Below are 49965 nucleotides of genomic sequence, written 5' to 3' on the forward strand. Positions count from 1 at the left end.
GCATTCCGCAACGCATCCTCGAAGACCGACGACGGCTGTGCGGACCAGACGGCGAGCACCCCGCCCGGTTTCAACACCCGCTGACAGGCGGCGAGTCCGGCGGGGGAGTAGAGGTCGCCGTTGTCCTCGGTGACGGTCCAGTCCGGCCCGTTGTCGATGTCCAGACACAGGGCGTCGAAGTGGTCGTCGGCGCTGCTCAGATACGCCACGAGGTCCGTGTGCAGGATCACGCAGCGCGGGTCGGCGAGCGCCTCGCCGGAGATCGCCGCCAGCGGCCCCGACCTGTGCCAGTCGATGATCGCCTGCTCGCGTTCGACGACGACGATGTGACGCCAGCCGGGACGGGCCGCGGCCCGGGCGAGGGAGAAACCGACACCGAGACCGCCGATGAGGATGCTCGGCGCGGCGTTGCCCGTCGCTATCGCGTCGTACGCGGCGTCGATCAGCAGCCGCTCCGAGCGGCCGTCCGAGGTGTCCATCAGGAAGCACCCGTTGACGATGATCTCGTGCACCGCCGCGTCGCCCTCGCCGCGCCGCCGCAGGACGACCTCCCCGTGAGAACCCTCACGCCGGTCGAGGGTGACGGGGGCATCGCTGTCGGGGAACGGCATGGGAGGTGACCTCCGGGCGGCGCGCGGGTGAGGCGGACGTGCCCATCTTGTCCGGGCGGCCCCGTACGGGACAAACCGATATGCAGGCGGGAGCCGGTGGCCCGCACCGGCTCCCGGTGCCTGCCGGCCTGTCCGCCCGCCCTGCCCGCCTGTCCGGCCCGTCCGGCCGATCAAGCCTGATCGGCCGGACAGGCCCCGGGCACGGCCGCTCCCCTCGTGGCGGCCGTGCCTCCGGTCGCGGTCACCCCTCGCGGCGTGGACCGCGCCAGGCGTACAGACCGGTGCCCCCGAGGAACAGGGCGGCGGCACTCACCCACGCCCCGGGCTGCGGGCCCGGCTGCATCGGCCAGGCCCAGATCTGCGCCGTGCCCCCGTACGCGCGCGGTGCGCCCAGATACACGGTGCTGAGATACGCGAATGCCGGCAGCCAGCTCAGGCGCGCGCCGATCAGCACGGCCGCGGCCGCCGTGATGCCCACCGTGCCGAGGGTGTTGCGCACCATGGCGGGGGCACCGAACGTGTCGGCATGGCCGAGCACCGCCGGCGCCAGCAGCGCCGCTGCTGTCGCGGTGAGTCCCAGGGCCTGCGCCAGCCGCCGCGGCCACCAGGGACGCACGGCCGTGCGTTCCAGCTCGTCCATGGACGTGTGGAACCCGGTACCGATCACGGCCGCGGCGAGCAGCGGAGCGAGGGCGACCACCGGGACGCGGCGCTGGGGGTCGAGATACGCGGTCAGACCGTGCGCCGACCAGACCGCCAGCAGCGCGACGGCGGTCAGTGACAACACGACGGGTGGGACGGCTCGCGCACGGGCGAGCAGCAGGGGACCGCTGAGCGGGTTCACCGGTGGGTTCACAGGACGGGCACGTCCTTCGGATCGCAGCTGCGTGCGGTCGCGAACCAGCGCGTCAGCCAGGCGCGGCGCACGTCGTCGGGCATGCCGCCCAGGCGGGTACGGGCGGCCAGATCCGCCTCGATCGAGGCGATCTGCCTCTCGTCACCGCGCTCGCGGGCCCACCGGAGACTGTCGCGGTCCATCCGCTCCCGGAGGCGGTTCGGCGCGAGCCATTCGATCACCGCCGTGTCCGCACGGATCACGCGCTCGTCCGTGAGAGGGACGTCGCAGGCCCCGCGTCCGACGAGTGCCGCCGCGGCCTCCCACGCGTACTGCTCCTGATCGGTCAGTTCACCGCGGACCACCGTCCAGCCCAACGGGGTCAGCACGGGCAGCTGTGCCTCGTCCGGCTTCGGCTCCCGGAGCAGGTCCTCGTACCGGACCGGCAGATTCCCGACCCCTTCGAGCCGGCCGGTGACGCCGGACAGGGCGACCTTGACCTCGGGGAGCAGCCCGGGGTGGAGGGCGTTCACGCAGATCGCGGGACGTACCGAGGTGTCGCACACCTGACGCCGCGACAAGGGGTGGTCGCGCCACATGCCGTCACCGGTCTGGACGATGAGAACGGCGGAGGCAGCCGCGGCCGCAAGGGGCAGCAGTGCCGTGTACCGGCGCCGCGCGGCGTAGACGAGGACCGCGGCAGCCGCGAGACCGCCCGTCCAGACGATCGCGGCGACGGGTTGCCACCACACAGGGAGCATGTCGGCCGTCATATCGGCGGCCGCCGGGCTGAGATGACGGGCCGGGCCCTGCGCGTAGGCCGGGACGGCCAGGGCCAGATATCCACAGACGGCGAGCGCCGGAGCCGCCACCCGCCAGGCGACCAGCCGCCCGACGACGTGGCCCAGCAGCGACATGGCCATCAGGAACGCGGCGTCGGCCACGACCGGGGCGATCAGCGGGCGAGCGGCCGAGGTGTACGGCCAGGTGGCGGCCAGTGCCCCCGCCGCGACGACCGAGTAACCGGCAGCCACCCATGCGGCCAGCGGCAGCGACGCCGTGAGGAGCTGCGCCAGTGGGCCCCGCGCGGCGGTCGCGCGCAGCTCGTCCGTACGCCGCCTTCGCTCCCTGCCGCCGTGCCAACAGCCCGCGGCGCCCGCGAGCGGCCCGCCCAGCAAGGCGCCCGCGGTGTGCAGCTGGGTCTGCGTCTCCCCCCAACTTCCCTGCCACTGAGCAGACTTGGTGCCGACAGCGATCGCCAGCGTCGCGGCGACGGCAAGACCGGCCCAGGGGGCGAAGCCGCGCAGCAGTTCACTGCGCAGCGGATGCGGGGCGGGGCGGTCGGCGGGGACCGCGGGCGCGGGCGCGGCGGTCGTGGTCATCGTGCCGCCTTCGCGACCGCTCGCCCGGCCCGATGGGTGCGGAGCGCCGCCGTGTAACCGCGTTCGATGAGCGTGACCGCACCGCCCTCGTCGTGTGCGGAGTCCTTGCCGAGCGCGGTCAGTTCCCCGGTGGAGCCGCGGAATGCGAGCGTGCCCGATTCGATCAGGGTCACCGCCGAGCAGGCCGCCGCCACGTCCTCCACCAGATGCGTGGAGACGATCACGGTGGAAGCGGCACCCAACTCCCGCAGCAGTGCTCTGAACTCGACACGCTGCTCCGGATCGAGACCGGCCGTCGGCTCGTCGAGGAGCAGCAGCCGCGGCTCGTTCACGATCGCCTGCGCGATGCCGACGCGGCGCACCATGCCGCCCGACAGCGTCCTGATCTTCGCGTCGATCCGGTCACCCAGCCCGACGCGCTCGACCGCGGCCTCCACCGCGGCCGGGACGGCGCCGCCCGGCATCTCCTTCAGCCACGCGACGTACGCCACGAACTCGCGCACCGTGAATCCGGGGTAGTAGCCGAATTCCTGCGGCAGGTAGCCCAGTTTGCGCCGGGCCTCCGCCCGCTCGCGGTGGCCGGACACGTCGTGGCCGAGCAGTTCCACCCGGCCGCCGCTCGGTTCGGCGACCGTCGCCAGGACCCTGATCAGGGACGTCTTCCCTGCGCCGTTCGGGCCGAGAAGGCCGTGCACCCCGACGTCGAACGACAGGTCGACGGAGTCGAGCGCGATCGTTCTGCGGTGCCGGACCGTCAGACCGGTGACCCGCGCCGTACCGGTGCTCACATCTTCTCCAAGTGGTCGTACGAGGAACGGCGAACGGCGAGCAGCCCCGCGCACAGCACGGCCGCGGCGCCCCAGGCGCCCTGGGTGGCCGGCCCGCCGACGTACCGGGCGAGTTGGCCGGCCACCTCCGCGGGCATCGCCGCCACCACGGGCCCGACGACCACGGCCAGCCAGCCGAGCGCCAGCGCACCCGAAGCCGTCCGGCAGCCGATGTACGAACCGAGGGCCAGCGCCGCGAGGGTGAGGGCGAGACCCGGCAGCAGCCAGGCCGCGGCCCCCGGCCCACCTGTGCCCGCCGGCAGCAGCGCACCGACCGCCGTGAGCAGCGGGACGCACACCGCGAGCACGGCGGCCGTGCGCGTCAGCAGCAGCCGCAGCCCGCCGGACGGGGTGGAAGCGGCGATCTCGTGGACCGGGTCGCAATGCCGTCCGTACGACAGCCCGACGCCCGCGAGGGGAAGCAGGGGCGCGACGAGCAGCAGCAGGGGCCGGGTCCCGTCGAACCCGGCGCCGTGTCCGAGGCCCAGCGCCCCCGCCCCGACGAGCAGCAGCGCCAGGACCCAGGCCCGGTGCAGCCCCGGGCCGACCGCCCAGGCGAACCGGGCGGCCGTTGCGGCACGCCTGATCCGGCCGGGTCCGGCCGCGGTGCGGCGTGCCCGCAGGCGCGAGAGCACCGGTCCGCGGGCCGGTGCGGCCGCGGCGGTCACCAGGGCGTCCGCCCGCAGCTCGGCGAGCAGCGGGCCCGCCGCACCGGCGCGGACGGCTGCCGAGACTCTCGACGCACAGGGTGTGCACGACTCGACGTGCTTCTCCAGCGACCAGGCGTCCGGTTCGGGGACGGCGCCCGAGGCGTACCCGGCCGCGAGTTCATCCGTGACGTGCCACGTGTTCACGCCGTGCCTCCCCACGCAGGCCCTCGCCCCACGCCCTGCGGGCGTGAGGGGACTTCCAGTGCCGCCCGCAGTTCGCGACGGGCCCGCAGCGCGCGGGTCTTGACCGTTCCCTCGGGTATGCCGAGCAGCCGCGACGCCTCCCGCGTGGTCAGCCCGTCGACGACCGTCGCCCGCAGCACCTCGCGCAGTTCGGGCGAGATCCGCTCCAGGGCAGTGCCGACGTCCCCGTACTCCAGCCCGGCGAGCACGCGCTCCTCGGCGGACGGCACGGGCTCGGCCGGTGCGTGGACCAGGCGCTCCTGCCGGGCCCTGACCCGCTGGGCATCGACCAGGCGCCGCGCGGCGATCACCCACAGCCAGCCGCCGGCGTCGCCGCCACCGCGGTGCGAGCCCGCGGAGCGCCAGACCGTCACGAAGGTGTCCTGCAGTACTTCCCGTACGGTCTCCGGATCGGCGCAGCGCCGCGAAAGACGGGTGTGCAGCCAGCCTGCGTGCCGGTCGTGGAACACCCCGAGCGCTTCCGTGTCGCCGCGGGCGACCGCGCGCAGCAACGCCGCGTCGTCGTCCCGGTCTCCCCCCGAGGGGCGCATCAGTCTCACGTTCTCTCTATCGCCCGGGGGCGGGCGTCCGGTTCACCTCACGGCTGGGGCTACGGACCGGCGCCGTGGACGGGTCCGGTCTGCGGCGGTTTCGTACGCTCGGAACCCGTCAGCGGGCGGGCATGGCGGCGATGACGTCCTTGAGCGCCTCCGCGCCGTCGTCGGTGGTGACGGTGTGGCCATTGTGGGTGATCCGGTACTGGAAGCCGTCGGCGACGGGCGCGCCGACCACGATGCTCGGCAGCTGCGCGAACCGCGCGTCGTCGAGCGCCCTCGTCAGCGTGGAGAGTTCGCCGGGGGTCATCCGCCCGGACTGCTGCTTCCCGGTGCGCCGCGTCATGGTGTACGTGCCGTCCGCGCGTACGACGAGCCGGTCGTGCACGCCGGCGAATCCGCCGGTGACGGTCATCCCGACGAGCACGTGTCCCGGGGACGGCAGAGGCGGTTCCGGCTGCGTCGAGGACGGCGGAGCCGACGGCTCCGGCGACTGCTGCGGTGGCTGCTCCGGTGCCGAGGTGGCCGGTTCGGCCGTCCCCGGCGACGGCCGAGCCCCGGCGTCGCTCACCGATTCGCCCGCTGTGCTGCAGCCGCCCGCCGCCAGTACACAGGCGAGCATCAGTGCCGCCGACCGCATCCGTCCGTTCATGCGTCCCCCGTTGTCCCCTCGGCCCCTCCGGCCCGACCGCTTCCGCGTCGAGCATGCCCGTCCGTCCGGGGGAACGGCAGACCCGTGCAGCAAGCGACACGTCCTTCCAGGTCACACGGTCCGTCGCCGACCGGATCTCGATGATCGCTGACAGCGAACACCTTCAGGGGAACATCCAGGGGCTCATGTGCATTGAGTCCGTACAGCTCAACTTGACTGCCTAAGGGGAGATCATGGCTGCCGATTCCACGGCGTACTCACCGCTCACTCTGCCCGTCCTGCCGCTCGACGACGAGGTCGTGCTGCCCGGCATGGTCGTGCCGCTCGACCTGTCCGACACCGAGGTGCGGGCCGCGGTCGAGGCCGCCCAGGCTGCCGCCCGTCCCTCCGGCAACAAGCCGAAGGTGCTCTTCGTTCCCCGCGTCGACGGCACCTACGCCGCGACCGGTGTGCTGGGCACCGTCGAGCAGGTCGGCCGGCTCTCGGACGGTGACCCCGGTGCGCTGATCCGCGGTGTGGGGCGCGTCCGTATCGGTGCCGGGACCACCGGGCCCGGCGCGGCCCTGTGGGTCGAGGGCACCGTTGTCGAGGAGACCGTTCCCGATCCCCTGCCCGGCTCGGTGACCGAACTGGCCAAGGAGTACAAGGCCCTTGCCACCGACTGGCTGAAGAAGCGCGGCGCCTGGCAGGTCGTCGACCGCGTGCAGCAGATCGACGGCATCTCGCAGCTCGCCGACAATTCCGGGTACTCGCCGTTCCTCACCACCGCCCAGAAGATCGCACTGCTGGAGACCACCGACCCGGTGGCCCGTCTCAAGCTCGCCACCGAGCAGCTGCGCGAGCACCTGGCGGAGCAGGACGTCGCCGAGTCCATCGCGAAGGACGTCCAGGAGGGCGTCGACAAGCAGCAGCGCGAGTTCCTGCTGCGCCGTCAGCTCGACGCCGTGCGCAAGGAGCTGCGCGAACTGAACGGGGAGTCCGAGGGCGACGAGTCCGACGACTACCGCACCCGCGTCGAGGCCGCCGACCTGCCCGAGAAGGTGCGCGATGCCGCGCTCAAGGAGGTCGAGAAGCTCGAGCGCTCGAGCGACCAGAGCCCCGAAGGCTCCTGGATCCGCACCTGGCTCGACACCGTCCTCGAACTGCCGTGGAACGAGCGCACCGAGGACGCGTACGACATCCAGGGCGCCAAGGCGACCCTGGACGCCGAGCACTCGGGCCTGCAGGACGTGAAGGAGCGCATCACCGAATACCTCGCGGTGCGCAAGCGCCGCGCCGACCGGGGCCTCGGCGTCGTCGGCGGCCGGCGCGGCGGCGCCGTCCTGGCGCTCGTCGGCCCGCCCGGTGTCGGCAAGACCTCGCTCGGTGAGTCCGTGGCGCACGCAATGGGGCGGAAGTTCGTCCGCGTGGCACTCGGCGGCGTACGCGACGAGGCCGAGATCCGCGGCCACCGGCGCACCTACGTCGGCGCGCTGCCCGGCCGGATCGTCCGTGCCATCAAGGAGGCCGGTTCGATGAACCCGGTCGTCCTGCTCGACGAGATCGACAAGGTCGGCTCCGACTTCCGCGGCGACCCGGCCGCGGCGCTGCTCGAAGTCCTCGACCCGGCGCAGAACCACACCTTCCGCGACCACTACCTGGAGGTCGAGCTCGACCTCAGCGATGTCGTCTTCCTCGCCACGGCCAACGTGCTCGAGGCCATCCCGGAAGCCCTGCTCGACCGTATGGAGCTGGTCCGTCTCGACGGCTACACCGAGGACGAGAAGGTCGTCATCGCCCGGGACCACCTGGTGCCGCGCCAGCTGGAGCGGACGGGGCTGGATGTCGGCGAGGTGACCCTGGACGATTCGGCGCTGCGCAAGCTGGCGGGCGAGTACACCCGTGAGGCGGGCGTACGCAACCTGGAGCGGTCCGTCGCACGTCTGCTGCGCAAGGTCGCGGCCCAGCACGAACTGGGCGACCGGGAGCTGCCGTTCACCGTCACCGACGCCGAGCTGCGCGACCTGATCGGACGACCGCACCACGTGCCCGAGTCCGCCCAGGACCCTGCCGAGCGCCGTACCGCGGTGCCCGGTGTGGCCACCGGTCTCGCGGTCACCGGCGCGGGCGGCGACGTCCTGTTCGTCGAGGCGTCGCTCGCCGACCCGGAGACCGGCGCGGCGGGCCTCACACTGACCGGCCAGCTCGGCGACGTGATGAAGGAGTCCGCGCAGATCGCGCTGAGCTTCCTGCGCTCGCACGGCGCCGAACTGGAGCTGCCGGTCGCCGACCTCAAGGACCGGGGTGTGCACATCCACTTCCCGGCCGGCGCGGTGCCCAAGGACGGCCCGAGCGCGGGCGTCACGATGACGACGGCACTCGCCTCGCTGCTCTCGGGGCGGCTGGTGCGCACGGACGTGGCGATGACCGGTGAGGTGTCCCTGACCGGCCGGGTGCTGCCGATCGGCGGTGTGAAGCAGAAGCTGCTCGCCGCACACCGGGCGGGCATCACGACCGTCGTGATCCCCAAGCGGAACGAGGCGGACCTGGACGACGTCCCGGCCGAGATCCTCGACAAGCTGGAGGTCCACCCGGTGACGGACGTCCGGCAGGTGCTGGAGATCGCGCTGTCCGCCGCGGAGGTGCCGGTGGCGGCCGCGGCCTGACCGTGCAGCGAAGGGGCCCGGTGGCGATCACCGTGCCCCTTCGGCGTCCCCCGAGGGCCACACTTCGGGCGTCCGCCGTTGCCGCACAATGGACGGATGACCACCCTGCAGGCCGACTGCTCGAACTGCTTCGGGCTGTGCTGCGTCGCACTGCCCTTCGCCGCCTCCGCCGACTTCGCCGTGAACAAGGACGCCGGCACGCCCTGTGCCAATCTGCGGACCGACTTCGGCTGCGGCATCCACGACCGGCTGCGCACCAGCGGCTTCCAGGGCTGCACCGTCTACGACTGCTTCGGCGCGGGTCAGCAGGTCTCGCAGGTCACCTACGGCGGCACCAGCTGGCGGCAGGCCCCCGGCACCGCATCCGAGATGTTCGCCGTCTTCCCCGTCGTGCGGCAGCTGCACGAACTGCTCTGGTATCTGGACGAGGCGCTGGCGCTGCCCCCGGCCCGCGAGATCCACCCCGCTCTGCGCCGGCAGCGGGAGACCGTCGAGGAGCTCACCCGGCTCGCCCCCGACGCCCTGCTGAAGCTCGACGTTGCCGCGCGGCGCCAGGAGGTCAACGTCCTGCTGCTGCGCACCAGCGAATTCGTACGCGGGGAGGCCGGACGCGGCCGGCGGAAGGACCGCAGGGGAGCGGACCTCATGGGCGCGCGGCTGCGGGGCGCGGATCTGCGCGGGGCGAACCTGCGCGGCACGTATCTCATCGCCGCCGACCTCTTGGGCGCCGATCTGCGGCTTGCCGACCTCATCGGGGCCGATCTCAGGGACGCCGATCTGTCCGGCGCGGACCTGACCGGCTGCATCTTCCTCACCCAGCCGCAGGTGAACGCGGCACGCGGCGATGCCGCCACCCGCCTCCCGGACGGGCTGACCCGCCCCGCGCACTGGTCGTGACGACGGGCGGCGACGGGACGGGTCGTGGGTGCGTGCGCGCAGGGCGCGGAGGGGCTCAGCCGTTGGCGAGCGCCACGACGCGGTCGTACGCGCCGTTGAACTTGTCGTGGTCGCCGACGATCGGCCCGGACGAGGTGTACTGCCACATCGTGTGGTAGGCCCAGCCGCCCGGCAGTGTGCCGGGCGTGGTGTTGTACCGGGCGATCCACAGGGGGTTGGCGGCACCGAAGCCGCTGTAGTTGCCGGTGCACTGCGTCCACCAGCTGGTCGCGGTGTAGATGACGGCGTTGCGTCCGGTGCGCGCCTTGTAGCGGTTGAGGAAGTCGCGGATCCAGGTCACCATCGCGGACTGCGACTTGCCGTAGCAGGCGTCGCCGTACGGGTTCCACTCGATGTCCAGGGCGCCGGGCAGGGTCCTCCCGTCGCGGGACCAGCCGCCGCCGTTGTCGACGAAGTAGTCGGCCTGGGCCGTGCCCGTCGCGGTGTCCGGGGTCGCGAAGTGGTACGACCCGCGGATCATGCCGATGTCGTACGAGCCGTTGTACTGCTGTGAGAAGTAGGTGTTCTTGTAGTACGTGCCCTCGGTGGCCTTCACATAGGCCCATGAGACGCCGCTGGCCCACAGAGCGGACCAGTTGACGTTCCCCTGATGGCTGGAGACGTCGACGCCTTCCGTCTGGACCGCGCGGGAGTCGCGTGGGGTGCCGCCCTGGCCGTCATGGGCGATGACGCCCATGCCCATGTGGGCCAGACCGCGGGCCGGTTTGCCGGCCGTATCCGCGGACGCGGGGAGCGTGAGGAGGAGGGAGAGGACTGCGAGGAGAGTGCCGGCTGCCGCGAGGCGCGTACGGCCGGTCGTCGTTCCGGATCTGTGCACGGGCATAGCGTGCCTCCGAAGACCTCGGTGGGGGGGATCTGACGACGTGTCGACATGTCGTGGCGGACCGTATGGTGTGGACATGCCATGAGTGACGCTACGCACGTAGACCGCGGCGGGGAAAGGGGCACGGGGTGCTGCCGTTGGTCTACGCCTGCGAAATACTTGTGGAGCTGCGGCGACGCCGGCCGCCGGAAGAAACTTTCACGACCAGGAAAGCGTGCGAGGGGTGCTGACGTGCACGAAAGCGGTACGGCAAATGAAGCCGACTCCCGGGAGGGGAATGGTGTGGACCACGAATTCCTCGCCTTGGAACGGGAATTGGCGGTCTTTCTGCGCCGCGCGAGGGCCTCGTCCGGAGAGATGGCCCGCGAGGTCCACCCCGATCTGGAACCCGCCGCCTACGGCCTTCTCGTACGCCTGGAGGAAGCCGGCCGGCAGCGCGCCACCGAGCTCGCCGGGTACTTCGGGGTCGGCAAGGCGACCATGAGCAGACAACTGCGCGCGCTCGAGGAACTCGGACTGGTGAGCCGCGAACCCGACCCCGCCGACGGTCGCGCTTCCCTCGTACGGCTCACGGACGAAGGGGTGGCCCGGTTCCGCCATGTGCGCGACGCCCGCCGCGGCCGCTACCGGAACAAGCTCGCCGGCTGGGACCGCGGCGAGGTCGCCGAACTGGCCCGGCTGCTGCATCAGCTGAACACACGCGCGGAGAGCTGAGGGGCCGCGGGCCGCGGAGAGCCCCGGCGGCAGGCCCGTCCTGCCTCACAGCTCGGCGAACACCGCCGACGCGTCGTCGTGCAGCTTCCAGCGGATCACCTGCGTGCGCTGCTCCGCCACCGTCTCCAGCGCCCGCACCCGGTCGATCAGCGCCTGCGCACCCTCCTTGCGCAGCACCTCGACGCACGCCACCCAGTCGCCCTCCGCGAACATGTCCACCCAGCGCGACGCCCCGTCGCTCAGTGCGGCCACCGCACGCACCCCGGCACGCGGAACGCTTCCCGCCACCGCACGGGCGGCCACCGCCGGATCGGCAGCCGCCGTGAAGAACCCGCCCTCCGCGTTGCGCAGCGCGTCCGCGGAGGCGTGCGTGCGCAAAGCCTCGCGGGGCAGCCGGTCGAGCCGGTCGTCCAGCACCGCGCGCACCGACCCGTCGGCCGACTCCAGCAGCAGCGTCGAATCGGAGAGGACCAGATACTCCACCTCCTCCGCGGGGCCGCCCCAGCGCGCGAGGACCACGGTTGCCTGAGGAGTGCGCACGTGAGAAAGGTCACACGTGTCGCGGTGTGCGTCCGCGGTGCGCCGGATCGCCTCGGAGAGGACGGCCCGGAGTGTCAGATCACGCCGCGAACCGGACAGTTCGACCAGGGCTCCGCCGAGCCGCGCCGTGAACCAGGGCACGCCGTGCGCACATCCCGTGTCACCGAGGGGCGGTGTCACTCCGTCCAGCACGACGAGCGTTCCGCCCTGGCCGGACGCGGGCAGCGCGACGGACGCCCAGTCCTCGTTGGGGCGTTCGGGGGAGCCGGATGCAGTGGCCAGTTCGATGCGCATGAAACTCAGTCTGCATCACACCTCCACCAAGCCTGCACGAAGCGCCGATTGGCTCGTACCGGCAGGTCAGCGGGCTGCTTCGACCCATATGGGCTGCTGTGCGAAGCTGCGGGCGCGCATCCTGCCAAAGGGTGGGCGCGAGGTCCAACCCGCGCGCCGAGGACAGGCCGTCGGGCCGTTCGGGAAAGTTGTTCGCCAACTCAGGAGTGTTGTTCACTCGTTCGGGTGGCGGAGCGGCCGATGCGCGCCTCCCTCCCAAAGGCACTGGAATGGTCGGAAGCCGTACCAGGGGTGGGGCTCTCGCGTGTGACCGGTCGTCATCTCTGCTTCATGGGTGGACGAGTCAAGCAAGATTGCGAGCACCGGTGCAGAAGAAGCGGCCTCGGGGCAAAGGCGGCAGGACCACGGGAACCGCGGGCGAGGCCGAGGCCCCGGCCACTGCGGCCCCCCGGTCCCAGCAGGAGCCCGGCCGGCCCCTCCCCGTCCCCGGTGACCCCTCCGCAACTCCTCTGCCGGATCCGGTGACTCCGTCGGGCCGACCCGTGCGCGTACGCCGACGGCTCGTCGCGGGCGTCGCCGTCGTGTCCCTCGTCGTCATCGGCGCGGGGGCGCCCGGCATCCTCGCCACCTCCTCGGAACTGAACGGGTCCCAGCAGTTGGTGACCCTCGCCGAGCTCGACCGCCAAGCCGTCACCCTGGCCCACTCGCTCTCCGATGAACGCGACGCCGTGACCACGTACGTCGCCGCCGGCCGCGACGCCGGCAACGGCGAAGCGGGCGGCGACGACAAGAGCGGACCCGACCGCCGGAAGGCCGCGGCGGCCCTCAGCGCCCGCGTCGACCGGCAGATCGACGAGATCCGCGCCGCCGTCCCCGACGACCACGCCGAACTGCGCCGCGAGCTCGCCTCCGTACCCTCCGTGCGCCGCACCGCGCTGAGCGGCAAGGGCACGCCGATGGAGGCACACCGCGCATACACCGCTGTCGTCGCCCGGCTCCAGGCACTCGCCGACGAGCTCGCCGAGAAGACCCCGCCGCGCGCCGCGGCAGCGGGCAGGGCGCCCGCCGCGCTCGGGTTCGCCGTCGAGCAGGCCTCCGCCTCGCGGGGACTGCTCCTCGCCGCGCTCGCCGTGCCCCGCCCCGCCACCAAACTGACGTACGACCCGGTCACCGGCCTGCCCGTGGAGACCGAGGGTGTGGACTCCGGCACCGACGCCCGCACCCGCAACGCGCTCAGCGCCGCGGCCCAGCAGGCCCGCGTTCGTGAACTCGCCGCGCTCGCCGACTTCGACCAGGCCGCCGACAACGACGCCCGCGACAAGCTCGCCGCGACCGTCACCGGCCCCGAGGTCGCGACCGCCGAGACGCAGCTCGCCCGCCTCACCGACCAGCCGCAGCTCTCCACCGCCGAACGCAAGACCGACCCCGGCAAACTGGAGTCCGCGCTCACCGCCCGCATCGAGCAGATGCGCGGTGCCGAGACCGCGCTCGCCACCGACCGGCTCGAGCGCTTCGAACAGCTTCGGGACGACGACGTCACCGCCCTCGAACTGCGCATCGCCCTGCTCGGCGGACTGCTCGTCGTCACCATCGGCGTGCTCGCCGCCGTCTCCCGTACGCTCACCCGCCCGCTCGCCGTCCTGCGCATCGGCGCCGCCCGGCTCGCGGAGGCGCCCGAGACCGAGGAGCCGGTCCGCTTCACCGGCCGCAACGACGAGTTCGCCCAGGTCGTACGTTCCCTCAACACCCTGCACGGCAAGCTGCGTGATCTCGGCGTACGCGTCGAGAGCCTCGACAGCGACCGCGGAGACCTCATCGGCTCCCGCGAGGCTCTCGGCGCGGAGCTGGCCGAGGCGCGCACCGAACTGCGCGAGCACACCGCCTCGCTCACCACCGAGCTCGACCGCCTGCGTCACACCGTGCACCACACCTTCGTCAACCTCTCGCTGCGCACCCTCGGTCTCGTCGAGCGCCAGCTCGGCGTCATCGAGAAGCTGGAGGAACGCGAGCAGGACCCGGAACGGCTCGCCACCCTCTTCAAGCTCGACCACATGGCCACGGTCATGCGCCGCCACAGCGAGAACCTCCTGGTCCTCGCGGGCGCCGAACACGGGCAGGGCCACGTCGGCCCGGTCCCGCTCGTCGACGTCCTGCGCGCCGCGGTCAGCGAGATCGAGCGCTATGACCGCGTCGTCATCCAGTCCCTGCCGCCGCATGCCCAGGTCGCCGGCTTCGCCGCGGACGACCTCAGCCACCTGGTCGCCGAACTGCTGGAGAACGCCACCTCGTTCTCCCCGCCGGACGCCCAGGTCGAGATGTCCGGCTGGCTGCTGGAGAGCGGTGAGGTGATGCTCTCCGTCCAGGACGCGGGCATCGGCATGACCGAAGCGCGCATGACCGAGGTGAACGAGCAGCTGGAACACCCCCAGACCTACGAGACCCGGGCCGGCCGCGAGGCCGAGGGCCTGGGCCTGCGGGTGGCCGCGCTGCTGGCGGCGCGCCACGGCGTACGGATCCAGCTGCGCGAACACAAGCAGGGTGGCATCACCGCGGTCGTCGTCGTCCCGGCGGCGCTGCTCCCGGCCGGCCCGCCGGCGACGGCGGCCCAGCAGGTCACGGTGGCCGGCGCGGCCCCGACACTGCGCCTCCCGGGCTCGGCGGCCGAGGCGAACTCCAACGCCCTTCCCCCGAGCCCGAGGCGCACGCCGCCGCGCGCGAAGACGGAGTCGGCGGCAGCGGGCGCGGTGGGCGAGCCCGCGGTCCCGGACGGAGCGGAGCCCGTGCATCCCGTGGACCGGACGTCCCCGGTGCTGCCCGCGGACGTGCCCGCTGACGCGCGGGCGACCACCCCCGCGTCGCAGGCCGACCCGGCCGATGTCCGTGACGGGGCGGAGCCCGTGGACTCGGTGGCCGCGTCCGACCGGGCTGCCCCGGTGCCGCCCGCGGAGCCGGCTGCGGGCGCGGTCGAGCCTTCGGCCGACGTGGACGAGATGCAGCCCGCGGCCCCGGCCGCCGAACCGGCGTCTCCTGCGGGTGCCGTGGTCCGGTCGGCGCTTGCGGACCTGGCCGAGGCGGACAGCCTGCCGGCCGCGGATCGGGCCGAGCCCGGCGCGCCGCCGAACGACGACGTTCCGCCCGCGGACGTGGACGTGGCCGTGGCCGTGCCCGTCGAGCCCGCCCCGGCGGACCCGGTGAGCGCCCCTGGGTTTGCGGACACGGCGCGCACGGAGCCGCCGGCCGCCGGCTTGCTGCCCGACCCGGCTCCGGTCCACGACTCCGTCGCCGGTACGGCCCGTCCGGACACCGCCGCCGCCACCCCCGGCCTCGAAGCCACCCCCGAGACCGACCCGTTCGTGGCCGCCGCCGAGCGGGCGATCCGCGCCGCCGCGGCGGAGCCGGACACCCATGAGCGGACCGTCGACGGCGAGCCCGGCTCGGACGGCATCGACCAGGCGACGTTCGCGATGCGGCTGCCCGAGCAGCCCGCGGCCCCGGACGCCACCGCCCTGGAGGTCACAGCCCCGGACGCCACCGCCCCGGAGGCCATGGCGCCGGAGGCCCCCGCACCGGCGGCCGGTGACGTCCCGTGGGACCGGGTCACCGACAAGGGCCTGCCCAAGCGGACCCCCAAGTCCGTCGCACCCCCTGCCGCGCCCGACGGGCGCACCGGGAGCATCGACCCCGACGTCCTGCGCCGCAGGCTCGGCGGCTTCCAGCAGGGCGCGAAGGACGGACGACGCGACGCCGAGGCCGAGATCGCCGAGCTCGCCGAGACTCCGGAGGCCGCCGAGGCCGCCGACACCGTGCAGCAGAACGGATTCACCGTACGCACGGAGACAGAGACGGGGGACACAGTCGAGGAGGCACGCAGTTGACTGCGACCGGCACATTCGGGCTGAGCAGCGAGGCCCGTAATCTGCAGTGGTTGTTGGGCAATCTCGTGGAGGAGGTGCCAGGGGTCCGCTCGGTCGCCGTCGTCTCGTCCGACGGGCTGCTGCTGCTCTCCTCCGACCCCGCACAGAACACGGCCCCGGCAGCACCCCGGCACCCCCAGGGCCCCCGTGGCTCCAGTGCCGACCTCGCCACCATCGTCTCCGGCATCGGCAGCCTCACGATCGGGGCGGCCGGGCTCATGAACGGCGGCGGAGTGAAGCAGACGATGGTCGCGATGGACGAAGGCAGCGTCTTCGTGATGTCGATCAGCGACGGCTCCCTCCTGGGTGTGCACGCCACTCCGGACTGCGACATGAGCGTCGTCGCCTACCACATGGCCCTGTTCGTCGGCCGTGCCGGACATGTACTCACTCCCGAAGTCCGCAGCGAGCTGCGCAAATCGATGGAGAGCACCCGATGACAGCCGCCGCTTCGTTCCCCCGACTTCCGGTGCGCGGCGAGGGGCGGCGACCCGCCCGCGTCCGCCCGTACTCCCTCACCGGCGGCCGCACCCGCTTCGGTCACGTCCTGCTCGTCGAGACGTTCGTCGCCGCGCTCGAAGCACCTGCGGAGCGCCGCGAACTGCCCGGCGGCACCCTCGCCTCGCGTGTCATGCCCGAGCTGCGGGCGATTGTCGAACTGTGCCGCAGGATGCGTACCGTCGCCGAGATCTCGGCGCTGCTCAAGATGCCGCTGGGCGTCGTCCGGGTCCTCCTCAGCGACCTCGCGGACCAGGGAAAGATCCGCGTGTACGGGACCGGTCACGGCACCGGCCAGCCCGACCGCGCACTGCTCGAAAGGGTGCTGAGTGGACTCCGCCGCCTCTGACACGCTCGTTGCCCGACAGCACCCCCCGCAGGACACGGCCACGTCAGCCATGGACGGCACCTCCCCGTCACCCGCCTCGGGCACCGGCCCGGGTACGGAAGAGGAGGCGCAGGCCTGGCAGCTGGACACCACCCGGGCCCCCACCGCGACCAAGATCGTGGTCGCGGGCGGCTTCGGCGTCGGCAAGACGACCTTCGTCGGTTCGGTCTCGGAGATCACTCCGCTCCGGACCGAGGCGCTGATGACCCGGGCCAGTGAGGACACGGACGACCTCGGCGCCACGCCCGACAAGGTCACCACCACCGTGGCGATGGACTTCGGCCGGCTCACGCTCGACGACGACCTGGTGCTCTACGTCTTCGGCACGCCCGGCCAGAAGCGCTACTGGTTCATGTGGGACGACCTGGTGCGCGGGGCCATCGGGGCCGTCGTGATGGCCGACACGAGGCGGCTGCCGGACTGCTTCCCGGCACTCGACTACTTCGAGAGCTGCGGGCTGCCGTACATCGTCGCCGTCAACCACTTCGAGGGAACGACCGGTTACGAGGCCGAGGACGTGCGGGAGGCCCTGACGGTCCCGCCGCACGTGCCCGTGGTGATCATGGATGCCCGCAACCGGGTCACGGTCATCGAGTCGCTGCTCGCGCTCGTCGCCCACGCCCTCGAAGCCACCCCCGAATAGCAGATCTACGGAGCACCCCAGTCATGCGGAAGATACTCATAGTCGGAGCCGGCCAGTCCGGACTCCAGCTCGCGCTCGGCCTCCAGTCGCAGGGCTACGAGGTCACCTTGATGTCCAACCGCACGGCGGACGAGATCCGGACCGGCCGGGTCATGTCCACGCAGTGCATGTTCCACACCGCCCTCCAGCACGAGCGGGACCTCGGCATCAACTTCTGGGAGACACAGGCCCCGAGGATCGAGGGCCTCGGCGTCTCCGTCGCCGCGCCGGACGGTTCCCGCGCCATCGACTGGGTGGGCAAGCTGGACGGCTACGCCCAGTCCGTCGACCAGCGCGTGAAGATGGCCGGCTGGATGGAGACGTTCGCCCAGCGCGGCGGACAGCTCGTCATCCACGGCGCGGCCGTCTCCGACCTGGACTACTTCTCCCGCACCTACGACCTGGTTCTCGTCTCGGCCGGCAAGGGCGAGCTGGTCTCCATGTTCGGGCGGGACGCCTCCCGTTCCCCGTACGCCGAACCGCAGCGCGCACTGGCCGTCTCCTACGTCCACGGCCTCGGCCCGCGCCCCGAGCACCCCGACTACGACGCGGTGCGCTGCAACCTGGTGCCGGGCGTCGGCGAGCTGTTCGTGATGCCGACGCTCACCACGTCGGGCCGTGCGGACATCCTCTTCTGGGAGGGCATCCCCGGCGGCCCGCTCGACGTCTTCCAGGGCGTCAAGGACCCGGCCGAGCACCTCGCCCTGACGCTTGAGCTGATGGAGCGGTTCACGCCGTGGGAGTACGCGCGAGCCACCAAGGTGGAGCTGACGGACGCGGGCGGCACCCTGGCCGGCCGCTACGCGCCCACTGTGCGCAATCCCATCGGCCGGCTCCCCGGCGGCGGTCTCGTCCTCGGCGTCGCGGACGTCGTCGTGGCCAACGACCCGATCACCGGACAGGGCTCCAACTCGGCGGCCAAGTGCGCGGCCTCCTACCTCGCCTCGATCACCGAGCACGGCGACAAGCCGTTCGACGAGGAGTGGATGCAGGCGGCGTTCGACCGCTACTGGGACACGGCTCAGCACGTCACGAAGTGGACCAACGCGATGCTCGGCGTCCCGCCGGAGCACGTACTGAACCTGATCGGCGCGGCCGGCCAGCTCCAGCCGGCAGCGGACCGGTTCGCCAACGGATTCAACGACCCCGCGGACTTCGAGAACTTCTTCTACGACCCGGAGAGGACCGCGGCGTACCTCGCGGAGATCTCGGGCGCCTGACAGCGCCGGGTGAGGAGTCCCGGCGCTCACCCCGGTGGGAGCGCCGGCTCCGACTCGGGCGCGGGGGTGTCCCCGGCCGTTCCTGCCGCAGCACCGTCCGGCAGGCGCGGCGGGGCCTGCTCCGCGGCTCCGATGGCTGCCACCTCCTCGGGGGACAGCGTGGCCAGCAGCGCCTCGGCGGATCTGAGGCGGGCCGTGGCCGTCGCCCGTGCCTTCTGCTGCCGGGCGACCAGGACGAGTTCGGCGTCGAGGGCCGCGCGCGAGTCGGCCGCCAGCTCGCGGGCCCGCCGCTCGGTCGCCGCCAGCCGGGACATGGCCGCCAGCCGTCCCGTTGCCGCGCGTTCGATCAAATGGCCCTGGTCCAGGGCCTGTTCCGGAGTGCGGGAGAGCAGCAGCTGCAGATAGGCGGACAGATCGGAACTGCCCTGGTACTGCTCCCGCGCGATCCTCCCGGCGGCCGCCCGATGGGTGACGAGCGCCCCGCGGGCCTCGGCCAGTTCCCGCGCGAGCCGGGCCGTCTCCGTCCGCTGCCGCTTCAGCTCCTTCACGGCCGTGCCTTCGCTCGTCTCGGCGTTCTCGGCCTGCCGGTAGAGCTCCTGAAGCCGCGTCAGCACGCCGGTCGTGCCGACCGGGGTGCCGGCCTCGCCGCCGAGTGCCGCCCCGCCCTGACCGTTCCCACCGACGAGCGCCTCGACGACGCCGTCCCCGAGATCGCCGAGCACCTTGTCGGCGACAGTGCCGGTGGGTCCGGCGTCGTGGGGGTCGGCGGCCGCCGGTGCCGCAATCGTCGTGAGGGCCGTGACCGCGACCAGCGCGGTCGTGCAGACCGTACGGAGTGCCCTGCCTGACACGTCATCACCTCCGGCTGCGGGACGGCCGGTCCGTCCCACGCGCCCGAGCATGAGGACGTGCCGGCGCACCCGCCCGGCGGGTGGTCGGGTCGGCGCAACGGCGTCACCCGTCGAGGCGGAGTGCCGCATCTCCTCGGCGTGGCTCCTGGCCAGGACGCGCGGGCCGGGGACCGGTGCCCGCGGGGCTATGTGCGGATCCCCGCCCGGACAGGGCCTAGCGCGAGCCGCTCGGCTTCGACCACGGCCACCTGATCTCCCGCCGCTCGACGCCCTCCGGCGCGTACTCGTACTTCCAGCCCCGCTGCAGCCCCAGTCGCTTCGTATGGCCGGCCGGCACGCGGCGGTAGACGTGGACGGTGGGCGGGGTGGTGCCGTCGTCGTGCGGGACGGGGATCTTGTACCACTTCGGGGGGTGGCCGGTCGGGCCCACCAGCACCGGCAGCACGCGTCCGTCCAGCGGGCCGCCGACGAAGGGGGTGTTCTCGCTCTTCACGGCACCAGTGTCACAGCAGATGCGCCGCGTCGCCCACGACGGGTACCAGACGCCGGGCCAGCGTGCCGACCGCACCGTCCAAGGTCTCCTGGGCCACCAGGTCCCTGACCGCCGCCGCCGTCTCCCCGTCGGTCGCCGCGGTGGCCGCGAGCAGGCCGATGAGATGGTCCACGAGCCAGTCGCGCAGTTCGCCGGCCGACGGCTGTTTGCCCTCGTCGACCCAGATCAGGGAAGCCGCCTCGACGGCCGCGATCCAGGTGCGCACCATCATCCGCAGCCTCGGTCCCGGCCGGCCGGCGCCGAGATGGACCAGGATCTGCTCGGCCGCGGCCCGTCGCACCTCGTCGACGATCGCGGTCGTACGGGAGGTCTCGGCGACGCTGCCGCCCCGCAGCAGGGCGCTGAACCCCGTGTCGTGCTCGTCGACGAACCGGAGATAGCGGTCCAGCACGCGCGCCACGCGCTCGGTCGGCGGTCCCACGGCGGGCTCGGCGAAGCAGTTCTCCAGCTGGTCGGCCGCCGAACGCAGTGCCGCCTCGTACAGCTGCTGCTTGCCGCCGGGGAAGTACCGGTAGACGAGCGGCCGGGACACCCCCGCCGCCTCCGCGACGTCGTCGAGCGAGACCTCCTCCGGCGGCCGGTGCGCGAAGAGCGCGAGCGCCGCCGCGAGCAGCTGGCTGCGGCGCTCCTCGACGCTGAGCCGTCGGTACGCGCGGGACGCCGGAGCGGGACTGGTCATGCTCCGCAGCGTAATCGCACGGTCCAGGGCGCCAGGGCCCGACTTTCGGCCCTTGCGGGGCACGAACGACCCGGGTTGCACGAGAGGCTCTAGGGGAGCAGCCCGGAGCTCTTCCACAGCCTGCGTCCCGGTCCGCGGAGCACACCGATGTCGTCAAGGAAGTCGGTGAGCCGCCGTGCGCCGGTCTGCATGACCTCGCGCCGGTGGCCGCTCGCCTTCACCTGGGCGACGGCCTCGCGCCGGTCCAGGCCCACGTTCTCGTACACCTTCGGGTTGACGAAGCAGACGCTGAACACGCGTGCCGCCTCGCCGCAGCTGATCCGGGTGAACTCCTGCTCCCAGCGCGGCGCGGTCACCATCTGGCGGCGCAACTCCTCCCGCGCGTACCGCACATGGCGGGCCTCCTCCACCACATGGATGCGGGTGACCCCGCGCACCAGGGTCTGCACCCGCTCGTCGGGGAAGGTGAGGCGCTGCATCCAGTCGAGGATCTCCTCGCCGAGCAGGGTCGCCGCGAACGAACCCGGCGTCGTCGACACGGTCTTCAGCACGCGCGCCAGGTTGTGGTAGACCCGCGGCACCGGGTACGCCGGGGCGCCGCCCTTCTGGATCATCCTGGCGAACATCATGGAATGGCGGCACTCGTCCGCGATCTCGGTGAGCGCGTACCGGACGTGGTTGCTGGTGACCGACTTGTCGTAGATGTGGCGCACCAGCAGCTGCATCAGGATGATCTCGAACCAGATGCCGAGCGAGGCCAGCGACGCGGCCTCGTGCCGGGCCAGGTCCATCCGCTGTTCCTCGGACATCCTGTGCCACAGCGGGGTGTCGTAGAGGGAGAGCAGCTCCGGCGGCCAGAACCACTTGCCGTCCTCGATCGGGGCCTCCCAGTCGAGCTCCTTGTCGGGGTCGAAGGAGTGCTTCGCGGAGGACTCGAGGAGGCGTGCGGCGACCTGCTCCCGGTCCCGGAGGGGGCCGAGCGCGTCGCGGAGGAGCTGCACGTCGCGTTCCGTCACGGTTGTCATGGCTGAGGGCACCTCACCATCAGGATTACCGGGTCACGGTTATGAGACTCCCTGTCAGCAAGCTCGTCAATCCCCCGTGCGCGACTTGTTGACTATCTGTCTACCAGCGTGTGAGCCTGCCAACTGTCGTTGGTGGCAGGGCTCGTGAGGCGAAGGAGCCGCTCGGTGTCGACACAGGACCGCTACACACACGCACCCGAAAGCCCGCTCTGGCAGGTGCCGGCCTCCGGCTCGGCACGCTTCAGCTGGGAGTACGAGGACGGCCGGGAACGGCTGCTCGCCCTCTACCAGAAGGGCAAGGACAAGCAATGGGACGGCGCCAAGCGCATCGACTGGGACCTGGAGGTCGACCCGTACGATCCGCTCGGCACCCCCGACGAGGCGCTGACGCTGTACGGCACGCGCCACTGGGCGAAGATGACCGACCAGGACAGGGGCGAACTGCGCAAGCACTACACCTCCTGGCAGTTCAGCCAGTTCCTGCACGGTGAGCAGGGCGCCATGATCTGCGCGGCACGAATCGTCGAGTCGGTGCCCGACCTCGACGCGAAGTTCTACTCGGCGACCCAGACCATGGACGAGGCCCGGCACGCGGAGATTTACGGGCGCTTCCTGCACGAGAAGATCGGCATGCTCTACCCGATCAACGACAACCTCCAGTCGCTGCTCGGCGACACCCTGCGCGACTCCCGCTGGGACATGCCCTACCTCGGCATGCAGGTCCTCATCGAGGGCCTGGCGCTCGCCGCGTTCGGCATGATCCGCGACACCACCACGAAGCCGCTGCCCAAGCAGATCCTGGCGTACATCATGCAGGACGAGGCCCGCCACGTGGCCTTCGGACGGATGGCGCTGCGCGACTACTACAAGCAGCTGTCCGACGCGGAACTGCGCGAACGCGAGGAGTTCGTGATCGAGGGCTGCTACCTGATGCGCGACCGGCTGCGCGGGGTCGAGGTCCTGGAGAACTTCGGCGTCTCGAAGAAGGAAGCGGAGGAGTACACGGAACAGTCCGAATTCCTCCACCTCTTCCGCAAGCTGCTGTTCAGCCGGATCGTGCCGTGCGTCAAGGACATCGGGCTGTGGGGCGAGCGGCTGCAGAAGGCGTACCTGGACATGGGCGTCTTCGAGATGGGCGACGCCAACCTGGACCTCCTCATGTCCCAGGACGAGGAGATCGCCGAGGAACTCGACCGGGAACGGTTCGCGGCCGAGGAGCAGGAGCGGGTGTCGGAGGTCGCCGACGCGATCGCGGAGGGGGCGGCGCAGCCGTCGTAAGTCGGTGTACGGGCCGCGGTGTGCCCGGCAGGATGGCGGGCATGCCATCCCCCGCCGACCGTACGGCCGCCCGCCGCAGTCTCGAAGCGCTCGCGCTCGGAGACGCGTTCGGCGAGCGCTGGTTCCCGCTGTTCCGCGAGCGCGAGCAGGCGTACGAGGAGATCCGGGCCCGTCGCACCCCGCCCGAGCCCGAGTGGCACTGGACCGACGACACGGCCATGGCGCTCGCGATCCAGCGCGTACTGGACCAGTACGGCGAGATCGACCAGGACCGGCTGGCGGCCTGCTTCGCGCTCACCTTCGACGCCGATCCGGCACGTGGCTACGGCCACGGGATGCACATGCTTCTGCCCGCGCTGCTGGAGGACCCGGCGGCCTGGCGGTCGCTCGCGCCCGAACTGTTCGACGGCGGCAGCCTCGGCAACGGCGCGGCGATGCGGGTGGCCCCGCTCGGCGCGTGGTTCCGCGCCGACCTCGGCGCCGTCGCCCGTCAGGCGGAGTTGTCGGCCCGGGTGACCCACGCCCACCCGGAGGGCGTTGCGGGTGCGGTGGCCGTCGCGACGGCGGCGGCCCTGTCCGCGCGCGGCGAACTGACGATCGCGGCGGTCGCGGAACGCACCCCGCCGGGCCTGGTCCACGACGGTCTCCTCCGCGCGGTCCGGGTTCCGTTCACCACGCCCCCGTGGAAGGCGGCGGACCTGCTGGGCAACGGCCAACGGATCCGCGCGGACGACACGGTCCCCTTCGCGGTCTGGACGGCGGCCCGCCACCCCGGCGACCTGACGGCGGCGCTCTGGTCGACGGCGGAAGGCTTCGGCGACGTGGACACGACGTGCGCGATCACGGGCGGCATCGTGGGCGCGGCGACGGGCGTCGACGGGGTGCCGGCGGAATGGCTGAAGCGGCGGGAGGCCGTGCCGGGCGGGCCCCCGCCGGTCAACGCCTGATCGTCGATCACCCTTTCGAAGGGTCGATGTGGAATCTCTCCTGGGTACGCTGGGAAGGCCAGGCAGACTCCGTCGCATGGGAGCGATCATGAGCGCCGCACGTGAGTACGGGCTGAGCGAAGGCTACGAGTGGCCTCGCCCGCCGGCCGACGGCTGGACGGCGGATGACCTCGACAGGCTTCCCAATCTTCCTCCGCACACGGAGCTGATCGACGGGAGTCTTGTCTTGATGAGTCCGCAGACCCGGTTCCACTCGCGGACCATGCGCCTTCTGGAAAACGCACTGATGGACCAGGCCCCGGACCATCTCGAAGCGATCCGGGAGATGACCATCAAGCTGGACAAGAGGAACCGGCCTGAGCCCGATGTGCTCGTGGTTCCTGTCGACGCGGATGAGGGGCCGCGGCAGACGTGGTTCAGCCCCGACGACGTCGTCCTGGCCGTCGAAGTCGTCTCGGCCGATTCGGTGGAGCGTGATCGGGAACTCAAGCCCCGCAAGTACGCGCAGGCCGGTGTCCCCCACTTCTGGCGTGTCGAGGAGAGCGACGGCATGCCGGTCGTCTACGTCTATGAGCTCGACCCCGCGACCGGTGTCTACGCGCTGGGAGGCATCTACCGCGGGCGGCTCAAGGTTGCTCTCCCCTTCCCCATCGACATCGACCTGACCGCGATCAACCGTCGGCGCTGATCACGCCGTCGCCGCCGGGGGCGGGAACGACGTGCGCAGTGTGAAAGCGAAGTCCGTCGGCCCGTGCTCCCGCACATGGCGCAGGCGCTCCTCCGCCTCCGCGACCGTCGGGCGGTGGCCCGCCGGGACCCACCACAGCGTGGTCATGACCTCCTGGATCCGCTCGAAGAACTCGTAGCGCCGCGCCAGCAGTTCACGGTGCATCCCCTGGTACATGAACGCCGTCAGGGCATTGGTGTCCCGCCACACCGACATGTTGACCATGATCGAATCGTCGTCGAACGCCCGCAGGTCCGTCGCGTTCCCCGTCGCGTCCTGAAGGCGCCAGACGAAGCCGTCCGCCGCGTCCGCGACCGCGTTCACCGGGTCCAAGTTGTCGACGAAGTCCTTCAACTGCACCGAATCCAAAGGGTGTTTGAGGCGGGCGATGTTCACCTGGGCGAGTTCGTGAGTCAGGGTCATAGCCGCACGGTATGCAGGTACGCCTCGGCCGCAACCGAGATTTCGACCAGTGAGACGTCCGCACACCGCGCCGCCACCACTTGGAGCCCGACCGGGCAGCCGTCACCCGTGAAGCCCGCCGGAAGGCTCGCAGCCGGGTGGCCGCTCAGATTGAACGCCCAGGTCAGAGCCGTGGAGTAGACATCGGGTCCAGGGCCTTCGTGGCCGTGCGGGCGGTTCGGGGTCGCCGGGGTCAGCAGCACGTCGGCCCCGGCGAACAGCGCGTCGAGCCGCCGGTCGTTCTCCTCCCGCACCGCCGCGGCCTCCGGCGCCCGTCCCGCCCGCACCGCCGCCCATGCCTCCGCCGGGTCCAGCAGCGCCGCGTCCCCGTGCACCAGGCGCACCACCCCCGCAGTCGCCAGCCGGTCCACCGCGGCCCGGGCCACCGCCGCCACCTCCCCGTCCACGTCCGCGAACCCCAGGTCGGGCGACCAGACCGCCCGCAGCGGCAGATCCGGCGGTGTCGGCGCATACGCGTCCAGGACGGAGCGCAGATACGCCCGCGCCCCGGCCGCCCGCGGCGTCAGCACACCCGCCGACGCCAGGCCGGTGCGGTCCGGCGAGGGCAGCAGTCCGTTCGTCGTCTTCAGGCCGAACACACCGCACCACGCCGCCGGGATCCGCACCGACCCCGCCCCGTCGCTGCCCGTCGCCAGCCCCACCATCCCCGCCGCGACCGCCACCGCGGAGCCCGCCGACGAACCCCCCGGGGTGCGGTCGGCCCGCCACGGATTGCGCGTCGGGCCGTGCGCGCCCAGCCCCCACGTCTGCCAGGACGTACCCGGGCCCGGCACCGCCGTCGCACCGACCGGGACCGCACCTGCCGCCATCAGCCGACGGGCCGCGTGCGAGCGGATGCCCGCACGGCCCTTCACCGCGAACGGCAGCCCGGCGAGCGGGAGTCCGGGGTCGACAGCGGCGGCGAGCGCCTGCCCGCCCCACACCTCGACGAAGGCGCTCAGCCCCGGATCGAGCCGTTCGATCGTCCCCAGCGCCTGTGCCACACCCATGACGTCAGTCTCGCAGCGCCGCCCTCATCACCGCCCGCGCGATCGGCGCCGCGCTGCCCCCGCCGCTGATCTCCCCCCGGTCCGCCGCCGCGTCCTCCACCACCACGGCCACCGCCACCGCGGGCTGTGTCGCGTCCTGAGCCTGCGCCCAGGAGATGAACCAGGCGTACGGCGCACCGGTGTTGCCCACGCCGTGCTGCGCCGTGCCCGTCTTGCCGCCGACGATCGCCCCCTTGATCGCCGCGTTCCTCCCGGTGCCGTCCTCGACGGCCTGCACCATCAGTCTCCGCAGCCGCATCGCGGTCACCGGGGTCATCGCCTGCCGGTAGGCGCGGGGGCCGTACTGCTCCACCGGATCGCCGTCGGCCCGGGTCAGCCGTTCCACCAGATGCGGGTACCGGACCTCCCCGCCGCCCGCGACCGCTGCCGCGACCATCGCCATCTGCAGTGGTGTGGCCGTGGTGTTGAACTGCCCGATCGACGACAGCGCCAGCTGGTCCATGGACATGTCCGTGTCGAAGTTGGACCGCGACACCGCGGCCGGGATCCGCAGTCCCGCGTCGTTGAAACCGAACCCGGCGACGGTCTTGATCATGTCTGCGAGCCCGACCCGGGCGCCGAGCCTCGCCATCACGGTGTTGCACGACCACTGGATCGCGTAGGCGAGCGAGGCGTCCTCGCAGCCGTCGGCCACATTGGGCAGCCTGGTGCCGGTACCGGGCAGGAAGTACGGGTCCGGCGTACCCGTCGGTGCGTCCACGTCGTCGACGACGCCCGAGTCCAGAGCCGCCGCGGCTGTCACGATCTTGAACGCGGAACCCGGAGGATACGTCTGCCGGATGGCCCGGTTCAGCATCGGCTGTGCGGGGGCGCCGTTCAGCCGCGTCCAGGCCCGCCCCGTCTCCTCGTCCGAGCCCGCGAGCAGTTCGGGGTCGTACGAGGGGCTGCTGACCAGGGCGAGGATCCGGCCCGTCGCAGGGTCGAGCGCCGCGACCGCGCCTCGGCGGCCGCCGAGTCCCTCGTACGCGGCCCGCTGCATCGACGCCCTGATGGTGGTGACGACCTGCCCCGCGGCGGAGCGTCCGCGGCTGAGGTCGTTCCAGAACGGCAGCGTGGCCAGCAGCGGGTCGGTGCCCGAGAGGATGCTGTCCTGGATGTTCTCGATCAAAGACGTGCCGTACGTCTGGGAGGCGTAGCCGGTCACGGGCGCGTACAACGGCCCCTGCGCGTAGGTCCGCTCGTACCGCAGCCGCCCGCCCGTGTCCTGGGAACCGGTGATCGGCCTGCCGTCCACGACGATGTCACCGCGCGGTTCGGCGTAACGGGCAATGGCGCCCCGCCGATTGGCCGGATTTCCGTCGAGTGCGGGTGCCTCGACGACCTGCACCCGAGCGGCGTTGACGAGGAGCGCGACCAGCAACAGCACACAGAACACGGCCGCGTGCCGGATGTACCGGCGAAGGGGGCGCTCGGCGGTCGGCTGCGTCATCGGCCGACCGCCGCCTTGTCGGTGACCTGCCCGGCCTCCGGCCCGGCAGTGACCGGAGGCGCCGCGCCGGCCGAGTGGCTGAGGCGGATCAGCAGCGCCACCATCACCCAGTTGGTGACGACCGACGAACCGCCCTGGGCGAGGAAGGGCATCGCCATGCCGGTGAGCGGGATCAGGCCGGTCACGCCGCCCGCGATGACGAACACCTGGAGCGCAAGGATCGAGGAGAGGCCGACGGCGAGCAGGCCGCCGAACGCGTCGCGCAGCGCGAGCCCGGCGCGGTAACCGCGGGCTACCAGCAGCGCGTACAGCAGGAACAGTGCGGTGAGGCCCGCGAGGCCGAGCTCCTCGCCGACGGTGGCAAGGATGAAGTCGGACTTGGCCGCGAAGCCGATCAGGACGGAGTGTCCGAGCCCGAGACCGGTGCCGAGCACGCCCCCGGTGGCGAAGGCGAACAGCGACTGGGCGAGCTGGCCGGGTCCCTGACCGGCCTCGATGGTCGCGTAGGGGTCGAGCCAGTCCTGGACACGGCCATGGACGTGCGGTTCGAGCGAACCGACGGCGAACGCCCCCGCAGCCGCGAGGAGGAGACCGACGGCGATCCAGCCGATCCGGCCGGTCGCCACGTACAGCAGCACGACGAAGAGCCCGAAGAACAGCAGCGATGTGCCGAGGTCCCGCTCCAGCACCAGAACGCCGACGCTCAGCAGCCAGATCGCGAGGACCGGCCCGAGGACACGTCCCGCGGGCAGCTGCATCCTCCCGATGCGCCGGCCCGTGTGCGCGAGTGCGCCGCGGTTGGCGGCCAGATACGCGGCGAAGAACACGGCGAGCAGCACCTTGGCGAACTCGCCCGGCTGCAGGGACAGTCCGCCGATCCTGATCCAGATCCGGGCGCCGTTGACGGCGGGGAAGAGGATCGGCGCACTCAGCAGGACGAGGGCGGCGACGACGCTGACGTACGCGTAGCGCTGCAGTACGCGGTGGTCGTCCACGGCGATGACGGTGGCGATGAACAGGGCGATGCCGAGCGCGGACCACACCAGCTGGGTGGGGGCGGCGATGTCGCCGGGCGTCTCCAGGTCGAGCCGGTAGATCAGCACCAGGCCGATTCCGTTGAGCAGCACGGCGATCGGCAGCAGCAGGGGGTCGGCGCACGGGGCGCGCAGGCGTACGGCGAGATGGGCGACCAGGGCGAGGAGGCCGAGACCGGCTCCGTAACCGAGGGTGTCCGGCGGCACGGCGCCGTGCCGGGCAAGACCGACGGCGGTGTATCCGTAGACGGAGATGAGGACGGCGCAGACCAGGAGCGAGAGTTCGACGCCCCGCCGTCCGGCGGGGCGTGGCTCGGGCGGCGGGCTGTCCGCCGTCGTTGCGGTCATGGCACGCAACGTAGCAAGCCGCCGGAGGTTTTCCCTTTATGTCCTGGTCTACATGCTGGTGCGTCTTTTGTGGCGGCGGTCCGGCCCGTCAGCCGCGCGGTGTCCGCCCCGGCGCCTCAGCGCCGGTACGGGTTCCCCTGCCCGTGCTGACCCGCCTGTCCGTACTGCTGCGGCCCCGGCGCACCCTGCCCGCCCGCCGCCTGCAGCTGCAGCTGTTCCGCCTGCGGCGCCGTGAGCTGCTGCTCCGCACCGCAGAACGTGCACTGCGTCGCGTACTTCGTCGACAGCGGGAACAGCGGCACGAAGAACAGCGTGAACTTCGTGACGCGCTTGCGGAGCGTGTGCGCCGACGGGTTGCCGCAGTGGCCGCACACGAGAGTGAGTACGGCCAGCTGGTAGATGTAGCCCTTGGTGCCGAAAATGATCATTTCCTGGTCCCTCCGTCGTGGTCCAGCATCACCCACGCACCGGGGTCCGCGGTACGCCGGGGCCCCCGGCGGCTCCGCGGGACCGTCTCACGGCGTGCCCATCACGGCACGCCGGCACAGGGCCAGCAGTCTCTCGTCCACGAGGATGTCGTCGCCGCCACAGGCGCCGTCGATCGCGTTGTGCCGCCGCACGGACAGCAGTTCGCGATCCACGAGCCGGTCCGCGCCCTCCGCGCCCCGCGTCGTCAGCTCCGCCATGACACCCGCGATCAGCACCCGGGCGTACGGCATCTCCGACCATGCCCTGCGCAGCACCGGCCAGGCCCGCCCCGGATCCCCGCTCACCCGCCACAGCGCGGCCGCCGCCTCCACCCGCATCCACGGATCGGCCGACCAGAGCAGCCGGCCGAGCGTCTCGGCGGCCGGGGCTCCGGCCGGTCCCAGGGAGCCGAGCACCGACGCGGCCGTCCGCCGCGCGGCCGGATCCGAGCCGTTCAGCACCGCGCACAGCACCGGCAGCACGGCTTCGGCGTCACCGTCGACCGCCCACAACGCACCGGCCGCCCGCGCGGTGACCGCCGCCGAGAGATCCGCTGACGGATCCGCGGAAATCTTGGCCGAAAGTCTGGCGGAGCGGCCCGCCGAGCGGCCTGCGGAACGGCCCGCGCCGCCGCCGGACATCCGACCGCCGCCGCCCGGGAGACCACGCAGCAGCCCCCTCAGATCCGGGACGGCCTCCCGCGCCGCGGGCCCGAACGAGGTCAGCGCGAGCAGCGCCCCGTTCATCACTGCCTCGCGGCGGTGTGCGGGTGCCCCCCGCAGCACCCGCAGCACCGCCGGCACGGCCTCGGGCAGCGTGTCGGCCGCCCGCAGCACGGACAGCCCGTGCAGCAGCGGCCCGGCCTGCTCGTGGAGCCGTTCGTCGAGGCCGACACGGGAGAGCCGGTCGCACAACACGGGCGCCAGCGGAGTCGCCGCGGTCCCGAGCCGGTCCAGCGAAGCCGTCAGATCGCCCGGCACCTCCCGCCGGCCGAGGATGCGGGCCAGCACCGGAACCACCCGCGGGTCACCGGCCCGGACCAGCGCCGTGACGGCGGAGCCGAGTGCCGGCGGCCCGGTGTCCCACTCGCGCACCCAGCCGGACGGGTACGCCTCCACCCTCTCCACCAGTGCGTCCGCGGCCGGAGCGGCCAGCTGGAACAGGCCCTTCAGCAGATGGGCGGCCGCGTCGCCGAGCCGCGGCTCGGTATCGGCGAGCTGCTCCCCGATGAGGGTGACCAGCTCGTCGTACGCACCCCGGTAGGTCCGCAGCAGCCCCTCACTCATGCGTACCGCGTCGACCCGCTGCCCCCTGTCGGGGCTGCACAACTGGTCCACCAGCAGCGCGATCCGGTCGTCCACCCGGTCCCCGAGGCCGGCGTGCAGCGTCCGCAGCAGATCCGCCGTCCACGGCGCCGCGCGGCCACTGGCAGCGGCCGCCCGCATCGCCCGCGGTTCGACGGGCGGCGCCGCCGAACCGAACTCGGCCTCCGCGGCCACCACCACCGGCTCCGCGCGCAGCTGGCGCAGCAGCCCCGTCACCCAGGGGACGATGTCGCCGGGCAGCGCGCCCGGCGCACAGCGGGCGAGCTGCGCGATGGCACCGAGCCGCAGCCCGGCGCAGTAGTCCGGGCCCGCGAGATGCATCAGCAGGCCGACGACCTCGTCCGTCAGGCACGTGTGCCGCAGGGCTGTCCGGCCGGCCGCATCGATGCAGGCCAGCCGTACTTCGTTGTCGCTCTCGGCGTCCAGCCGCTCCCGCAGCAGCCGCAGCACCCGTACCGGATCGCCGTGCAGCGTGGCCAGGGCCAGCGGCACCGCCAGACGCACCCCGCGATCGTGGTCGTGCGCCAGCTCCAGGAAGACATCTGCGCCCGCCGTAACGGCGGACGCCGCCATGGCGTAGTTGGCGGCGTCCTCGAACTCCTCGTCGTCCGGATCGAGTTCGTCGTCGTCCAGGTCGATTCCGCCGATGCTGGTCAGCAACTCGACTATGCCGCCGCGGTCCTCGACCGTGGGGTCGGCCACCAGCTCCATCAGGAACGGGATGCAGGCGAGCGTCGAGTCGTAGACGTCCCCCTGGTGGTGCACCGCCCCGTACATCCCGTCGAGCGCCCTCTCGCGCTCATCGGGATCCGCGGAGGCGAGCCCGCGCAACAACTCCGGCACGTCGTCGGCCGGGCCGTAGGCATGCGCCAGAGCGGCCCAGTCGACTTCGTCGATCCCCGCGAACACCGTTGCCCCCTCCCAAGAACCCTGTGTCGTCCTTGCGTCTGGGGAGAGTGTGCCCCACCGCCGGGACCTCGGGTCCGCTATCACGCCGGTTGTCGGACTGCAGGAACCTGCACCCCGTGGCCGTGCCCACCCCCCTGGCCGGGGGTGATGGTGCCATGCACGGACTGCGGGTGACGTCCGCGTGAGCGAAGGTCCGGAACCGGTTGTACGCGAGCCTTCCGGGCGGCCGCACAGCTGCCCGTCATGACAGGGACGGGGGCCGCACCAGCCTCGTCCCTGAGCACCACAGGGACGGTGCGCTCGCGTCCCTCGCCCCTTGTCTGACATGGGACTTCACACTCGGCCCGCCCCCCGCTCCCACGTCGGCCGGGCTCGCCCGCCGGGCGCCCGCCCTGTCCACGGCCCGGCGCCCGACCGCCCCGGCGATGCCCTGGACACCGGTCCGTGCCGGCAGCCGTCCGCCCTGCTGCGGCTGCGCCGGGAGCCACGCCGCGCCCCGCTCGCGGCGCCCGAGAACCGGCCGGTGCAGTCGACCTGCCGGCGCCCGCAGGCTGGCGCATTCTGAACTGTGCTCCGCCGCCGGGTACCGGCGCACGGCAACGGGTGTGCCGCATCGGTCGGATCGGGGAGCGCGGTGGTGTCGATGCGCTGCCCGTATCGGCGAAGCCCTCAGCCCTCGGATCGCATCCGTACGAACCTGGCGGTCTCGTGGCGCCCGGCGGCTTGGCGCAGTTCGACGAGGAGAGGCTGCGTCAGTGTCCTCACGGACCCGTGTTCCGGGTGGTCCGTCAGCTCGCCCAGGCAACCGCGTACCAGCTCGCCGACCTGCCGTGACTGTGTCACCGTCAGGCGAGGTGACGTCTTCACGGTCCGGCCGTCGGGAAGCCGCACAAGAAGTGCCTGTGGTCGATCCGCCGGGCCGAAGATGCCGAGAAGCACGCCGTCCCTCGTGTCCGAGTGCCGGATCTTCCGCCAGGCCGAGGTTCCTCGCGCCCGGTAGGGCGAGCTCAGCGACTTGGCGACGATCCCTTCGACCCCCGCGGCTCTCATGTCGCGGAACCAGCTGCGGGCGGCTTCCTCGTCCTGCGTGGCGAGCACGCGCTGGAGGGGCGGGCCGACGTCGCGCAGCGCGACTCCGAGCAGCTCCCAGCGTTCCCTCAGCGGCAGCGTTCTCACGTCCCTTCCCGGGACGGCGAGGATGTCGAAAGCGATGTAGGACACCGGGACTCCCAACCGCTCGCGGTCACTGTGGGACCTGAGCAGGTCGGTGAAGTTCAATCGCCCCTCGCGGTAGGCGCACAGTTCACCGTCCAGCACGATTCCGGGTGGCAGGTGGTCTCGCAGGTACGCGGCAATGTCGGGGAACTCCCTGGAGAGGTCCCTCCGGGAGCGCGACTGCAAGAAGACCCTGCCCTCCAGGACGAACGCGAGGGCGCGGAATCCGTCGAGCTTGAGGGAGTACTGCAGTCCTCCGGGCGTGCTGCCCTGCACGGGGATCTCGTCCGCGGACCGAGGCCGCATGACGTCGACCGGTGGGCGCAGGACCACTGCCGGCGAGCTCTCGTCCGTGCCGTCGGGGTTCGGCGGCCCCGGTGCGCTCACGGCAGACGTCCGCGGCTCTCGGGATCGACGAGCCGACCGAGCAGGTCCCCGTACCGGTCCAAACGCGGCGCGATGTCGGCGAGCCGGAACACCAGATCGCGTCCCGCCTCCACCTCCTCCCACGTCACCGGCGCCGACACGGTCGGCTCGGGGCGGGCCCGCAGGGTGTAGGGGGTGGCGGTCGTCTTCGCCGCGGCGTTCTGGCTGTGGTCGACGAACACCTTCCCGGGGCGCAGCGCGCGCGCCATCCGGTGCAGCACCAGCTTCGGCAGGGCGGCCTCACCCTCCACGGCCAGCGCTCTCGCGTACGCCGACACCTTCTCCGACGGCGTCGGCACGAGGGGCACCAGCAGGTGCAGCCCCTTGGAGCCCGAGGTCTTGACCAGGGCATCGAGCCCGTCCGCCGCCAGCCGCTCGCGCAGCCACAGGGCGACCTCGCAGCACTCGGGGACCCCGGCCGGCGGGCCGGGGTCGAGGTCGAACACCATGCGGTCGGCGACGGCCGGCGCGTCCGCCCGCCACTGCGGTGTGTGGAACTCGACCACGAGGTTGCTCGCCCACACCAGCGACGCCAGATCGTCGAGGACGACCTGGCGGGCGCCGGGGTCCTCGGAGCGGGGGACAGGGGCCGTACGCACCCAGTCGGGTGTGCCGGGCGGGGGATTCTTGGTGAAGAACACCTGCCCGTCGGGGCCGTCGGGATATCGGAGGAAGGAGACGGGCCTGTCCCGCAGATGAGGCAGGATCGCCCCGGCAGTGACGGCGTAGTAGTGCAGGATCTCGCCCTTGGTCGTCCCGGTGGCTGGGTGGATGACCTTCTCCAGATTGGAGAGCGTCAGCCGCCGCCCCTCCACCTCCGTGATGGGCGTCATACGATGAGAATCCCATAAATCCAGGGCAGAAGGGATGAAAGGTGCGATCCATCTGGAACGGCGCGATCTCCTTCGGGCTGGTCAGCATCCCGATCAAGCTCGTGAATGCGACCGAGAGCCGCTCGGTCTCCTTCCGGCAGATCCATGCCGAAGACGGTGGCCGGATCCGCTACCGCAAGGTGTGCGAGCTGGAGGAGAAGGAAGTGACGACCGCCGAGATCGGCAAGGCGTACGAGGACGCCGACGGATCGATGATCCCGATCACGGACGAGGACCTGGCCTCTCTCCCGCTGCCGACGGCGAAGACGATCGAGATCGTCGCCTTCGTCCCCGCCTCGGAGATCGATCCGCTGCAGATGGACACCGCCTACTACCTGTCGGCCAACGGAGTGCCCGCCGCCAAGCCGTACACGCTGCTGCGCGAGGCGCTCAAGCGGAGCGAGAAGGTGGCCGTCGCCAAGTTCGCGCTGCGCGGCCGGGAGCGCCTGGGCATGCTGCGGGTCGTCGACGACGTGATCGCCATGCACGGACTGCTGTGGCCGGACGAGATCCGGGCGCCGGAGGATGCGGCCCCGCAGTCCGACGTGACGGTCAAGGATGCCGAACTCGACCTGGCCGACGCCCTGATGGACACACTCGGCGAGGTCGACATCGAATCGCTGCACGACGACTACCGGGACGCGGTCGAGGCGATGATCGCGGCGAAGGTGGAGGGCGGGGGCGCCGCACCGGAGCCGGAGTCGCCCGCCGAGGGCGGCGGCAAGGTCATCGACCTGATGGCCGCCCTGGAGAGCAGCGTGCGCGCGGCGAAGGAGGCCCGCGGCGGGGGCGGCGGGGACGCGGAGGTCACGCCGATCAAGGGGCGGTCCACGCCGAAGTCGTCCGGCGCCAGGAAGTCCACGGCCACCACTGCGAAGAAGAGCGCGGCCAAGAAGACGGCGGCCAAGTCCACGGCGAAGACAGCGAAGACGGCGAAGAAGACGGCGTCGAAGAGCACGGCCAAGTCGACGGCCAAGTCGACCGCGAAGACGGCGGCCGGATCCACGTCGACAGCCAAGAAGAGCGCCTCCCGCAGGCGCAGTTCGGCGTGAACCGGCCCGGGCCCGGCGCTACCGCCTCAGCAGCGTGTCCGTCACCGACTCCAGATACACGTCGCCGTCCCCGCCGGCAGGCAGCGCCTGCGGCACGGCATGGCTGAGCTGGGTGTGCCCGAGATAGCTGGTGTACGCCAGCAGCCCGCGCTCGTGCGCCTCCCGTTCGTCGAAGCCCAGTTCGGCGAAGAGATGGGCCAGGTAAGCGATCCGGCGCTCCGTCACCCGTCCCAGCACGGCCGCGACCTGTGGATGCGCGGCGGTCGCGAGCAGTGACACCTCCAGCGGATCGTCGGCGGCGGAGGTCGTCGCATGGTGCAGGAGCGTGCGCAGCCGCCGCTCGGGGTCGGGTTCGGTCTCGACCGCGGTGATGATCTGCTCGGTGGAGATCTCCTCCCAGCGCTCCAGCGCCGCCTCGATCAGCGCCTCCCGGTTGGTGAAGTGCCAGTAGAAGCTGCCCTTGGTGGTCCCGAGCCGGGCGGCGAGCGGTTCGACGGCGACGGCGGCCAGCCCGCGCTCGGCCATCGCGGCGAGCGCGGCATCGGCCCAGTCGCCTGCGGTGAGGCGCCTGCGCTCCCGCTTTCCGGCCCGTTCCGGCCTTTCCTCTGCTCGCGCCATGTCCATACGCTACCGTACGGTTGAACATACGCCGCCGTATGGAGGTGCGGAATGCGATCGGTACGCAACGTCCACGAGCGCGTCGTCGAAGCCCCCGCCGAAGTGGTGGGCGCACTGCTGGACCGCCTCTCGTCACCGGACGACCCCATCAGCCCGAGCCCCGTCTGGCCGCCGATCCGCTTCGACCGCCCCCTCGCCGTCGGCGCCGAGGGCGGCCACGGCTTCGTGCGCTACAGCGTCGGGGCGTACGAACCGGGCCGCAGCGTCCGCTTCGACTTCCCGCCGCCGGAGAACGGCTTCCACGCACTCGAGATCGAGCCGCTGGGCGCCGGGCGCTGCCTGGTCCGCCATGTCCTGGAGCAGCGCCAGACCCTGAAGGGGAACGTGCTCTGGGCGCTGGCGATCCGGCCCATGCACGACGTGATGGTCGAAGAGCTGATCGACAACATGGTTCGCGCCGCCACCCCCGACACGCCACCGCGGCCCGCCCGTTGGACCCGCCGAGCGCGGCTGCTGCACCGCGCGGTCCGGGGCCGGCCGCAGGCGGTCCCCCTGCCGACCGCGGCCGTCCTGGCCCGACAGGCCTTCCAGGAGCCCGACTTCGCCGACTCCTGGCAACTGCCGCTCGACCCCGGCATGCCCACGGCGGCGACGGCCTGGCGCGCGGTCCTTCCGTTCCAGGTCAAGGTAAGTGCGCCGAACGAGCTGCTGCTCGGCGAGGACGCGAGCCACCTGGACTTCCGCGCTTCGGTGCTGATCGACGGCGAGACCGTCACCCTGACCACCGTGGTCCGGATACACAACCGGCTCGGACGGATCCACTGGACCCTCGTCCGCCCCTTCCACCCCGTCATGGCCCGCCGCATGCTCAGCCGTACCCACCGCCGCCTGGCCCGCGCGGCACCGTCCGCGGCGGAGCGCCAGTCCCCGGAAGGCTGTCGTGCGCACGGCGCCGAACGCCGCGGCCGTATCGCTGATGCGCCCCTTGGGGACCGAACCTAGACTGACCGAAGGCGTGGAAAGTCAGGAACGCCCGGAAAAGGGAGTTGCACACCATGTCCAAGCGAGGGAACAAGCGCCGCGCACGCAAGAAGAAGAGCGCGAACCACGGCAAGCGCCCCAACGCCTGAGCACACCGCGACGCGTACCGCTGCCCGACCAGCAGGGGTACGCGTCGCCGTGTGCTGCTCGCGCGGGCGCGGCGGCGTGCAGCCGGATCGTCCGTGCAGCCGGGTCGTTCCCGGCAACGGATCAGAAGGCCGGACCGCCCTCCGCCGCCGCCCCCGATCCCTCCGCGGGGAAGGGCTGCTCCGTCCAGATCGTCTTTCCGGAGCGCGTGTAGCGCGTCCCCCACCGCTGCACCAACTGGGCGACGATGAACAGCCCCCGCCCCCCTTCGTCGTCCACCGTGCTGTGGCGCAGATGAGGCGAGGTGTGCCCGGTGTCCGCGACCTCGCACAGCAGCGTCCGGTCGCGGATCAAACGCAGCTGCAACGGCCCCTCGGCATAGCGGACAGCGTTGGTCACGAGCTCGCTGACGACCAGTTCGGTCGCGAACGTCAGCTCCTCCAGGCCCCATTCGCCCAGCTGCTCGGTGGCGAGTTCCCGCGCATGCCCCACCGCGACCGGCTCCGCCGGCAGCTCCCACGCGGCGACCTGCCGGTCGCCCAGCTCGCGCGTACGGATCAGGAGCAGCGCGGTGTCGTCGGCGGCCGTGCCCTCCGGCAGGAGTTCGGCGACCACCCGCTCGCACAGCTCCTCCAACGGGCGCTCCCGGTCGCTGAGTACACGGCGCAGGGCATCCATTCCATGGTCGACGTCGCGGTCACGGGACTCGACGAGCCCGTCCGTGAAGAGAGCGACGAGACTGCCCGCCGGCAGCTCGACCTCCAAGTCCTCGAACGGCAGTCCGCCGAGCCCCAGCGGCGGGCCCGCGGGCAGATCGGGAAAGAGACAGACCCCGTCCGGACCCACGATCGCCGGCGGCAGATGCCCGGCCCTCGCCATCGTGCAGCGGCGCGAGACCGGATCGTAGACCGCGTACAGCACCGTCGCCCCGGTGGTCACGTCCGGGCCGGGACCCGAGGGCTCGCCCTCCGGGGCCGGTCCTTCCGCCGGCTCGTCCGGCGGCCGGCCCACCAGGTCGTCGAGGCGCTTCAGCAGCTCCCCGGGCGGCATGTCCAGCTTCGCGAGAGCCTCGACGGTGGTGCGCAGCCGCCCCATCGTGGCCGCCGCCTGCAGCCCGTGGCCGACGACGTCTCCGACGACGAGCCCGACCCGGGCACCCGACAGCGGGATGACGTCGAACCAGTCACCGCCCACCCCCATGACGTCGTCCGTGGGCAGGTAGCGGTACGCGGCGTCCACCGCCGACTGCTGCGGCAGGTGCTGCGGCAGCAGCCGGCGCTGAAGGGTGAGAGCGGCGGCACGTTCGCGGGTGAAGCGCCGGGCGTTGTCGAGGCACACCGCGGCGCGCGCCGTCAGCTCGTCGGCGAGGGAGACCTCACCGCTGTCGAAGACGGCCGGACGGCCGTGGCGTACGTAGGTGACCAGCCCGAGTGCCGTACTGCCCGTCCGCAGTGGCACCACCAGGGTGTTCTCGACATGTACCAGGCCGCCGGAGGCGAGGCTGCGCAGATGGGGCGACCCGCGCGGGTATTCCACGGCCGCAGGGGGCCCTGTCACCGCAGGGCCCGGCCCTTGGGCGACCCTGACGAGCGCGGGCCGCTCCCACACACCCGGCTCCGGCTCCTCGCCCCGCAGCACGGCCGGCACCAGGTCGACGGTGACGGAGGACGCGAACCCCGGCACGGCCAGCTCGGTGATCTCCTGCGCGGTGACCCGCACGTCCAGGGTGGTGCCGATCCGCCTGCCCGCCTCGACGAGCAGCGCCAGCCGGTTCTGCGCTTCGTAACGGCTGGTGATGTCGAACGCGTCCTCGCACACGCCGAGCACCTGCCCGTACGCGTCCTGCAACCGGTAGTACGAACAGGACCACAGGTGGTCCTTGCCCGGATCGCTCGGCAGCTGCCCCAGGAAGTGCAGATCGATGATGGGCTCACCGGTGTCGATGACCTGGTGCATGACCTCGTCGAGTGTCGTCGCGTAACTGCTGGTCACGAAAATGCCGTCCGGATACAGCTCATCCGCCCGCATCCCCCGGTACTCCGAGAACGGCCGACCCACTTCCCGCCCGTACGCCGCATTCGCCCAGGTGAGACGCAGCTCGGTGTCGTAGATCGCCAGGCCGAGCGGAGACTGGGTGGCAAGCCCGTTCAGCAGCGCGAGCCGGGTCTGCCACAGCCGCAGCCCCTCCAGCTCCGCCACCACGAGAATCCGCGTGGCGGCACCACTGCCGGGCAGCGGGCACACGGCGGTGGCCACCGCGATCGAGTGACCGTCCCGGTGCCGGGCGAGATACGTGTCGCTGCCGCCGAGGGGGTGGACGGGGTCGGCGAGCGCAAGGTCGACCGGCTGCCCGTCGGACGGCGGGGCCTTCCCGGCAACCAGCCCCTCGCCGTCGGGCAGAAACAGCTCCGCGGAACGTCCGACGACCTCCCCGGGCGTATAGCCGAGCAGCCGCTCGGCCGCGGGACTCCACCCGATGACCGTGCCGTGGGCATCCAGTACCACCGTGGCCGCAACGGCGATGTCGAGAGGCCCGCGGAAGTCGGCACTTTCCGCGGCGTCCCATGCGTCCCACGCGCTCGCCGCATACCACGTGCTCATCGCGCCGATCCCGCCCGGTTCATTACTCTCAGGGTCCGCCCGGCCCGCGCCGCGCACAACCGGTGACGAACGACGGCCGGACTCCGGAAGGGCCCCCGCCTGTGCGGGAACCGCTTCGTCCTGTGGCCGGTCCAGGTCGAGATCGAGACCGCTGGCACCGGCCCGCAGAGACAGCGAGGGTGGACACGGTCACGCGCATCCTCACCACCCCGTGGAAGGCGGATGGCGAAGGCGGTCACGGCAGGCGACGTCGAGGACGAACTGCCCGGGGCGGCGCCATGCGGAAATGACCGGTCCGTTCGGGTTCGGGACCGGGCGGCGAAAGGAGTGGCACGGCACCTGCGCAACCCCGTGACGCAGGTGCCGCCGGCCGGGCGCAGCGCACAATGCCCGGTCGCACCCCAGCGGGGCCGCAGGCCGTGTGTGCCGCCGGTCAGGCCGCTTCGGCCGGACCCGTCAGCGCTCCGGCCTGGTCCCACACGCGCCGCGCGAGCGACACGTCCGAGGCGGGGTGCTGCAGCGGCAGCTGCTTGTCGCTGTCGAAGTAGCGGCCGTGCGGCACGCCCGGGGCCAGAGCCAACCCGACCACCGGCCCGGCGCCTGCCTCCGGCGCGGCCCAGGACCACGTCACGGCCTTGAGCAGCAGCCCCGTGACACCGCCGGGATCACGGAGGCCCGTCCTGATGACCGCCGGGTGGACTGCGCCGATGCTCGGACCGCTGCCGCTGCCGCCGGTCACCTTCCAGCGCTCGGCGAAGCCGCCTGTGACCACTGCCGTGATGGAGTCCGCCACGGCCGTCACCATGGAGCAGACCTGAAACAATTTTCTAGAATAATGTTATGGATTTCTTCGATCGTCGATCCGACGGGCCGGTGGTTCCGACGGGTGTCTAGGCTGGTGCGCATGGTGAGGTGGCCGACATGGTGAAGCAACAGCGTGGTGAAGCGACCGTCGAGCACATCCTCGTCACCGCGCTGCGCGTGTACGCCGAGTCGGGCGGGCAGGGCTTCACCGTCAATGCCGTCACCAAGGCCGGCGGAGTGAGCCTCGGCAGCCTCTACCACCACTTCGGCAGCTTCGACGGCCTCGCCGCCGCGCTCTACATCCGGTGCATGGGCGAGCTGTTCGACGAGATGACCGCCGCACTGCAGCGCACCCGCACCGCCCGTACCGGCGTCCGCGCCCTGGTGCACGCCTATCTGCGCTTCACCCAGGAACACCGCGACGCCGCGCTGTTCATCCATGCCTCCGCCTACTCCGGTTACCTGGCCGCCCATGCCGACACGGTGCGCGCGGCCAAGGCGGCCATGCTCGCGCCGGTCGCCGCGTGGTTGCAGCCGCGGATCGAGGCCGAGGAGATCGTGCCCATCCCTGCGCCCCTGGTGGAGGTCCTGGTCCTGGGCCCGGCCGCGGAGGCCGCCCGTCGCTGGCTGGCCAACACCTACGACATGGACCTTGCCGCAGCCGCCCGTATCCTCCCGGACCGCATCTGGCGCTCCCTGTGCCCCGACGAGCCGGCGGAGACCGCCGCCTGAAGGACGCTCGCCGCCCTGCCGATCCGGCCGGGCCGATCGCGACGGAGGTCGTTACGTGACATCCATGACGTACGTGGAACTGCACCGGAAGTTCTCGGCAGACATAGAGGCCGAGACGGAAAGAGCCCTCGAACGGCTCGCCTCCTCGGCCGGAGAGGTGAGCCTCGCTGTCGGCGGCCTCTTACGCCACCAGAGGATGAAGTACCCCCTGTCGGTCCTGCCGTTGCTCGTGCACGGCGCCGAGACGGGAAACCCGGGCTCGGCCACCCCCATAGCCGCAGTGCACGTGTTGTGGTGGACGTCTGCCTGCTATCTCGACGACCTCGCGGACGGGGCCGGTGCGCAGCACGCCGACAGCGCCCCCGATCCGCGCGAGGCACTGCTCGCCTCCGTCGTCGCCGGCCATGTACTGCCCGTACAGATCCTCCGTTCCCTGCCCGTCCCGGATCCGGTGCGGAGCACCCTGACGGCGGAAGCCGTGGAGTGCGCGGCATTCGCAGCCGAAGGGCAACTGGCCGACATGCGCGCAGACGTGCTCAGCGCCACGCGGAAGTCGGTCGTCGAGGTGTACCGCGGGAAGTCCGGCGCCCCGTTCGGCATGATCACCGCGATGGCCGCGACACTGGCGGGCGCGCCTGCCGAACGAGTCGACCGCTGGCGGGAGTTCGGCTACGTGTTCGGCATTCTGTGGCAGATCTTCAACGACCAGGAGGACCTGCTCTCCGGACGCAACGAGGACCTGCGGAACGGCACAGTGACGTACCTTCTCGCCTGCGCTCTCGACGAGGGAGCGCCCGAGACCGTGGAGCGCATCGCGGAGCTGCACTCCGCCGCCGGAGAGTGCGACCGTGCGAGATCCGCACTCATGGACCTGCTGCTGTCCCCGGCCGGACTCCGCCCGTTCGGTGCGGGCATCGCCGAATTCCGCGACGAGGCGTACGGCATTCTTGACGGACTCGGCGGCGACGAGGAATACCTGCCCCTCCTGCGGCAACTCGTGGATCAGCCGTCCCGGATGCTCCTGTGACGTCATCCTCCGATGACGTCATGATCCCTGTGCCGAACGGACGTTGGGCGTGGGCTGCGCCCCTCCGGCCGGCGCCGGGAGCCGCGAGCGGGCGAAAAACCACCCGACCGAACGGCTCGCTCTCCGGTAGGTTCGCTGGTGTTCGAAGGGGGAGAAGTGGCGAAGCTCAATCAGATCATTGCTGTGGAAAAGGGCGTCAAGAGCAAGTCGTTCCAGGACATCACAGCGGCTCACCAGAGGGTGCAGAAGGTCGCACTCCTGGCCGGGATCTCAAGGACCTACCAGCCGAAGGACGAGGAGGGCGAGCAGCTGCCGCCCGAGTCCACCAGGGTGCAGGTCAAGGCCGAGGACGTGCTGCGTGAGATGTCGGCGTCGCTGACCCGGCTGTTCGACGTGACCGCCACCAAGGACTGGGCGAACTGCACGGCCCGCGCGGACGTCGTCGTCGACGGGCGGACCGTCGTCGCCGAGGCGCCGGTCAGCTACCTGCTCTTCCTGGAGAAGCAGCTCGTCGACCTGCACACCTTCGTGAAGAAGCTGCCCGTGCTGGACGCCGCCGAGTCCTGGTCCCTGGACCCGTCGACTGACTGGTGGAAGACGGACCCCGTACGCACGATCCGTACGAAGAAGGTGCCGCGCAACCACGTCAAGGCCGAGGCGACGGACAAGCACCCGGCGCAGGTCGAGGTGTACTACGAGGACGTGCCGATCGGTTACTGGACGACCGTGAAGTTCTCCGGAGCGCTCCCGGCAAAGCGGGTGAACGAGCTCCTGGAGAAGGTCGAGAAGCTCCAGCACGCGGTGAAGTTCGCCCGCGAGGAGGCCAACAGCGCAGAGATCACCGACCAGCGGATCGGCGACGCGGTGTTCGGCTACCTCTTCGGCTGACGCCACCCGGCGTCGGCCCCCACCATCGCCCCCGCGTGCGAGCGCGGGGGTGCGCAACAGGCACGGACCGGAAATGAGGACCGGTTCGTGCAATGGGCGCAAGCTGAAACTGAGGTTCAGCCTGAAGACGCGGTCACAGTGAAGGTTCGAGTCCTTCCCCCGGCACCACGCGCCGGGGTGGCCCAACCGGCAGAGGCAGCCGCGATCAATCTCAGACTCTCGCTCCAGCTTCAGCATCGCCACCGATCGCCAGATCGACCGAGTACGGACGAGCGCCGGCGGATGCTGGTTCGAATCCCGCCTGCACCTCTCGCGTGGTGCGGTAGTTCAAAGGAAGAACACGACGGCCTGATGACTGATCCGTACTCTTAAACGCCACTGGCGTGCGCAATTGGGTGGCATCCCCAGGGGCCCGGGAGCTGGATACGACTCCCGGGTCCCGCCACGTTCAGGGGCGACTGTGCACTCCGCCGGCTCCTGGTCCGGCGCCCCCGCGACTTTCTCCTGGTCCGGCGCCCCCGCGACTTTGGAAATGGTCCGATGCAGGCGCCGGGCGCCAAGGAGGTCGCCATGGCGCTCGCGGACGTGAAGTGCAGGCAGGCCGTCGACCACGTCGCACGCCGCCCGGCCGTCGAAGCGGGCTGCCGGACCGCGGAGATCCCCCGCACCACCCGGCTCAATGCCTACCGGTCCGCCTGGCAACTCAGCGTCACGAAGGCGCGACCCGTGTCCTGACCCGCAGACCCGTCCGCGCCCCACGCAGGCATGACGGTCGGTCAGCTGTTCCGTGCCTCGATCAGGAAGCGCTGCGAGTACGCCACGAACGGTCCGTGGCGCTCCATGAAGCTGTGGAGCTCGGCAAGACGATCGCGATACGCGTCCACCGTGAAGCCGGGGACGATCCAGATGACCTTGCGCAGAAAGTGGATCACGGCCGCGATGTCGTGGAACTCCATCCGGAGAGCTTCCTGCCGCAGGTCGACGACCTCCAGACCCGCCGCTTCTGCGCAGGCTGTGGCCGCAATCGGGCTGGCGCCGGCTGTCGTCAGGAAGGAGCCTCGGGGTGCGTGAGCGGAGGCTTGCTGCGGCCCCATCATGAAATCGGTCAGCTCGCGCACCGAGCCCGAGCCCACCTGCTGGGAGAGGTAGGTGCCGTCGGGGCGCAGAACCCGGCGAACCTCGTCCCAGCGGGTTGCCACGGGATGACGGCTGACGGCCAGGTCGAAGTGATCGGGCGGAAACGGCAGCTCGGCCGCGTCATCTGCCTGGACGACGATGGCTCGGAACTTGGCCAGGTTGCGCCGGGCAATCTCCAGATTCGGCTGCCAGGACTCCGTCGCCGCCACCACGGGCGGCGCGGTCGACACGGACGCCAGCACTTCCCCACCGCCGGTCTGGATGTCGAGGACGGCCTCGGCCTTCGACATCCGCTCCGCGAGCAGCTTCGCGTAGCCCCAGGAGGGGCGCTGTTCGGTCGCGCGCCCGGCGAACCAGGAGAAGTCCCAGCCCTCAGTCGGTACGGCTTCCCCTTCGGCAACGAGATCTTCGAACCTGGACATGGAGCGAGGATGGCAGGCCCCGAAGACGCACGCACCACGATTACGGCGCAGAAGATCGTCATCTCTGCCTCTACCTCCTTGTCCACGTGAGGGTCCGGCTACGGCAGGCCGCTCTGTGGTGGAAGCGGATCAGTGGCTGAGGCGGGAGGGCGGGGTTACTTCTTTGAACTCGCCGTCGCCATACGCCCTTCGACACATTGCGACGCTTTCCGCATGGCTCAACTCTGGAGTGCATGCATTGCGGTGCCCACGCGCGTCGGCAAGGTCTTGCTCAGCCGGTACGCCAAGTGCACTTCGGCGGCGGCCAATTGGTCGCCAGCCGCCGCAATTGAGGATCAGTTGTGCGAGTGCGAGTGACCGCATGCGACGGTACGGCTTCGGAGCATGCCTCGGCCGGTGACCCGCGTTCCTGTCCTCAGGTATTCCGCGCCGGTGGCTCCGGGGATGCCTGTCGGGCCGGGCCATGAAGCCATGCCCGAGCGGCCGGCGTCACCACCGGGGACGCTCTGACGCCGTCGCTTTCCGCGTTCGCTGTAGTGGTCACCTTTCATTTGTGCAGACGGGCGGCCCACCGCTCGAGGGAGCGTGTGATGGCGCCTCTCACTCGTTCAGATGCGCCTCTCATGCGCATTGCGCGCCTGAGGCCCAGAATTTGACCACGATGTGTTGTGTCTACTTACAGGGGTAAAGGATCATGCCCACGTTTGTCGCGCTGCTGAACTGGACCGACCAGGGGGTCCGCGGTTACAAGGACACCCCGCAACGCGCCGAGGCCTTCACCGCAGCTGCACAGAAGCTCGGGGTGAAGGTCCTCAACCTCTACTGGACTGTCGGTCCGTACGACATCGTGGCCGTCGTAGAGGCGCCCGACGACGAGACCGCCGCCGCGGTGCTCCTACAGGTCGGTGCGTTGGGCAACGTCCGTAGCACGACCCTGCGAGCTTTCGGCCTGGACGAGATGGACCGCATCATCGCCAAAACCACTGGCTGAGGGACTTCCACGTCGAGGATCTGTCGGTACGAGTGACACGATCAAGGCCCCTGGCTCTGCTGGGGGCCTTCGCCATTCCCGGGATTGACCTGCGCTGATGCTGCAAGATCCTTTCCACGAATTGTCCACGGACCCCGACATGCGCCCGCTCCGAGTGGCATACGCCCTGCACACGCAACAAGACCCCGACCTCAGCGCCTCCGCTGGTTATGGGATCTGCCACGGCGCCCGGGGCCAGATCCGCAGGCGTATCGCGAGGGCCAGGAGGGCCAGGCCAGTCCGGGCCTTGTGCTCACTGCCGTGGCCCTGTGGAACACCCGCCACCTCGACGCCGCCGTCGCCCAGCTCCGCGCCGAAGGCCACGAGATCAAGGACGAGGACGTCGCCCGGCTCTCCCCGCTCAAGGACCGGCACATCAACTTCCTGGGCCGCTACCAGTTCGACATCCAGGCCGGCGGCCCCGGCCAGGTCTTGCGTCCTTTCCGGGACCCGGACGCCGTCGAGGTCACCGATGACGAGAACTGCACGCACCCGCTCCTGGCGCCTTTCCTTGGACACGGAAAGACCCGCGCACGACGCCGCGCGATTGTCCCCCGCCGCTTGATCCAGTTGTTCGGTCGGTGCCGATCTTGGAAGCTCTCGCCCTCGCGCCACGCTGTGGACCCGGACGCCGCGAGACGGCTCACCCAGGCTCATCCACGAGGGCCAAAAAATTTTCGGACGGCGATGTCGAGAACCCGCGTCCGGCTCCGTCCCTGGGGTGAACGCGACGAGAATGGGTCGCACGAGCACCGAGGAGAACCACGATGGCCAAGTACCTGCTGCTGAAGCACTACCGCGGCGCCCCGGCTGCGGTCAACGACGTTCCGATGGACCAGTGGAGCCCGGAGGAGATCTCGGCGCACATGCAGTACATGCGCGACTTCGCGGATCGGCTGGAGAAGACAGGCGAGTTCGTCGACGGTCAGGCGCTCGCCCCTGAGGGAGCGTGGGTCCGCTACGACGGTGAGGGGCGCCCGCCGGTCACCGACGGACCGTTCGCCGAGACCAAGGACCTCATCGCCGGCTGGATGATCATCGACGTCGACAGCTACGAGCGCGCCGTCGAGCTGGCCGGGGAACTGTCGGCCGCCCCTGGGAAGGGCGGGGAGCCGATCCACGAGTGGCTCGAACTGCGTCCCTTCTACGGCGTGCAGCCCACCATCACGGAGTGACTTCCGAGGTGAACGAGGCCCTGCTCCGGAGCCTCACGCCGAGCGTGCTCGGGATCCTCGTCCGCCGCGGAGCCGACTTCGCGGCGGCCGAGGACGCCGTGCAGGACGCGCTGGTCGAGGCGGTCCGCGTGTGGCCGGCCGCCCCTCCGCGGGATGCGAAGGGCTGGCTGGTCACCGTGGCCTGGCGCAAGTTCCTCGACGCGACCCGGGCGGACACTGCCCGCCGTCGGCGTGAGGACCGCGTCGAGGAGGAGCCGACGCCCGGGCCCGCGCCCGCGGTGGACGACACGCTCCAGCTCTACTTCCTGTGCGCCCACCCGTCGCTGACCCCGGCATCGGCGGTCGCGCTCACGCTGCGCGCCGTCGGCGGGCTGACCACCCGCCAGATCGCCGAGGCCTACCTGGTGCCCGAGGCGACCATGGCGCAGCGCATCAGCCGGGCCAAGCGCACCGTCTCCGGCGTGCGCTTCGACCGGCCCGGCGACGTCGCCACCGTGCTGCGCGTCCTCTACCTGGTCTTCAACGAGGGCTACTCCGGCGACGTCGACCTCGCCGCCGAGGCCATCCGGCTCACCCGCCGGCTCGCGGCCGCGATCGACCACCCCGAGGTGGCCGGGCTGCTCGCCCTCATGCTGCTCCACCACGCCCGGCGCGCCGCCCGGACCGCGTCCGACGGCAGCCTGGTGCCGCTCGCCGACCAGGACCGCGGCCGGTGGGACACCGAGTCGATCGCCGAAGGCATCGGGATCCTCCAGGCGGCCCTCGCGCGCGACCGGCTGGGCGAGTTCCAGGCCCAGGCCGCCATCGCGGCACTCCACGCCGACGCGCCCACCGCCGAGGAGACCGACTGGGTGCAGATCGTCGAGTGGTACGACGAGCTCGCCCGCCTGACCGACAGCCCGGTCGTCCGGCTCAACCGCGCGGTGGCCGTCGGCGAGGCCGACGGACCGCGCGCCGGCCTGGCGGCGCACGCGGCACTGGACGACTCACTGCCCCGCCACACCGCGGTGGCGGCGTACCTCCACGAGCGCGACGGCGACCTGGAGACGGCGGCGCGGCTGTACGCCGAGGCGGCCCACAAGGCACCCAACCTCGCCGAGCGCGACCACCTGACCCGCCAGGCCGCCCGGCTCAACGCCCGAGGCTGTCGCTGACGGGTCGCACTCGGATTTTCCCGCGGCACTGGGCGGGCACCCGTGGCCGGAGCGGTCGCCTCACAGTGAGTGGGCGGGTCAAGACGAGCTGCGCAACGCGTTGCCGACGGGGAACTCAGCGGCGACTACATGCGCGCCGGAGGCGTGGTGACTCAATGGTGTCGTCCCGGTCGGCGGCTGGCACCCCAACGGTATCGGCGGCCAGCCGCCCGCACCTGGCTCAATCCTTGACAGTCACAGCCTGAACCGGGCAGCTACGGGCTGCCTCCTTCACCAGCGGGTCGCCTGCCCCGTCTTCCGGCCGGAAAGCACCGCTCCGTACCCGTCGTCGTCCTGGGTGAAGACGCCGGGTGCAGTCAATGCACACATGCCCGAGCCGATGCACACGTCGCTGTTGATGCTCACCCTGCTGGTCACAAACTCGTCCCTTCGAAGTCCGGTGCGCACGAGGCCTCGTACAGGAGTAGTGATTACCTGGCACAGGCGCCGTGCAGGCATTACGACCCGCGCGTCACCCGGTCGGCTGCAGTGCCCGGAAGCGCCGCTGACCTCAGGGGCGAGCTCGTCTCCGGGCGGTGCTTCATGAGAACGACGTTCTCCTGCCAGTGCGGCGCTGACGCTGTGGCAGCCCTGGGCGAGTGCCATCGCCTACGGCACGAAGCGGATCGAGAACCGCTCAGGGCCCACCGAGCACCGGGGGCAGGTCCTCATCCAGGCAGGCCGCACCACCGACCCGAACGCGAAACACACGCCGCTGGCCCGCCCGTTCCTGCGCCGCCCCTTCCCCGGCGTGCGATCGTCGCCGTCGCGCGCCTGGAGAGCGAGCTGCCACGAGGACGACGGCTGGTGCACCCTCTGGTCCGCCGGCGGCCTGTGGCATTGGCGTAGGGCTGACGTCACCGCGCTTGCCGAGCCGCTGTCGTGGCCCGGATGTACTTCGGGTGGGCTTTCGGCCTGCTGAGGTGGTGGGCCTGGCCGAGCCGGATCTGACGCTCCCCGCGTCCGGGTGGGGCATTGCCCTGCTGCACCAGATACGTCTGAGCTTGGGCAAAGAGGGGTGGCCGAGGTCGGCTAGGTGGGCGGCGAACGGATGGGGTTGCTGTTGCGACCTTCACGCCGGAGGGATGTTCTGGCGTGAGCTGCGGGTGATGTCGATGGACGGGACCTGCTTCGACGTGCCCGACTCCAGCGCGAACGCGACAGCCTACAGCCTTCCCTTCAACGGTTCGCGGCCCGCCCCGCAGGTCCGCATGGTCGCGCTGGGCGAGTGCGGGACGCGGTCGCTGGCCGGTGCGGTCTTCGGCTCCTTCGCCGTGGGCGAGCGGACCCCGGCCCGCCGCCTGCTGCCGTACTTTGCCCCGGCATGCTGGTGACGGGCGACCGCGGCTTCCCGTCCTTCACGCTATGGCGGGACGCGCAGGCCACGGGGGCCGAACTGCTGTGGCCCGTCGCGGACTCCTTCGCCCTGCCCGTCGACGAGCGCCTGAGTGACGGCACCTACCTCAGCCACCTCAACGGCCGGCGGGCGTGGCGACCGTCTCACGGTCCGCGTCGTCGAGTACACCGCCGCCACCACCACCCACACGCACGCGGACGGCGAAGGGGAACAGAACTCGGAGCTGTTCTGTCTGATCACCACCCTGCTCGAGCCCGGGACGGCCCCGGCCCTGGAACTGGCGGAGTTGTATTCACATTAAGATCGAACAGCGCAGCGGGCGCACTGCCACCCTGCGCTCCAACAGCCCCGCCACGGTCGAGCATGGCCCACGTTTCAGCGACTACTCGGTTGAGGGCGGGCCTGGCGACCTACCGATGGCCGGCCTACCCACCAAACGACTCGATTGACCCGCCCCTATGCCGGGCGCTTTGAGCGACTGACGGCACCGTTCACGCGCCCCAGCAGACACGTGTCCGCTGGGGCGCGGGGGAAAGTTCGGCAAGGATGTCGAGAACGGCGTGACGACTCCGTCCCAGGGGCAGACGCGACCACCGTGGTCGGCCCTCAGGAGGCCCACCATGACGAACGACCAGATCACCGAGATCCCCAAGCGCTGACCAAGGATGGGACACCGCGGAACATCCCGATCGCCTTCGCCTGGAACGGCAAGGAGGTTGTGATGTGCACGGCGAAGAACGCCCCGAAGCTGGCT

At 71.5% G+C, this 49965-nt stretch carries 48 protein-coding genes and 2 pseudogenes (1 of these 50 cut by a window edge); 24 read left to right on the plus strand and 26 right to left on the minus strand.

Annotated features, from left to right (window positions below):
- From AC067Z_RS22795 to AC067Z_RS22825, 7 genes are all read right to left on the minus strand, one after another.
- Positions 1-611, minus strand: partial view of a spermine/spermidine synthase domain-containing protein gene (locus AC067Z_RS22795; protein WP_478791411.1) — the 5' portion only. The gene continues 85 nt to the left of window position 1, outside the view; the window shows 611 of its 696 coding nt (coding positions 1-611); its start codon is at positions 609-611; the stop codon falls past the left edge of the window.
- A gap of 241 nt (positions 612-852) precedes the next feature.
- Positions 853-1467: a hypothetical protein gene (locus AC067Z_RS22800; RefSeq protein ID WP_478791412.1), complete on the minus strand. Its 615-nt coding sequence runs from the start codon at positions 1465-1467 to the stop codon at positions 853-855.
- Positions 1464-2828: a hypothetical protein gene (locus tag AC067Z_RS22805; protein ID WP_478791413.1), complete on the minus strand. Its 1365-nt coding sequence runs from the start codon at positions 2826-2828 to the stop codon at positions 1464-1466. Before AC067Z_RS22805 ends, AC067Z_RS22800 begins: the two co-directional genes overlap by 4 nt.
- Positions 2825-3616, minus strand: coding sequence for an ABC transporter ATP-binding protein (locus tag AC067Z_RS22810; RefSeq protein WP_478791414.1), 792 nt, complete (start codon positions 3614-3616; stop codon positions 2825-2827). Before AC067Z_RS22810 ends, AC067Z_RS22805 begins: the two co-directional genes overlap by 4 nt.
- Complete coding sequence (locus AC067Z_RS22815; RefSeq protein ID WP_478791415.1) at positions 3613-4509, minus strand: zf-HC2 domain-containing protein; 897 nt, start codon at positions 4507-4509, stop codon at positions 3613-3615. The genes AC067Z_RS22810 and AC067Z_RS22815 overlap by 4 nt, the downstream gene beginning before the upstream one ends.
- Positions 4506-5099, minus strand: coding sequence for an RNA polymerase sigma factor (locus tag AC067Z_RS22820; protein ID WP_478791416.1), 594 nt, complete (start codon positions 5097-5099; stop codon positions 4506-4508). The genes AC067Z_RS22815 and AC067Z_RS22820 overlap by 4 nt, the downstream gene beginning before the upstream one ends.
- A 118-nt stretch (positions 5100-5217) precedes the next feature.
- Positions 5218-5754, minus strand: a complete 537-nt coding sequence (locus tag AC067Z_RS22825) for a hypothetical protein (protein WP_478791417.1) — start codon at positions 5752-5754, stop codon at positions 5218-5220.
- A 233-nt stretch (positions 5755-5987) separates the two neighbouring features.
- Here AC067Z_RS22825 and lon point away from each other — a divergent pair, with 233 nt between their 5' ends.
- Together lon and AC067Z_RS22835 are read left to right on the plus strand one after the other, a co-directional pair.
- On the plus strand, positions 5988-8399 hold the full coding sequence (gene lon / locus AC067Z_RS22830; protein WP_478791418.1) for an endopeptidase La: 2412 nt from the start codon (positions 5988-5990) through the stop codon (positions 8397-8399).
- 96 nt (positions 8400-8495) lie between these two features.
- On the plus strand, positions 8496-9296 hold the full coding sequence (locus AC067Z_RS22835; RefSeq protein ID WP_478791419.1) for a pentapeptide repeat-containing protein: 801 nt from the start codon (positions 8496-8498) through the stop codon (positions 9294-9296).
- A 55-nt stretch (positions 9297-9351) separates the two neighbouring features.
- On the opposite strand, the gene AC067Z_RS22840 is transcribed toward AC067Z_RS22835, so the two are convergent.
- Positions 9352-10179, minus strand: a complete 828-nt coding sequence (locus AC067Z_RS22840) for a lysozyme (protein ID WP_478791420.1) — start codon at positions 10177-10179, stop codon at positions 9352-9354.
- A gap of 231 nt (positions 10180-10410) precedes the next feature.
- Here AC067Z_RS22840 and AC067Z_RS22845 point away from each other — a divergent pair, with 231 nt between their 5' ends.
- Positions 10411-10893, plus strand: a complete 483-nt coding sequence (locus tag AC067Z_RS22845; protein WP_478791421.1) for a MarR family winged helix-turn-helix transcriptional regulator — start codon at positions 10411-10413, stop codon at positions 10891-10893.
- Positions 10894-10938: 45 nt separating this feature from the next.
- Here the strand turns inward: AC067Z_RS22845 and AC067Z_RS22850 are convergent, their stop codons facing one another.
- A complete protein-coding gene (locus AC067Z_RS22850; RefSeq protein WP_478791422.1) occupies positions 10939-11727 on the minus strand; it encodes a hypothetical protein in 789 nt (262 codons plus the stop codon).
- Positions 11728-12092: 365 nt separating this feature from the next.
- On the opposite strand from AC067Z_RS22850, the gene AC067Z_RS22855 reads away from it, so the two are divergent.
- Genes AC067Z_RS22855 through AC067Z_RS22875 form a run of 5 tightly spaced genes read left to right on the plus strand, consistent with a single transcriptional unit; the run spans position 12093 to position 18429 of the window.
- Positions 12093-15602 (plus strand): sensor histidine kinase, encoded by a 3510-nt coding sequence (locus AC067Z_RS22855; protein ID WP_478791423.1) that lies wholly within the window; start codon positions 12093-12095, stop codon positions 15600-15602.
- Entirely contained in the window at positions 15599-16081 is a 483-nt protein-coding gene (locus tag AC067Z_RS22860) for a roadblock/LC7 domain-containing protein (protein WP_478791424.1), read from the plus strand. The genes AC067Z_RS22855 and AC067Z_RS22860 overlap by 4 nt, the downstream gene beginning before the upstream one ends.
- Positions 16078-16488 (plus strand): DUF742 domain-containing protein, encoded by a 411-nt coding sequence (locus AC067Z_RS22865; protein ID WP_478791425.1) that lies wholly within the window; start codon positions 16078-16080, stop codon positions 16486-16488. Before AC067Z_RS22860 ends, AC067Z_RS22865 begins: the two co-directional genes overlap by 4 nt.
- Positions 16469-17170 carry a GTP-binding protein gene (locus AC067Z_RS22870; protein ID WP_478791426.1) on the plus strand — a complete coding sequence of 234 codons (702 nt, stop codon included), beginning with the start codon at positions 16469-16471 and terminating at the stop codon, positions 17168-17170. The genes AC067Z_RS22865 and AC067Z_RS22870 overlap by 20 nt, the downstream gene beginning before the upstream one ends.
- Positions 17171-17193: 23 nt before the next feature.
- The gene (locus AC067Z_RS22875) at positions 17194-18429 is read left to right on the plus strand and encodes a styrene monooxygenase/indole monooxygenase family protein (RefSeq protein WP_478791427.1); all 1236 of its coding nucleotides are present in this window, start codon (positions 17194-17196) and stop codon (positions 18427-18429) included.
- Between the two features lie 26 nt (positions 18430-18455).
- On the opposite strand, the gene AC067Z_RS22880 is transcribed toward AC067Z_RS22875, so the two are convergent.
- The 4 genes from AC067Z_RS22880 to AC067Z_RS22895 all read right to left on the minus strand — a co-directional run bounded on the left by AC067Z_RS22880 (position 18456) and on the right by AC067Z_RS22895 (position 21537).
- Positions 18456-19280 carry a coiled-coil domain-containing protein gene (locus AC067Z_RS22880; protein WP_478791428.1) on the minus strand — a complete coding sequence of 275 codons (825 nt, stop codon included), beginning with the start codon at positions 19278-19280 and terminating at the stop codon, positions 18456-18458.
- A gap of 214 nt (positions 19281-19494) precedes the next feature.
- Positions 19495-19773 carry a hypothetical protein gene (locus AC067Z_RS22885; protein ID WP_478791429.1) on the minus strand — a complete coding sequence of 93 codons (279 nt, stop codon included), beginning with the start codon at positions 19771-19773 and terminating at the stop codon, positions 19495-19497.
- Between the two features lie 10 nt (positions 19774-19783).
- Positions 19784-20512 (minus strand): TetR/AcrR family transcriptional regulator, encoded by a 729-nt coding sequence (locus tag AC067Z_RS22890; protein WP_478791430.1) that lies wholly within the window; start codon positions 20510-20512, stop codon positions 19784-19786.
- An 89-nt stretch (positions 20513-20601) separates the two neighbouring features.
- On the minus strand, positions 20602-21537 hold the full coding sequence (locus tag AC067Z_RS22895) for an AurF N-oxygenase family protein (protein WP_478791431.1): 936 nt from the start codon (positions 21535-21537) through the stop codon (positions 20602-20604).
- Positions 21538-21702: 165 nt separating this feature from the next.
- On the opposite strand from AC067Z_RS22895, the gene AC067Z_RS22900 reads away from it, so the two are divergent.
- From AC067Z_RS22900 to AC067Z_RS22910, 3 genes are all read left to right on the plus strand, one after another.
- The gene (locus tag AC067Z_RS22900; RefSeq protein WP_478791432.1) at positions 21703-22815 is read left to right on the plus strand and encodes a ferritin-like domain-containing protein; all 1113 of its coding nucleotides are present in this window, start codon (positions 21703-21705) and stop codon (positions 22813-22815) included.
- A gap of 41 nt (positions 22816-22856) precedes the next feature.
- Complete coding sequence (locus AC067Z_RS22905) at positions 22857-23762, plus strand: ADP-ribosylglycohydrolase family protein (protein ID WP_478791433.1); 906 nt, start codon at positions 22857-22859, stop codon at positions 23760-23762.
- Between the two features lie 88 nt (positions 23763-23850).
- The gene (locus AC067Z_RS22910; RefSeq protein WP_478791434.1) at positions 23851-24450 is read left to right on the plus strand and encodes a Uma2 family endonuclease; all 600 of its coding nucleotides are present in this window, start codon (positions 23851-23853) and stop codon (positions 24448-24450) included.
- Here the strand turns inward: AC067Z_RS22910 and AC067Z_RS22915 are convergent, their stop codons facing one another.
- The 8 genes from AC067Z_RS22915 to ligD form a co-directional block, all read right to left on the minus strand.
- Positions 24451-24912 carry a DUF3291 domain-containing protein gene (locus AC067Z_RS22915; protein WP_478791435.1) on the minus strand — a complete coding sequence of 154 codons (462 nt, stop codon included), beginning with the start codon at positions 24910-24912 and terminating at the stop codon, positions 24451-24453.
- The gene (locus AC067Z_RS22920) at positions 24909-25961 is read right to left on the minus strand and encodes an amidase family protein (protein ID WP_478791436.1); all 1053 of its coding nucleotides are present in this window, start codon (positions 25959-25961) and stop codon (positions 24909-24911) included. Before AC067Z_RS22920 ends, AC067Z_RS22915 begins: the two co-directional genes overlap by 4 nt.
- Positions 25962-25965: 4 nt before the next feature.
- Complete coding sequence (locus tag AC067Z_RS22925) at positions 25966-27450, minus strand: penicillin-binding transpeptidase domain-containing protein (protein WP_478791437.1); 1485 nt, start codon at positions 27448-27450, stop codon at positions 25966-25968.
- Positions 27447-28832, minus strand: a complete 1386-nt coding sequence (locus AC067Z_RS22930) for an FtsW/RodA/SpoVE family cell cycle protein (protein ID WP_478791438.1) — start codon at positions 28830-28832, stop codon at positions 27447-27449. The genes AC067Z_RS22925 and AC067Z_RS22930 overlap by 4 nt, the downstream gene beginning before the upstream one ends.
- 116 nt (positions 28833-28948) lie before the next feature.
- Positions 28949-29260: a zinc-ribbon domain-containing protein gene (locus tag AC067Z_RS22935; RefSeq protein ID WP_478791439.1), complete on the minus strand. Its 312-nt coding sequence runs from the start codon at positions 29258-29260 to the stop codon at positions 28949-28951.
- An 87-nt stretch (positions 29261-29347) separates the two neighbouring features.
- Entirely contained in the window at positions 29348-31534 is a 2187-nt protein-coding gene (locus AC067Z_RS22940) for a HEAT repeat domain-containing protein (protein WP_478791440.1), read from the minus strand.
- 669 nt (positions 31535-32203) lie between these two features.
- Entirely contained in the window at positions 32204-33136 is a 933-nt protein-coding gene (locus AC067Z_RS22945; RefSeq protein WP_478791441.1) for an ATP-dependent DNA ligase, read from the minus strand.
- Positions 33133-34008 (minus strand): non-homologous end-joining DNA ligase, encoded by an 876-nt coding sequence (gene ligD / locus AC067Z_RS22950; protein ID WP_478791442.1) that lies wholly within the window; start codon positions 34006-34008, stop codon positions 33133-33135. Before ligD ends, AC067Z_RS22945 begins: the two co-directional genes overlap by 4 nt.
- A 41-nt stretch (positions 34009-34049) precedes the next feature.
- Here ligD and ku point away from each other — a divergent pair, with 41 nt between their 5' ends.
- Positions 34050-35099: a non-homologous end joining protein Ku gene (gene ku, locus AC067Z_RS22955; RefSeq protein ID WP_478791443.1), complete on the plus strand. Its 1050-nt coding sequence runs from the start codon at positions 34050-34052 to the stop codon at positions 35097-35099.
- Between the two features lie 18 nt (positions 35100-35117).
- Here the strand turns inward: ku and AC067Z_RS22960 are convergent, their stop codons facing one another.
- On the minus strand, positions 35118-35717 hold the full coding sequence (locus AC067Z_RS22960; protein WP_478791444.1) for a TetR/AcrR family transcriptional regulator: 600 nt from the start codon (positions 35715-35717) through the stop codon (positions 35118-35120).
- 51 nt (positions 35718-35768) lie between these two features.
- Here AC067Z_RS22960 and AC067Z_RS22965 point away from each other — a divergent pair, with 51 nt between their 5' ends.
- Positions 35769-36719, plus strand: coding sequence for a DUF2867 domain-containing protein (locus AC067Z_RS22965; protein ID WP_478791445.1), 951 nt, complete (start codon positions 35769-35771; stop codon positions 36717-36719).
- Between the two features lie 53 nt (positions 36720-36772).
- Positions 36773-36847, plus strand: a complete 75-nt coding sequence (locus AC067Z_RS22970; protein ID WP_374211945.1) for a 50S ribosomal protein bL37 — start codon at positions 36773-36775, stop codon at positions 36845-36847.
- Positions 36848-36968: 121 nt separating this feature from the next.
- On the opposite strand, the gene AC067Z_RS22975 is transcribed toward AC067Z_RS22970, so the two are convergent.
- Both AC067Z_RS22975 and AC067Z_RS22980 read right to left on the minus strand, forming a co-directional pair.
- Positions 36969-39446 carry a SpoIIE family protein phosphatase gene (locus tag AC067Z_RS22975; RefSeq protein WP_478791446.1) on the minus strand — a complete coding sequence of 826 codons (2478 nt, stop codon included), beginning with the start codon at positions 39444-39446 and terminating at the stop codon, positions 36969-36971.
- 433 nt (positions 39447-39879) lie between these two features.
- Positions 39880-40239 (minus strand): hypothetical protein, encoded by a 360-nt coding sequence (locus AC067Z_RS22980; RefSeq protein ID WP_478791447.1) that lies wholly within the window; start codon positions 40237-40239, stop codon positions 39880-39882.
- 128 nt (positions 40240-40367) lie between these two features.
- Between AC067Z_RS22980 and AC067Z_RS22985 the strand changes: the two genes are divergently transcribed.
- The 4 genes from AC067Z_RS22985 (at position 40368) to AC067Z_RS23000 (ending at position 43632) form a co-directional block, all read left to right on the plus strand.
- A complete protein-coding gene (locus tag AC067Z_RS22985) occupies positions 40368-40982 on the plus strand; it encodes a TetR/AcrR family transcriptional regulator (RefSeq protein ID WP_478791448.1) in 615 nt (204 codons plus the stop codon).
- Between the two features lie 64 nt (positions 40983-41046).
- Positions 41047-42009 (plus strand): polyprenyl synthetase family protein, encoded by a 963-nt coding sequence (locus AC067Z_RS22990; RefSeq protein ID WP_478791460.1) that lies wholly within the window; start codon positions 41047-41049, stop codon positions 42007-42009.
- Between the two features lie 156 nt (positions 42010-42165).
- Entirely contained in the window at positions 42166-42897 is a 732-nt protein-coding gene (locus AC067Z_RS22995; protein ID WP_478791449.1) for a DUF7873 family protein, read from the plus strand.
- 570 nt (positions 42898-43467) lie between these two features.
- Positions 43468-43632, plus strand: coding sequence for a hypothetical protein (locus AC067Z_RS23000; RefSeq protein ID WP_478791450.1), 165 nt, complete (start codon positions 43468-43470; stop codon positions 43630-43632).
- A 41-nt stretch (positions 43633-43673) separates the two neighbouring features.
- On the opposite strand, the gene AC067Z_RS23005 is transcribed toward AC067Z_RS23000, so the two are convergent.
- Complete coding sequence (locus tag AC067Z_RS23005) at positions 43674-44456, minus strand: class I SAM-dependent methyltransferase (protein ID WP_478791451.1); 783 nt, start codon at positions 44454-44456, stop codon at positions 43674-43676.
- A 694-nt stretch (positions 44457-45150) separates the two neighbouring features.
- Here AC067Z_RS23005 and AC067Z_RS23010 point away from each other — a divergent pair.
- The 4 genes and pseudogenes from AC067Z_RS23010 to AC067Z_RS23025 all read left to right on the plus strand — a co-directional run bounded on the left by AC067Z_RS23010 (position 45151) and on the right by AC067Z_RS23025 (position 47815).
- Positions 45151-45447 (plus strand): GYD domain-containing protein, encoded by a 297-nt coding sequence (locus AC067Z_RS23010; protein ID WP_478791452.1) that lies wholly within the window; start codon positions 45151-45153, stop codon positions 45445-45447.
- Between the two features lie 214 nt (positions 45448-45661).
- A pseudogene (locus AC067Z_RS23015) lies at positions 45662-45966 on the plus strand (Tn3 family transposase); the annotation flags it as partial.
- A 287-nt stretch (positions 45967-46253) separates the two neighbouring features.
- The gene (locus AC067Z_RS23020; RefSeq protein WP_478791453.1) at positions 46254-46661 is read left to right on the plus strand and encodes a YciI family protein; all 408 of its coding nucleotides are present in this window, start codon (positions 46254-46256) and stop codon (positions 46659-46661) included.
- An 8-nt stretch (positions 46662-46669) separates the two neighbouring features.
- Entirely contained in the window at positions 46670-47815 is a 1146-nt protein-coding gene (locus AC067Z_RS23025; protein ID WP_478791461.1) for an RNA polymerase sigma factor, read from the plus strand.
- Positions 47816-48035: 220 nt separating this feature from the next.
- On the opposite strand, the pseudogene AC067Z_RS23030 reads toward AC067Z_RS23025, so the two are convergent.
- Positions 48036-48184, minus strand: a pseudogene (locus AC067Z_RS23030) (ferredoxin).
- A 755-nt stretch (positions 48185-48939) separates the two neighbouring features.
- Between AC067Z_RS23030 and AC067Z_RS23035 the strand changes: the two are divergent.
- Positions 48940-49188 carry a hypothetical protein gene (locus AC067Z_RS23035; protein WP_478791454.1) on the plus strand — a complete coding sequence of 83 codons (249 nt, stop codon included), beginning with the start codon at positions 48940-48942 and terminating at the stop codon, positions 49186-49188.
- A 114-nt stretch (positions 49189-49302) separates the two neighbouring features.
- Positions 49303-49512 (plus strand): hypothetical protein, encoded by a 210-nt coding sequence (locus AC067Z_RS23040; protein ID WP_478791455.1) that lies wholly within the window; start codon positions 49303-49305, stop codon positions 49510-49512.
- The last annotated feature ends 453 nt before the right edge of the window (positions 49513-49965 follow it).

The organism is Streptomyces sp. NPDC043812, from assembly GCF_056436245.1.

Bases quoted from the DNA above. Each gene is read 5' to 3' on its own strand.
- AC067Z_RS22805 (WP_478791413.1), bottom strand. From the start codon at position 2,828: ATGACCACGACCGCCGCGCCCGCGCCCGCGGTCCCCGCCGACCGCCCC.
- AC067Z_RS22820 (WP_478791416.1), bottom strand. From the start codon at position 5,099: ATGCGCCCCTCGGGGGGAGACCGGGACGACGACGCGGCGTTGCTGCGC.
- AC067Z_RS22825 (WP_478791417.1), bottom strand. From the start codon at position 5,754: ATGAACGGACGGATGCGGTCGGCGGCACTGATGCTCGCCTGTGTACTG.
- lon (WP_478791418.1), top strand. From the start codon at position 5,988: ATGGCTGCCGATTCCACGGCGTACTCACCGCTCACTCTGCCCGTCCTG.
- AC067Z_RS22835 (WP_478791419.1), top strand. From the start codon at position 8,496: ATGACCACCCTGCAGGCCGACTGCTCGAACTGCTTCGGGCTGTGCTGC.
- AC067Z_RS22840 (WP_478791420.1), bottom strand. From the start codon at position 10,179: ATGCCCGTGCACAGATCCGGAACGACGACCGGCCGTACGCGCCTCGCG.
- AC067Z_RS22850 (WP_478791422.1), bottom strand. From the start codon at position 11,727: ATGCGCATCGAACTGGCCACTGCATCCGGCTCCCCCGAACGCCCCAAC.
- AC067Z_RS22865 (WP_478791425.1), top strand. From the start codon at position 16,078: ATGACAGCCGCCGCTTCGTTCCCCCGACTTCCGGTGCGCGGCGAGGGG.
- AC067Z_RS22875 (WP_478791427.1), top strand. From the start codon at position 17,194: ATGCGGAAGATACTCATAGTCGGAGCCGGCCAGTCCGGACTCCAGCTC.
- AC067Z_RS22890 (WP_478791430.1), bottom strand. From the start codon at position 20,512: ATGACCAGTCCCGCTCCGGCGTCCCGCGCGTACCGACGGCTCAGCGTC.
- AC067Z_RS22895 (WP_478791431.1), bottom strand. From the start codon at position 21,537: ATGACAACCGTGACGGAACGCGACGTGCAGCTCCTCCGCGACGCGCTC.
- AC067Z_RS22905 (WP_478791433.1), top strand. From the start codon at position 22,857: ATGCCATCCCCCGCCGACCGTACGGCCGCCCGCCGCAGTCTCGAAGCG.
- AC067Z_RS22910 (WP_478791434.1), top strand. From the start codon at position 23,851: ATGAGCGCCGCACGTGAGTACGGGCTGAGCGAAGGCTACGAGTGGCCT.
- AC067Z_RS22915 (WP_478791435.1), bottom strand. From the start codon at position 24,912: ATGACCCTGACTCACGAACTCGCCCAGGTGAACATCGCCCGCCTCAAA.
- AC067Z_RS22920 (WP_478791436.1), bottom strand. From the start codon at position 25,961: ATGGGTGTGGCACAGGCGCTGGGGACGATCGAACGGCTCGATCCGGGG.
- AC067Z_RS22925 (WP_478791437.1), bottom strand. From the start codon at position 27,450: ATGACGCAGCCGACCGCCGAGCGCCCCCTTCGCCGGTACATCCGGCAC.
- AC067Z_RS22930 (WP_478791438.1), bottom strand. From the start codon at position 28,832: ATGACCGCAACGACGGCGGACAGCCCGCCGCCCGAGCCACGCCCCGCC.
- AC067Z_RS22935 (WP_478791439.1), bottom strand. From the start codon at position 29,260: ATGATCATTTTCGGCACCAAGGGCTACATCTACCAGCTGGCCGTACTC.
- ligD (WP_478791442.1), bottom strand. From the start codon at position 34,008: ATGACGCCCATCACGGAGGTGGAGGGGCGGCGGCTGACGCTCTCCAAT.
- AC067Z_RS22960 (WP_478791444.1), bottom strand. From the start codon at position 35,717: ATGGCGCGAGCAGAGGAAAGGCCGGAACGGGCCGGAAAGCGGGAGCGC.
- AC067Z_RS22965 (WP_478791445.1), top strand. From the start codon at position 35,769: ATGCGATCGGTACGCAACGTCCACGAGCGCGTCGTCGAAGCCCCCGCC.
- AC067Z_RS22975 (WP_478791446.1), bottom strand. From the start codon at position 39,446: ATGAGCACGTGGTATGCGGCGAGCGCGTGGGACGCATGGGACGCCGCG.
- AC067Z_RS22985 (WP_478791448.1), top strand. From the start codon at position 40,368: ATGGTGAAGCAACAGCGTGGTGAAGCGACCGTCGAGCACATCCTCGTC.
- AC067Z_RS22990 (WP_478791460.1), top strand. From the start codon at position 41,047: ATGACGTACGTGGAACTGCACCGGAAGTTCTCGGCAGACATAGAGGCC.
- AC067Z_RS23000 (WP_478791450.1), top strand. From the start codon at position 43,468: ATGGCGCTCGCGGACGTGAAGTGCAGGCAGGCCGTCGACCACGTCGCA.
- AC067Z_RS23005 (WP_478791451.1), bottom strand. From the start codon at position 44,456: ATGTCCAGGTTCGAAGATCTCGTTGCCGAAGGGGAAGCCGTACCGACT.
- AC067Z_RS23010 (WP_478791452.1), top strand. From the start codon at position 45,151: ATGCCCACGTTTGTCGCGCTGCTGAACTGGACCGACCAGGGGGTCCGC.
- AC067Z_RS23020 (WP_478791453.1), top strand. From the start codon at position 46,254: ATGGCCAAGTACCTGCTGCTGAAGCACTACCGCGGCGCCCCGGCTGCG.
- AC067Z_RS23035 (WP_478791454.1), top strand. From the start codon at position 48,940: ATGTTCTGGCGTGAGCTGCGGGTGATGTCGATGGACGGGACCTGCTTC.